General features: G+C 66.2%; 51 protein-coding genes, 1 tRNA gene and 1 other RNA gene (2 of these 53 only partly in view). 20 read left to right on the top strand and 33 right to left on the bottom strand.

Going from position 1 to position 56,690, the window contains the following annotated elements:
• The 7 genes from OCH239_RS23075 to OCH239_RS06090 form a co-directional block, all read right to left on the bottom strand.
• Nucleotides 1–1,449, bottom strand: the 5' portion of a protein-coding gene (locus OCH239_RS23075; RefSeq protein ID WP_084782218.1) for a DUF3772 domain-containing protein. It extends 960 nt beyond the left edge of the window; only the first 1,449 of its 2,409 coding nucleotides appear in the window; its start codon is at nt 1,447–1,449; its stop codon lies off the left edge, out of view.
• An 8-nt stretch (nt 1,450–1,457) separates the two neighbouring features.
• Nucleotides 1,458–2,486, bottom strand: coding sequence for a cysteine synthase A (locus OCH239_RS06115; protein WP_037259940.1), 1,029 nt, complete (start codon nt 2,484–2,486; stop codon nt 1,458–1,460).
• A gap of 55 nt (nt 2,487–2,541) precedes the next feature.
• Nucleotides 2,542–3,660 carry an NUDIX domain-containing protein gene (locus tag OCH239_RS06110; RefSeq protein ID WP_037259938.1) on the bottom strand — a complete coding sequence of 373 codons (1,119 nt, stop codon included), beginning with the start codon at nt 3,658–3,660 and terminating at the stop codon, nt 2,542–2,544.
• A 6-nt stretch (nt 3,661–3,666) separates the two neighbouring features.
• Nucleotides 3,667–4,107, bottom strand: a complete 441-nt coding sequence (locus OCH239_RS06105) for a TrgA family protein (protein ID WP_037259936.1) — start codon at nt 4,105–4,107, stop codon at nt 3,667–3,669.
• 7 nt (nt 4,108–4,114) lie between these two features.
• Nucleotides 4,115–5,323, bottom strand: coding sequence for an SAM-dependent methyltransferase (locus tag OCH239_RS06100; RefSeq protein ID WP_037259934.1), 1,209 nt, complete (start codon nt 5,321–5,323; stop codon nt 4,115–4,117).
• Nucleotides 5,324–5,473: 150 nt separating this feature from the next.
• Nucleotides 5,474–6,892 (bottom strand): cryptochrome/photolyase family protein, encoded by a 1,419-nt coding sequence (locus OCH239_RS06095; RefSeq protein WP_037259932.1) that lies wholly within the window; start codon nt 6,890–6,892, stop codon nt 5,474–5,476.
• A 181-nt stretch (nt 6,893–7,073) separates the two neighbouring features.
• Nucleotides 7,074–7,508, bottom strand: coding sequence for a GAF domain-containing protein (locus OCH239_RS06090; protein WP_037259930.1), 435 nt, complete (start codon nt 7,506–7,508; stop codon nt 7,074–7,076).
• A 281-nt stretch (nt 7,509–7,789) separates the two neighbouring features.
• Here OCH239_RS06090 and OCH239_RS06085 point away from each other — a divergent pair, with 281 nt between their 5' ends.
• Nucleotides 7,790–9,229 carry an alpha/beta fold hydrolase gene (locus tag OCH239_RS06085; protein ID WP_037259928.1) on the top strand — a complete coding sequence of 480 codons (1,440 nt, stop codon included), beginning with the start codon at nt 7,790–7,792 and terminating at the stop codon, nt 9,227–9,229.
• A 72-nt stretch (nt 9,230–9,301) separates the two neighbouring features.
• On the opposite strand, the gene OCH239_RS06080 is transcribed toward OCH239_RS06085, so the two are convergent.
• Nucleotides 9,302–10,951 (bottom strand): BCCT family transporter, encoded by a 1,650-nt coding sequence (locus OCH239_RS06080; RefSeq protein ID WP_051489327.1) that lies wholly within the window; start codon nt 10,949–10,951, stop codon nt 9,302–9,304.
• A 224-nt stretch (nt 10,952–11,175) separates the two neighbouring features.
• Entirely contained in the window at nt 11,176–12,165 is a 990-nt protein-coding gene (locus OCH239_RS06075; protein ID WP_037259926.1) for an oxidoreductase, read from the bottom strand.
• Between the two features lie 192 nt (nt 12,166–12,357).
• On the opposite strand from OCH239_RS06075, the gene OCH239_RS06070 reads away from it, so the two are divergent.
• The 7 genes from OCH239_RS06070 (at nt 12,358) to OCH239_RS06045 (ending at nt 16,949) form a co-directional block, all read left to right on the top strand.
• Complete coding sequence (locus OCH239_RS06070; protein WP_037259924.1) at nt 12,358–12,717, top strand: DUF4345 family protein; 360 nt, start codon at nt 12,358–12,360, stop codon at nt 12,715–12,717.
• Nucleotides 12,718–12,741: 24 nt separating this feature from the next.
• Nucleotides 12,742–13,091: a transfer-messenger RNA gene (gene ssrA, locus OCH239_RS22030) on the top strand.
• Nucleotides 13,092–13,169: 78 nt separating this feature from the next.
• Nucleotides 13,170–14,414, top strand: a complete 1,245-nt coding sequence (gene chrA, locus OCH239_RS06065) for a chromate efflux transporter (RefSeq protein ID WP_037259922.1) — start codon at nt 13,170–13,172, stop codon at nt 14,412–14,414.
• An 84-nt stretch (nt 14,415–14,498) separates the two neighbouring features.
• Nucleotides 14,499–14,963: an SspB family protein gene (locus tag OCH239_RS06060; RefSeq protein WP_037259920.1), complete on the top strand. Its 465-nt coding sequence runs from the start codon at nt 14,499–14,501 to the stop codon at nt 14,961–14,963.
• Nucleotides 14,964–15,047: 84 nt separating this feature from the next.
• Nucleotides 15,048–16,442, top strand: a complete 1,395-nt coding sequence (fumC, locus tag OCH239_RS06055; RefSeq protein WP_037259918.1) for a class II fumarate hydratase — start codon at nt 15,048–15,050, stop codon at nt 16,440–16,442.
• Nucleotides 16,443–16,530: 88 nt separating this feature from the next.
• Nucleotides 16,531–16,707 carry a DUF4169 family protein gene (locus OCH239_RS06050; protein ID WP_037259916.1) on the top strand — a complete coding sequence of 59 codons (177 nt, stop codon included), beginning with the start codon at nt 16,531–16,533 and terminating at the stop codon, nt 16,705–16,707.
• Nucleotides 16,704–16,949, top strand: a complete 246-nt coding sequence (locus tag OCH239_RS06045; RefSeq protein WP_037259914.1) for a ribbon-helix-helix domain-containing protein — start codon at nt 16,704–16,706, stop codon at nt 16,947–16,949. The genes OCH239_RS06050 and OCH239_RS06045 overlap by 4 nt, the downstream gene beginning before the upstream one ends.
• Here the strand turns inward: OCH239_RS06045 and OCH239_RS06040 are convergent.
• Nucleotides 16,931–17,617, bottom strand: coding sequence for an SIMPL domain-containing protein (locus tag OCH239_RS06040; protein WP_037259912.1), 687 nt, complete (start codon nt 17,615–17,617; stop codon nt 16,931–16,933). The two genes, OCH239_RS06045 and OCH239_RS06040, sit on opposite strands and share 19 nt — an antisense overlap.
• Nucleotides 17,618–17,772: 155 nt before the next feature.
• Here OCH239_RS06040 and OCH239_RS06035 point away from each other — a divergent pair, with 155 nt between their 5' ends.
• Nucleotides 17,773–19,998: a hypothetical protein gene (locus tag OCH239_RS06035; RefSeq protein WP_037259910.1), complete on the top strand. Its 2,226-nt coding sequence runs from the start codon at nt 17,773–17,775 to the stop codon at nt 19,996–19,998.
• A 55-nt stretch (nt 19,999–20,053) separates the two neighbouring features.
• Here the strand turns inward: OCH239_RS06035 and hppD are convergent, their stop codons facing one another.
• Nucleotides 20,054–21,175 carry a 4-hydroxyphenylpyruvate dioxygenase gene (hppD, locus tag OCH239_RS06030; RefSeq protein WP_037259908.1) on the bottom strand — a complete coding sequence of 374 codons (1,122 nt, stop codon included), beginning with the start codon at nt 21,173–21,175 and terminating at the stop codon, nt 20,054–20,056.
• A gap of 109 nt (nt 21,176–21,284) precedes the next feature.
• Here hppD and OCH239_RS06025 point away from each other — a divergent pair, with 109 nt between their 5' ends.
• Nucleotides 21,285–21,770 carry an Lrp/AsnC family transcriptional regulator gene (locus tag OCH239_RS06025; RefSeq protein ID WP_244430311.1) on the top strand — a complete coding sequence of 162 codons (486 nt, stop codon included), beginning with the start codon at nt 21,285–21,287 and terminating at the stop codon, nt 21,768–21,770.
• Nucleotides 21,771–21,879: 109 nt separating this feature from the next.
• Nucleotides 21,880–23,748 carry a monovalent cation:proton antiporter-2 (CPA2) family protein gene (locus OCH239_RS06020; RefSeq protein ID WP_037259906.1) on the top strand — a complete coding sequence of 623 codons (1,869 nt, stop codon included), beginning with the start codon at nt 21,880–21,882 and terminating at the stop codon, nt 23,746–23,748.
• A 67-nt stretch (nt 23,749–23,815) separates the two neighbouring features.
• Here the strand turns inward: OCH239_RS06020 and OCH239_RS06015 are convergent, their stop codons facing one another.
• The 5 genes from OCH239_RS06015 to OCH239_RS05995 all read right to left on the bottom strand — a co-directional run bounded on the left by OCH239_RS06015 (nt 23,816) and on the right by OCH239_RS05995 (nt 29,025).
• The gene (locus OCH239_RS06015) at nt 23,816–24,325 is read right to left on the bottom strand and encodes a CarD family transcriptional regulator (protein WP_037259904.1); all 510 of its coding nucleotides are present in this window, start codon (nt 24,323–24,325) and stop codon (nt 23,816–23,818) included.
• Nucleotides 24,326–24,606: 281 nt separating this feature from the next.
• Nucleotides 24,607–24,945, bottom strand: a complete 339-nt coding sequence (gene fdxA, locus OCH239_RS06010; protein ID WP_037259903.1) for a ferredoxin FdxA — start codon at nt 24,943–24,945, stop codon at nt 24,607–24,609.
• Nucleotides 24,946–24,995: 50 nt separating this feature from the next.
• A complete protein-coding gene (locus tag OCH239_RS06005; protein WP_037259978.1) occupies nt 24,996–25,388 on the bottom strand; it encodes an RNA-binding S4 domain-containing protein in 393 nt (130 codons plus the stop codon).
• Between the two features lie 12 nt (nt 25,389–25,400).
• Entirely contained in the window at nt 25,401–28,421 is a 3,021-nt protein-coding gene (locus tag OCH239_RS06000) for a helicase-related protein (protein WP_037259901.1), read from the bottom strand.
• A 34-nt stretch (nt 28,422–28,455) separates the two neighbouring features.
• Nucleotides 28,456–29,025: a tetratricopeptide repeat protein gene (locus OCH239_RS05995; protein WP_244430309.1), complete on the bottom strand. Its 570-nt coding sequence runs from the start codon at nt 29,023–29,025 to the stop codon at nt 28,456–28,458.
• A 76-nt stretch (nt 29,026–29,101) separates the two neighbouring features.
• On the opposite strand from OCH239_RS05995, the gene OCH239_RS05990 reads away from it, so the two are divergent.
• The 5 genes from OCH239_RS05990 to OCH239_RS05970 all read left to right on the top strand — a co-directional run bounded on the left by OCH239_RS05990 (nt 29,102) and on the right by OCH239_RS05970 (nt 34,959).
• Nucleotides 29,102–29,389: an SCP2 sterol-binding domain-containing protein gene (locus OCH239_RS05990; protein WP_037259900.1), complete on the top strand. Its 288-nt coding sequence runs from the start codon at nt 29,102–29,104 to the stop codon at nt 29,387–29,389.
• Complete coding sequence (locus OCH239_RS05985; RefSeq protein WP_037259898.1) at nt 29,389–30,357, top strand: alpha/beta fold hydrolase; 969 nt, start codon at nt 29,389–29,391, stop codon at nt 30,355–30,357. The genes OCH239_RS05990 and OCH239_RS05985 overlap by 1 nt, the downstream gene beginning before the upstream one ends.
• 43 nt (nt 30,358–30,400) lie before the next feature.
• Nucleotides 30,401–31,417: a ligase-associated DNA damage response exonuclease gene (locus OCH239_RS05980; protein WP_037259896.1), complete on the top strand. Its 1,017-nt coding sequence runs from the start codon at nt 30,401–30,403 to the stop codon at nt 31,415–31,417.
• On the top strand, nt 31,414–33,012 hold the full coding sequence (locus OCH239_RS05975; RefSeq protein ID WP_037259894.1) for an ATP-dependent DNA ligase: 1,599 nt from the start codon (nt 31,414–31,416) through the stop codon (nt 33,010–33,012). Before OCH239_RS05980 ends, OCH239_RS05975 begins: the two co-directional genes overlap by 4 nt.
• A gap of 120 nt (nt 33,013–33,132) precedes the next feature.
• Entirely contained in the window at nt 33,133–34,959 is a 1,827-nt protein-coding gene (locus tag OCH239_RS05970) for a M3 family oligoendopeptidase (protein ID WP_037259891.1), read from the top strand.
• Between the two features lie 59 nt (nt 34,960–35,018).
• Here the strand turns inward: OCH239_RS05970 and OCH239_RS05965 are convergent, their stop codons facing one another.
• Entirely contained in the window at nt 35,019–35,288 is a 270-nt protein-coding gene (locus tag OCH239_RS05965; RefSeq protein ID WP_037259889.1) for a DksA/TraR family C4-type zinc finger protein, read from the bottom strand.
• Between the two features lie 118 nt (nt 35,289–35,406).
• Between OCH239_RS05965 and OCH239_RS05960 the strand changes: the two genes are divergently transcribed.
• Nucleotides 35,407–35,940, top strand: a complete 534-nt coding sequence (locus tag OCH239_RS05960) for a glutathione peroxidase (protein WP_037259887.1) — start codon at nt 35,407–35,409, stop codon at nt 35,938–35,940.
• On the opposite strand, the gene OCH239_RS05955 is transcribed toward OCH239_RS05960, so the two are convergent.
• From OCH239_RS05955 to OCH239_RS05925, 7 genes are all read right to left on the bottom strand, one after another.
• On the bottom strand, nt 35,921–36,166 hold the full coding sequence (locus OCH239_RS05955; RefSeq protein ID WP_037259885.1) for an HP1242/YdcH family protein: 246 nt from the start codon (nt 36,164–36,166) through the stop codon (nt 35,921–35,923). The two genes, OCH239_RS05960 and OCH239_RS05955, sit on opposite strands and share 20 nt — an antisense overlap.
• A 75-nt stretch (nt 36,167–36,241) precedes the next feature.
• Nucleotides 36,242–37,882 carry a choline dehydrogenase gene (betA, locus tag OCH239_RS05950; protein ID WP_037259883.1) on the bottom strand — a complete coding sequence of 547 codons (1,641 nt, stop codon included), beginning with the start codon at nt 37,880–37,882 and terminating at the stop codon, nt 36,242–36,244.
• Between the two features lie 211 nt (nt 37,883–38,093).
• A complete protein-coding gene (betB, locus tag OCH239_RS05945; RefSeq protein ID WP_037259881.1) occupies nt 38,094–39,545 on the bottom strand; it encodes a betaine-aldehyde dehydrogenase in 1,452 nt (483 codons plus the stop codon).
• A 53-nt stretch (nt 39,546–39,598) separates the two neighbouring features.
• Nucleotides 39,599–40,786, bottom strand: a complete 1,188-nt coding sequence (locus OCH239_RS05940; RefSeq protein ID WP_037259879.1) for a BCCT family transporter — start codon at nt 40,784–40,786, stop codon at nt 39,599–39,601.
• 134 nt (nt 40,787–40,920) lie between these two features.
• Nucleotides 40,921–42,429: a choline-sulfatase gene (gene betC / locus OCH239_RS05935; protein ID WP_037259877.1), complete on the bottom strand. Its 1,509-nt coding sequence runs from the start codon at nt 42,427–42,429 to the stop codon at nt 40,921–40,923.
• A gap of 217 nt (nt 42,430–42,646) precedes the next feature.
• Complete coding sequence (locus OCH239_RS05930) at nt 42,647–43,549, bottom strand: DMT family transporter (RefSeq protein ID WP_244430308.1); 903 nt, start codon at nt 43,547–43,549, stop codon at nt 42,647–42,649.
• A 78-nt stretch (nt 43,550–43,627) separates the two neighbouring features.
• Nucleotides 43,628–44,221 (bottom strand): LysE/ArgO family amino acid transporter, encoded by a 594-nt coding sequence (locus tag OCH239_RS05925; RefSeq protein WP_037259875.1) that lies wholly within the window; start codon nt 44,219–44,221, stop codon nt 43,628–43,630.
• Between the two features lie 142 nt (nt 44,222–44,363).
• On the opposite strand from OCH239_RS05925, the gene OCH239_RS05920 reads away from it, so the two are divergent.
• A complete protein-coding gene (locus tag OCH239_RS05920) occupies nt 44,364–45,104 on the top strand; it encodes a YebC/PmpR family DNA-binding transcriptional regulator (protein WP_037259873.1) in 741 nt (246 codons plus the stop codon).
• A gap of 63 nt (nt 45,105–45,167) precedes the next feature.
• Here the strand turns inward: OCH239_RS05920 and OCH239_RS05915 are convergent, their stop codons facing one another.
• The 8 genes from OCH239_RS05915 to OCH239_RS05885 form a co-directional block, all read right to left on the bottom strand.
• Nucleotides 45,168–48,257 carry an efflux RND transporter permease subunit gene (locus OCH239_RS05915; protein WP_037259871.1) on the bottom strand — a complete coding sequence of 1,030 codons (3,090 nt, stop codon included), beginning with the start codon at nt 48,255–48,257 and terminating at the stop codon, nt 45,168–45,170.
• Nucleotides 48,254–49,372, bottom strand: a complete 1,119-nt coding sequence (locus OCH239_RS05910) for an efflux RND transporter periplasmic adaptor subunit (protein ID WP_084782203.1) — start codon at nt 49,370–49,372, stop codon at nt 48,254–48,256. The genes OCH239_RS05915 and OCH239_RS05910 overlap by 4 nt, the downstream gene beginning before the upstream one ends.
• Before the next feature lie 340 nt (nt 49,373–49,712).
• Nucleotides 49,713–49,976, bottom strand: a complete 264-nt coding sequence (locus OCH239_RS22560; RefSeq protein WP_157577812.1) for a hypothetical protein — start codon at nt 49,974–49,976, stop codon at nt 49,713–49,715.
• A gap of 125 nt (nt 49,977–50,101) precedes the next feature.
• Entirely contained in the window at nt 50,102–50,281 is a 180-nt protein-coding gene (locus OCH239_RS05905; protein WP_037259869.1) for a hypothetical protein, read from the bottom strand.
• A gap of 173 nt (nt 50,282–50,454) precedes the next feature.
• Nucleotides 50,455–51,585: a PAS domain-containing protein gene (locus OCH239_RS05900; protein ID WP_037259863.1), complete on the bottom strand. Its 1,131-nt coding sequence runs from the start codon at nt 51,583–51,585 to the stop codon at nt 50,455–50,457.
• A 159-nt stretch (nt 51,586–51,744) separates the two neighbouring features.
• Nucleotides 51,745–52,899, bottom strand: coding sequence for an endolytic transglycosylase MltG (gene mltG, locus OCH239_RS05895; protein ID WP_037259861.1), 1,155 nt, complete (start codon nt 52,897–52,899; stop codon nt 51,745–51,747).
• A gap of 4 nt (nt 52,900–52,903) precedes the next feature.
• Nucleotides 52,904–54,163: a beta-ketoacyl-ACP synthase II gene (fabF, locus tag OCH239_RS05890; protein ID WP_037259859.1), complete on the bottom strand. Its 1,260-nt coding sequence runs from the start codon at nt 54,161–54,163 to the stop codon at nt 52,904–52,906.
• Between the two features lie 118 nt (nt 54,164–54,281).
• Nucleotides 54,282–55,079 (bottom strand): hypothetical protein, encoded by a 798-nt coding sequence (locus OCH239_RS05885; protein ID WP_037259857.1) that lies wholly within the window; start codon nt 55,077–55,079, stop codon nt 54,282–54,284.
• 149 nt (nt 55,080–55,228) lie between these two features.
• On the opposite strand from OCH239_RS05885, the gene OCH239_RS05880 reads away from it, so the two are divergent.
• Both OCH239_RS05880 and OCH239_RS05875 read left to right on the top strand, forming a co-directional pair.
• Nucleotides 55,229–55,305, top strand: a tRNA-Arg gene (locus tag OCH239_RS05880).
• A gap of 291 nt (nt 55,306–55,596) precedes the next feature.
• Nucleotides 55,597–56,220, top strand: coding sequence for a YcbK family protein (locus OCH239_RS05875; protein ID WP_037259855.1), 624 nt, complete (start codon nt 55,597–55,599; stop codon nt 56,218–56,220).
• A gap of 135 nt (nt 56,221–56,355) precedes the next feature.
• Here OCH239_RS05875 and OCH239_RS05870 read toward each other — a convergent pair whose 3' ends face one another.
• On the bottom strand, nt 56,356–56,690 hold the 3' end of the coding sequence (locus OCH239_RS05870) for a M20 aminoacylase family protein (protein ID WP_037259853.1). It continues 829 nt past the right edge of the window; only the last 335 of its 1,164 coding nucleotides appear in the window; the start codon falls outside the window, past its right edge; the stop codon is at nt 56,356–56,358.

Below are 56,690 nucleotides of genomic sequence, written 5' to 3'. Positions count from 1 at the left end.
CGTGCGCGCGCCCCAGATGAGCGCCAGCGCCGGAAGCGCGACGAGACTGAGGAGGAAGCCGGCAACGACGGGAATGAGCGTGTTGGTCTCGGTGACCGAGCGCCCCGTGAGAAGTGCGTAGAGATCGCCGATGAAGCGCTGCACGACGAGGATCGTGCCGAAGAGCATCAGCGTCCTTATCGCGGGATAAAGCAGCGCCTCGGAGAGGTTGGAGAAGCCCGCAGCCGCGAAGATCGGCGCTACCGCCCCGACCACGAGCATCGCGCGTCCGAGGACACGGGCCACGCGGATGCGGAAGAGGATCCCGTCGGGCTGCGGGCCGGTCTCGTCGCTGTCCACGGCTTCGGCGTTCATGAAGATCTGGCCGAGGCGGAAGAGCAGGATCCCCGAAATGACGACGATGGGGAAATCGATCACGTTGGCCGCGGCCATCGAGTAATCGTCGAGTTCGGCCAGGGCCAGGTGCAGCCGCCGCAGGACCAGAAGGACGGCGAGACCGAGGAAGAAATAGCGCGCCTCGCGCCGGCGCGGGCGGCCGATGGGAAGCGTCGCCACGTCATCGTCGGGCGAGAAGGTCTGCATCGCCAGCCAGCGGACGTAGAAGAAGATGCCGAGCCAGATCGGAACGCCGTAGAGAAGCTGCAGCGACCGTTCGGACAGGATGCCGGAGGCCTCCGCAGCGGCGACGATGGCGAGGATGCCGCCGATGGGCAGGAAGATCTCGCCGAGCGACAGCACGAACCTCCAGACGCCCGAGCCCGGACGCGTCTGCCGCCGCAGCCAGGAGACACCGATCTCGGCCCAGCGTCCGCCGCGCAGCAGGAGCAAGATGCCGAGGGCCAGAAGCGAAAGGATGGCGGGGAGTTGCTCGATCAGGGCCTGCCGATCCTCCTCGCTGATCCACGCCTCATCCGGGGGCGTGAGCGTCCTCGACACCGACTCGAGCAGCGCCTCCACGCCCACGGGCCAATGCACCGGGTTCACCGGCGGCGGGCCGCGCGACAGCATGCGTTCGGCCTGACGCTCGCGCAGCCGGCGGTCGATCTCGCCGATCAGGCCGTCGGCACGGGTGAAGGCCTCTTCCGCGGCGACGCCCGGCGCGCGCGCCTGGGCGAGCTGCTCCTGGAGTTCGGCACGGCGGTTCGAGATTTCCTCTTCCTCGGTTCCATTCTCGGGCGGCTCGCCGAGCGCGGCGAGCTGCGAGCGGAGGGTCTGCGTGCGCGCGGCCTCGGCGTCGCGGAGGGCGCCAAACTGGGAGCGGAACTCGGCAATCCGGCCGCGCAGGAGATCGAGGGTCTGGTCGGTGACGTCCTCCTGCTCGAGCGCGCTCTCGGCGCGCTGAGCGGTTTCCTCCCACGGGCCGTAATCGTAGTTCTGCTGCTGCGCGGCCGCGGAGGCAGCGGCGCAGACCAGGGTCAGGGAAAGGAGGAGCCGGCGGAAAAACGCCACCGTCGCCCTCACACGTCCTCGAAGACGCCGGGGATCGAGGCGGGCGCGGAGGCGAGCCACGGGGGCACCGGCAGGCCCTTGCCCTTCAGGAATTCGGGATTGAAGAGCTTGGACTGGTAGCGGTTGCCGAAGTCGCAGAGCACGGTGACGATGGTGTGACCCGGCCCCATCTCCTTGGCCATGCGGATGGCGCCCCCCACATTCACTCCGGTCGAGCCGCCCATGACGAGCCCCTCTTTCTGGAGGAGGTCGTAGACGATGGGCAGCGCCTCCTTGTCGTCGACGCGGCAGACGAAGTCGGGCTTGAAGCCTTCGAGATTGGCGGTGATGCGCCCCTGCCCGATGCCTTCGGTGATCGAGTCCCCGGGGTTCTCCTCGCCCGTATAGAGCTTGTAGAGACCCGCGCCTTCGGGGTCGGCAAGGCCCACCTTCACGCCCTTCGGCTGCAGCGCCTCGGCGACGCCCGCGATGGTGCCGCCCGATCCCGCCGCGCAGATGAAGCCATCGACCTTGCCGCCGGTCTGCTCCCAGATCTCGGGGCCGGTCGTTTCCACATGCGCCTGACGGTTCGCCACGTTGTCGAACTGGTTGGCCCAGATCGCGCCGTGCTTCTCGGTCTTGGCCAGCTCCTCGGCGAGCCGGCCCGAATAGCGTACGTAATTGTTGGGATTCTTGTAGGGCGCGGCCGGAACCTGTACGAGCTCGGCGCCGGCGAGCCGGATCATGTCCTTCTTTTCCTGGCTCTGCGTCTCGGGGATCACGATCACGGTGCGGAATCCCATGGACGTGCCGACCAGCGCGAGGCCGATGCCGGTATTGCCCGCGGTGCCCTCGACGATCGTGCCGCCGGGCTCGAGCAGGCCCTTCTCGACCGCATCGCGAATGATGTAGAGCGCCGCGCGGTCCTTGACCGACTGGCCGGGGTTCATGAACTCGGCCTTGCCGTAGATGTCGCAACCGGTGAGCTCGGAGGCCTTGCGCAGCCGGATCAGTGGCGTTTGGCCGACCGAGTCGGCGAGGTCTGTCGCGATGCGCATGAGCGCCCTCCTGAACGTCTTTGTCCGAAGGGTGTAGGTCGGTGGTCCGGATTCCTCAAGACAAGGCGCGCAGGCGGTCCCGGTTCATGCCCAGCCAGTAGATCATCATCGCGAGAGGTCCGGCATTTATCTCGCCCGTGGCGATCAGTTCCATGGCCCGGTCGAAGGTGATGACATGGCTGCGGATGTCCTCGTTCTCCTCCTCGGCGCCACCGAGCGTGCCGTCCTGCCCCGAAAGATCCGCAATGCCGAGGAAGCAGTGGAAGAACTCGCTGCTGTATCCCGGAGAGGCATAGACGCCGAGCATCTTCTCGAGGCGCCCGAGATGCAGATGCGCCTCCTCCACCGCCTCGCGGCGAGCAGTATCGACCGGATCCTCACCGGGATCGACAAGCCCCGCCACCGGCTCGAGCACCCAAGGGAAGGGATCGCCGCGCAGGATCGGACCGTAGCGCAGCTGTTCGATGACGAGCAGGGAGTCGCGCTCCGGATCGTAGGGCAGGACGAGGGCCGCATCGAAGGCGGCGAAGCCTTCGCGTTCGACGCGCGGGCTTTCGCCACCCGAGAAGGTACGATGCGACAGCGCGAAGCGGCGCAGACGGAAGAAGCCCTCGAAACCTGGCATCCAGCGCGGGCCGTCGACAGCCTCCATCCCGAGCCTGGCACGCAGATCGCGCGGCGCGCCTTGCCGCGCCAGAAGCTGCGACCACGCCCGCGCCATGCGGGCGAAGCGCGGAGCGCCCGGCTGATCGGTGCGGAAGCTCGCCATCGCCTCGTCTGCGGCAAGGGTCGTGATCTCGCCCCACCGCGCTCTCCACGTCTCGAAGTCCCACGGATCCCCCGGCTGCCAAAGACTATCCGTGGGCCGGTAAACTTGCGCATCGGCCGGGCCGGCTTCGGTCCCCACCCTCACCGGCTCGAGCGCGTATCCGTAAACGCCCTCGTAGTGATCTATCCGGGCGACATCGTTTTCCGAGAGGTTCGGCAGAAGAAGGCCGGGCGCCACCTCGCCGGCCGCGGGGAGGAGGATCGGAAACTCCTCTCCCTCGGCGGTCATGGCGCGGTGATCCGCGCAGGTCGCGGGAACGGCGTCGATCCCGTCCTCGGGTCGGCCCAGCACGCGGGCCAGCAGCGGGACGTGGCGGAGCGTCCCGAAAACGAACAGCGAAGTCACGAAGGGTCATCTCCAGCGTCGGGCAGTGGCCTCGGACAGGTAACCCACGAGAACGGCACCGACCAGCAGGGTCGCGACGATCTGTCCGTCCACCAGGACCCGTGCGTATTCGGCAATCAGCTCGAAGCCGTTGGCGATGGCCTCGAGTATCGAATCGTAGCGCCGGTCGAAGGCGCGCACGACCATCCGGTTGCCCGCCTGCAGCGCGAGACACCAGACGACCGCCGCCGCAACTCCGGTGATCCCGTTCGAGATCGCGGCGCCGAGCCCGCGGCCGGCGCGGGGTCCGACGACGATCCAGCCACAGAGAAACCCTATCCCCGCATGCCAGAGCGAGAAATGCCCGAACTGCGTGCGGTCCGGCACGAGCGGCTTGACCATCTCCGAGACGATGAAGGCCAGGACCGCCAGACCGAGACCCGAGAACAGTTTGGCGGCGGTGGGCATGGTGGCGCTAGCTCGGTCGTGTCACTGTGATCTGGGTGACGTCGCAATTGCCGCTCGAGAAGGTCGCGGCGCAGGAGGTCAGGTAGAAGTTCCACATCCTGCGGAAGCGGTCGTCAAAGCCCAGTTGAGACACATTCTCCCATTTTTCGTTGAACGTGTCGTGCCAGCGACGCAGCGTCTGGCTGTAGGACTGACCGAATTCCATCGACCCCGTGACGTCGAGCCCGGCCCGGCGCACCTCGTCGCGCAGCACCACCGGCGATGGCAGCATGCCGCCCGGAAAGATGTATTTCTGGATGAAGTCGACGCTCCGGCGGTACATCTCCCAGCGGGAATGCTTCACCGTGATGATCTGGAGCGTCGCGTTCGCGCCGGGTTTCAGCCGGTCGCGCAGCGTGTCAAAGAAGACCGGCCAGTAGCGCTCCCCGACCGCCTCGAACATCTCGATGGAGGCGATGCCGTCATAGGCGCCCCGCTCGTCGCGGTAATCCTGCAGCTTGACCTCGACGCGGTCCGATAGCCCTGCCCGCGCGATCCGCTCGCGCGTGTAGTGGTATTGCTCGCGGCTGATCGTGAGGCCGGTGACCCTGAGCCCGCGTTCCTTTGCGGCGTATTCGGCAAAGCCACCCCAGCCGCAGCCGATCTCGAGCACGTGATCGCCGGCGGAGGCCCCCATCTGGTCGACCATGCTGGCGTATTTTGCAGTCTGGGCCTTCTCGAGGCTCTCCTGCCCGGTCTCGAACAGAGCCGAGGAATAGGTCATCGTGTCGTCGAGCCAGAGCTTGTAGAAATCGTTCCCGAGGTCGTAATGATGCGCGATGTTGCGTCTGGCCTGACGCTTGGAATTGGCCTGCAGCCAGAAGCGCAGACGCTCGAAGGCCCGCACGAGACCCATGCCTGCGAACCCGTCATAGAGCTCGTCGTTGTCGGCATGCATGAGATCCATGAACGCCATCAGATCCGGCGTCGACCACCATCCCTCGAGATAGGCCTCCGAGAAGCCGAGATACCCTTCGCGGATGAGCCGGCCGAAAAGGTCGGGATTGTGGATGTGCAGCTCGGCGACCGGTCCCGGTGCGCGACCTTCCGCCCGGAAGACCCGGCCGTCCTCGAGCACGAAGTCCGCGCGGCCCCTGTTCATGGTCTTCGCTGCGGCGAAGACCTGCGGGAAGTATCGTGGCAGGCCTGCCTCGCCGGCGGTGTCTGTCCGGATCATCTGGTCTTGCTTTCCCTGTTCTGTCCGGCATCAGCCACGGTGGAATGACCCCGCCGGTTTCTGCTCTTGTCTTAGAGGAGTTGCGTTTCTCGGCAAGCTGCATCGCGGGACCCTCTCGCGGCCTGTGCCATCAGGTCACGCCCGCACGCCTCAGAAGTCGCGGTTCTCGTAGGCCTCGAGCGCGCGCTTGCGTCCCTCGGAGGCCTCGACGATCGGGTCCGGATAGGCGTCGTCCGGGGACATCACCCAGCTGCGCGGGATGGCGTCGAAATAGCTCAGCGCCTCCCTCGGCGGGTTGTCCTGACCTTCCGCGATCCAGCGCCTGACGTAGTCGCGCGACTTGTCGAACCGGTCGAGCTGGGTCTCGGGGTTGAAGACGCGGAAATAGGGCGTCGCATCGGGGCCCGATCCCGCCGACCATTGCCAGCCCATGGAATTCGACGCGGGATCCCAGTCGATGAGGCAGTCCTCGAACCATTCCATGCCGATCTTCCAGTGGCACATCAAATGCTTGCAGAGATACGAGGCGACGATCATCCGGCCGCGGTTGTGCATCCGCCCCGTGACATACATCTCGCGCAGCGCCGCATCGACGAAGGGAATGCCGGTCCGCGCCCGCTTCCAGGCGATCACCTCCTTGAGGCGCTCGTCCTCGTTCCAGGGAAACGCGTCCCATTCCTCGCGCCAATTGTCGTAGAGCAGGCGCGGCGTGTGCCACATCAGGTGATAGGCGAACTCGCGCCAGACGAGCTCCTGCAGGAAGGTCTGCGCCCCCGCCTTGCCGTCCTCGAGCGCGCGCAGCCCGGCATGCCAGCATTGTCGCGGCGTGATCTCACCGACGCTGAGATTCTCCGAAAGGTTCGAGGTTCCGTCGGTGGCGGGAATGTCCCGCGCGCCGTCATATCGCTCGACCTTCGAGCTCATGAAGGCCCCGAGCCGCGCCTGTGCCGCACTCTCGCCAAGCTGGACGTAGGGGCGCACCACCTCTGCGCCGCGATCCATGTCGGCGCCGAGGTGCCAGTCCTCGAGCGCATCGCTCTCGGGCCATCTGTCCGGCGCGGGAAGCGAGGACGGCGTGCCGAGCGGTTCCGCCACCTCGCGGTCCTTCACGGCGCGCCAGAAGGGCGTGTAGACCTTGTAGAAGCCGCCGGTCTTGGTCTCGACCGTCCAGGGCTCGAACATCAGGTGACCGGGAAAGCTCTCGGCCTCGATCCCCGCTTCCTTCAGCGCCGCCTTCACGTCCCGGTCGCGGTCGACGCTCACCGGATCGTAGGCGCGCATCCAGTAGACCGCACCCGCTCCAGTCTCCTCTACGAGCTTCGGGATGAGATCGACGCCGCGTCCGCGCCGCAGGATCAGCCGGCTGCCCTTGTCCTCGAGCGATCTTGCGAGATGGCCGACCCCGAGCCCGAGCCGCCAGGCGGGCGCGGTGCGCAGCATCTTCACGCCCTCGTCGTGCAGGAAGACCGGGATGACCGGGCCGCCGCGCTTGACCGCGGCGTCGAGCGCCGGGTGATCCGAGAGGCGCAGGTCGCGGCGGAACCAGATCAGCGTGGACGTGGCGGTCATGCGTGTCACTTTCGGTCGGTGTCGCGGGTCCCGGGCAACCTAGCGCAGCCCGCGATCCGGCAAGCGCGCCGTCATGCCGCGCCCCGCGCGGCGAGCAGACCGAGCAGATCCGAGATCGCGCGGCATCGCTGTCCTAGGTTCGGCCGGCTCGCGCGGGTGGTCAGACGGCACTCGTGGGGCCTCAAAACGGCATCGATGCGCTGTGAGCACCCGCATCGACCATCATCCGGATCTCCTCGTCGAGCCATCGTCGTGGCCGTACATGCAGCGCACAGAGCGTCCTCGGCAGCTGCTGTCCGCCCGAGAAGACCGGCACGCCGAGATAGGCCGCGACGCCGAGCGCATCGAGCGCGTGGCTCCCCTTGACCAGCGGATGGGCATGGGTGTCGTCGATGACGAGCGGGCGCGCAAGCGCGAGGGTGTGACGGCAGATCGTCAGCTCAAGCGGGACGGCGCGGTCCTTGATCCCCGTCCGGTCTTCGATCGCGCAGTCTTTTGACCGCACATAAAGCCTGTCCCCGACGATCTCGGTCGAGAACACGAAAAAGACGTCAAGCATGCTGCGCAGATACGCGACGATCTCGCGGTGCGAGGTCGTGGACCCGAGGTCACGCACGGCCAGCCCCGCGCCGATCGGCAGGACAAATTTCGCGGCGCGCGCGGGGACGCAGTACGTTCAGGGTCGGAAGCTGTCTCATCTCTGTGCAAGACTCTTATACGGCAAAATGTTTCGTCTCAAAAATGTGTAAATCAATGCAAAATTTTCGGAATTTCCCTCGCGAGGGTTCCGGTGCGCAGGGTGCTTGGGAGGCCGGGACTGTCAATATGCTGAAACGGGTCAGTTATGCCTGCGGCCAATTCACTCGACATGCGCGGATGTCCTCCCATAGTCGGCACATGGCCCGTACGCTCCGCGACATCGCCCTCCTCGTCCTCTCGCTCGTCGTGATCGCGGCAGGTGCGGCGCAGCTCGAGCGGATGCGGAGCTTTGCCGAGCCGAGAGCGCTCACGCTCGGCGGTGCGCCGGCCACGTTCTACGAGGGCGGAGATGCCGGTCTGGTGATCGTGTCCCATGGCTTTGCGGGATCGCGGCAGATGATGGAGGCCATTGCCCTGACCCTCGCCCGGGCCGGCCACGACGTCGTCGCTTTCGACTATCCCGGCCACGGCCGGCACGGCGCGCTTCTGTCCCGCGATGTCGAGCGGATCACCGGGACGACCGAGGATCTCGTCGAGCAGACAATCGCCGTGGCCGAGGACGCAGTCAGGCTCACCGGGGCGGAGGAGATCTCGCTCGTCGGACATTCCATGGCAACGGACGTGATCGTGCGGGCGGCGGACCGGCTTGAAGGCGTGCGTGCCGTTGCAGCGATATCGATGTATTCCGACGCGGTGACGGCCACCCATCCCGCCCGGCTCCTGATCGTGTCGGGTGAACGGGAGGGGCGGCTGAGGGACGTGGCGCTCGATGCGGTCCGCGGAGTGGGTGAAGGGGCAGAAGGCGAGACGGTCGGCGAGGACGGCATCCTACGCCGGGCTGTCGTTGCGCCCCGGGTGGGGCATGTCGGCGTCCTCTGGTCGGGAACGACGGCGCGCGAGGTGGCGGCGTGGCTCGGGCCGGAGACGCAAGCCGTCTCCATCGGTCCCTGGATCGCGGCCTTGCTCCTCGCCATCGTGATCGCGGCCTATCCCCTGAGCACTCTTCTCCTGCCGAGGATCGAGACCGGCGCGGCCGGACCGGCGCGGCGCGCCATGCTTGCTGCGCTTGTCGGCAGCATCGCCGCGGTGATCGCCGGGGCGACCGCCTTGCCGGCGCTTGGGACGGCGGCCTTCGGCGCGCTGGCTCTGTCGCTCGGGGCATGGGGCGTCGTCACCCTGGGCCTTTTGCGCCCGCGCCTGTCGTGGTCCCGGGGCGATGCTGGCGCCGCGGCGCTGATGCTCGCTTGGGGGCTCGGTGTCTTTGCGCTTGCGCTCGACCGCTACGGGGCGGCTTTCGTTCCGACCGGCCCGCGGCTCGGACTGATGGTGCTGCTCATTCCCGCAACCCTCGTCTTCGGGGTGGCCGATCGCGCGCTTGTTCACGGCCGTGGTCTCGGCATGCGCCTCCTGCTGCGCCTGCCGGTTCTCTGCGCCCTCTCCGCGGTGATCGCGCTGCGCTCAGATCCGATGGGGCTCGTCTTCACGGTGATCCCGGTGCTGGTGCTCTATTGGCTGGTCTACGGAACGATGGCGGGCTGGATGGCACGCCGCGCTGGCCCTGCCGGGGTGGGCCTCGCCTCCGGCGTCATACTCGCCTGGTCACTGGCCGCCTCGACGCCGCTCTTTGCCGCGGGATGAACCGCCTTAGCACGGTAAAATGAAAGGGGCGCCCGAATTGGACGCCCCTTCCGAACTTCATGATCTCACCTGTCAGCGCGGCTCGCTGCGCAGGCCCTGCAAGATGGCCCAGCAGAGGAACAGCAGAACCACCGTGAAGATGATGCCGGTCGCGTTCACCATCGCCTGCAATGCCGTGAGACCGCCGCCGATCAGCAGCACGATCGCCACGATGCCCTCGGTCGTTGCCCAGAACACCCGCTGAGCGGTGGGGGCCTCGGTCTTGCCGCCGGCGGTGATCGTGTCGATCACGAGGCTGCCCGAATCCGACGAGGTGATGAAGAACACCAGCACGAGAACGATGCCGAGCGTGGAGGTGATCATCGACAATGGCAGGTCCTGGAACATCGCGAACATGGCGAGCGAGTCGTTGTAGTTCGCGATCACGTTCTGGTAGGCGCCGCTATCGGTTCCCATCTCGAGGACGTGGTTGATCGCGGTGCCGCCGAAGGTTGCCATCCAGAAGATGGACACGGCTGTCGGGATCAGGATCACGCAGGTGATGAACTCACGCACAGTCCGGCCGCGGCTGACGCGGGCGATGAACATGCCGACGAAGGGCGACCAGGAGATCCACCACGCCCAGTAGAACGAGGTCCAGCTCTCGCGGTAGCTGTCGTCCTGCCGCCCGATCGGGTTCGAGAGCGGAACGATGTCCCCCACATACGTGATGAAGCCGGTCCAGGTGTCCTGCAGGATCTGCATCGTCGGTCCGACGAGGAAGACGAACATCAGCAGGATGAAGGCGAAGGCCATGTTGATGTTCGACAGAAGCTTCACGCCGCCGTCGATGCCGCGGATGACCGAGACGAGAGCGATCGCCGTCACGCACATGATCACGATGATCTGCGTGTTGAGACCCTCCGAGATGCCGAACACGAAGTGCAGACCGGATGAGGCCTGCTGCGCACCGAGCCCGAGCGACGTGGTCAGACCGAAGAGCGTCGCGAACACCGCGATGATGTCGATGACGTGGCCCGGCCAGCCCCAGACGCGATCCCCCATCAGCGGGTAGAACGCCGACCGGATCGAGAGCGGAAGCTGCTTGTTGTAGGTGAAGAGCGCGAGGCTCAGCGCCACGACGGCATAGATCGACCAGGGGTGCAGACCCCAGTGGAAGATCGTCGCGGCAAGACCATGGGCCCGCGCCTCGTCGACCAGATCCTGGTTGATCTCGCCGGTCGCGGTGTCGGTGATCGGCCCTTCGAGGCCGAGCGGTCCCGAGACCTGCATGTGGTAGACGGGCTCGAGCACGCCGAAGAACATGAGGCCGATGCCCATGCCGGCGGCAAACAGCATCGCGAACCAGGACAGGTAGCCGAAATCCGGCTTCGCGTCCGTGCCGCCCAGCCGGACCTTGCCCCAGGGGCTGACGATCAGGAACAGGCAGAAGATGACGAAGATGTTTGCGGCCGACAGGAAGAACCAGTCGAACGTGGTCGTCACGAAGGTGAACAGCCAGTTGAAGACCGCCGAAGACTGATCCTGGAAGATCAGCGTGACGAGAACGAAGGCGACCACGGTCAGCGACGAGATCAGGAAGACCGGGTTGTGGATGTCGAACGACAGGGGGCCGATCGATCTCTGGATATTGTCCTGACCGACCTCGTAGGTGGTGTCGATCGTGTTGACCTCACCGTCCGGCGACGGAATATCCAGCCCTTCGGATGACGTGTCGGACATGCGGCACTTTCTCCTCTGGTGGTTTGGTTTTCAGTATTCACGCAGTATGCGCACACCTGCATTCGAAGTAGCGCGCCCGTGATCGTTACCAGCGCGAATGTCGTGCCGCGATGCGGAATGGCACCCGACGGCGACGAACCTCCTGAAGATCCATTACAAAAATTTCAAGTGCGGCAGCCGATTTCGGCCCGGAACACGGCCATCGCACAACTCTTGGGCGACCCTCAGGCCCGGATGTCGACGAGAACGCGTCCCTTTACTCTGCCTTCGAGGATGGCCGCTCCGAGATCCGGAAGCGCATCGAGCGTCGCGGTCTCGATCATGTCCTCGAGATTCTCCATCGGCAGGTCGCGGGCAACGCGCCTCCAGGCTTCGAGGCGGGTATCGTAGGGCTTCATCACGCTGTCGATGCCGAGAAGGTTCACGCCCCTGAGGAGAAAGGGGATGACCTTCGCGGGCAGATCCGCGCCCCCTGCAAGGCCCACCGACGCGACGGAGCATCCGTATTTCATCTGGCCGAGAACCCGCGCGAGCATGGCGCCCCCGACTGCGTCGATGCACCCGGCCCATGTCTCTGCCTCGAGCGGGCGCTTGACGGTGTCCGCGATCTCGGCGCGCGGAACGATCGTCGAGGCGCCCAATTCTCTGAGATAGCTTTCGTTGTCCGGACGCCCGGTCACCGCGGCGACCTCGTAGCCGAGATTGGCGAGGATCGCGATCGCGACCGAGCCGACCCCGCCCGAAGCCCCGGTGACGAGGACCGGCCCATGCTCCGGTTCGAGACCGTGGTCCTCGAGCGCCATCACCCCGAGCATCGCGGTGAAGCCCGCCGTTCCCACCGCCATCGCCATCCGGGTGTCGAGACCCTCGGGCAGCGGCACGAGCCAGTCCGCCTTCACGCGCGCCTTCTCGGCATAGCCGCCCCAATGCGCCTCGCCGACCCGCCAGCCGGTCAGGACCACCTTGTCGCCGGGCGCGTAACGCGGGTCGTCGGAGCTTTCGACCGTGCCGGAAAAGTCGATGCCCGGAACGTGCGGATAGGACCGGACGAGTCCGCCCCCCTGCCCGATGCAGAGCCCGTCCTTGTAGTTCAGGGTGGAATACTCGACCGCGACCGTGACGTCGCCCGCAGGCAGGTCGTCTTCGGCGATGTCCTTGACCGCGGCGCGGGTCTTGCCGCTGTCCTCGTCCTTCTCGACCACCAGCGCGCGCATCTCGTCTCTCCCTTTCGCTCCCACCTGTCCAAGACCTACCGCGACACGGGTCCGGGGCAAGTCTGGAATGCGATCCGCCTCGCGCCGAACGGCGACATCACATGGGTGCCGGGGGACCGATACCCTCCCCCCTCGCCGGGCCCTCCGGGCGGTCTAGTTCCGTCTCGAACACGCAAACGGATCGGGTGACTTATGATCGACATCCTCAACATCGCGGTGGCGCTCCTCACCATCGCCTTCGGGCTCTTTGGTCTGATCGCGCCGCGCTACACGGCGGGCGTGCTCGACCTCGAGGTGGGCGCGACGACGATGGGATTGTCGGAGCTCCGCGCCTCCGCCGGCGGGCTCTTCGTCGCGCTCGGGGGGATTGCGCTGATTACGGGGTCGGCGGCGGTCTATGCCGGGCTCGGGATCGCCTATGCCGGGGCCTGCATCGGGCGCCTGGTCTCGATGGTCGCGGACAAACCGCCGCAGCCGAAAGCCGCGTTGTACTTCGCCTTCGAGGCCGTCGGGGCGGCCTGGCTGTTGGCAATACACGGCAGCGCGATCTGACCATCCCAAATTTCGCGGCCGACCCCTCTTTTCTCCGGAGGGCGCAGCGACTATGTTTTGCCTGTCTCGCAAGAGACTATGGACATAAACGCGCTCGTAATAAGCGGCTCGGACCCGGGGGCGGTACCCGGCGGCTCCACCAATCATCCGCTCGTTGGGGGATCTTGGGGCCGAAATAGGATCGACGAACGTCTAAAGGGGTGGCTTTGTCCCGGTGAGGTACCACCGTTATCGGTCCGTAAAGCATAGTTGCCAACGACAATCATGCTCCGGTTGCAGTTGCCGCGTAAGCGGTAACGAGACCGAAATCTAAGTCCACTCCCCTAGCAGGGTTTGGCGGGGTTCGCAGGCACCTGGCAACAGAAGCCTGCACTCTCCTGCCATTGCCGTAGTCTGCGACCTCCGCCACAAGCGTCACGATCCCGTCGCACCCGGCAGGCAAGGTCCGCTCAATGGCAAATCCGACATTTCCCGAACTTGCGCGCGTCTTCCACCGCATCGGCTGGCTGTCCTTCGGCGGTCCCGCAGCGCAAATCGCGCTCATGCACCGCGAATGCGTGGAAGAGCATCCCTGGCTGACCGAGCGGCAGTTTCTCAACGCGCTCTCCTTCTGCATGCTCCTGCCAGGCCCCGAAGCGATGCAACTCGCCACCTATACGGGCTGGCGGCTCAAGGGCATTCCCGGCGGCCTGATCGCCGGAGGGCTCTTCGTGCTGCCCGGCGCCTTTGTCATCGCGGCCCTTGCCATGGCCTACGTCACCGTCGGTGCGACGCCCGGAGTCGATGCCGTGCTGCTCGGCGTGAAGGCAACGGTCATCGTGATTGTCGTGCAGGCGCTCGTGCGGCTGACCCGCAAGGGCCTGACCGGTGGCGCCATGGTCGCGCTGGCGGGGCTGGCCTTCGTCGGTATCTATGTCTTTTCGATTCCTTTCCCGGTGATCGTCGCCGCCGCCGCTCTCTTCGGCTATCTCACGCGCCGGGGCGAGACGGAGCTTCCGCGCGAAGAGGCCGCCTCCGCCCTGCCCTGGCACACCATCGCGCTCTGGACGACGCTCTGGCTCCTGCCGCTGCCGCTGCTCTGGCTGTCCGGTGCAACGCTCTTCCTCGATCTCGCGGCCTTCTTTGCGAAGCTTGCAATCGTCACGTTCGGCGGCGCCTACGCCGTTCTCGCCTACATGTCGGACGTGGTGGTCGAGACCAATGGGTGGCTCACCGCAGGTCAGATGATCGATGCCCTCGGGCTTGCGGAAACGACCCCCGGGCCCCTGATCCTCGTCACCCAGTTCGTCGGGATGCTCACCGGCTATGCCGCCCACGGGCCCGTCGCCGCCATCGCCGCGGGGGTGCTGACGCTCTGGATGACTTTCGTTCCGTGCTTTCTGTGGATCTTCGCCTTCGCGGGCCATGTCGAATCGCTTCTCGCGCGTTCGCGGCTTCAGGGCGCGCTCTCGGCGGTCACCGCGGCGGTCGTGGGCGTGATCCTGAACCTCTCGATCTGGTTCGCGATCCATGTCCTCTTCACGGAGGTCCGCGAGGCCGGTGCCTTGTCGGTTTCCGTGCCGGTCCCTGCGACGCTCGATCCCCACGCGCTGCTGCTCGTCGCGCTCGCGGCCGTTCTCATGCTGGTCCTGAAGCGCGGGCCCGTCGTCACGCTGGCGGCCACGGGCCTTGCGGGGGGGATCCTCGGCGCGATGTGAGGCGCCGAGAAAGCGCGGCACTCGGCCCCTTTCATCTGCCGACAGATGCAATATGCTGGAGAAAAGGCAGATGAAGGACGGGCCATGTCCGACGGGATCGACTACGGCAATCTAATGCACCGCGCGATGCGGGGGCTTATTCAGGAGGTTCTGAGCGATATCGCCCAGACCGGACTGCCGGGCGAGCACCATTTCTTCATCACCTTCGATACCGCTCACCCGGATGTCGAGATCGCCGATTGGCTGTCGGACCGCTATCCGGGCGAGATGACCGTCGTGATGCAGCACTGGTTCGACAATCTCGACGTCACGAACGAGGGCTTTGCCGTGACGCTCAACTTCGGCGACGCGCCCGAACGGCTCTACATCCCCTACGACGCGATCAAGACCTTCGTGGACCCTTCCGTCGAGTTCGGCCTGCGGTTCGAATCCCAGGACGACGAGGACGAGGTCGAGGCGCCGCACATCGTCGCCGAGCCCGAGGACGACGAGCCCGAAGGCGCCCGGAAGGACGCCGACATCGTCTCGCTCGACAGCTTCCGCAAGTAAGCCGCGTCCTTCGCCGTTGCCCGTGCGCGGGCGTCACGCTATCCCCGCCCGCGACGGATAACTCCCGAGGACGAGGACAGACGCATGACCGACACCCGCACCGAGACCGACAGCTTCGGCCCGCTCGAGGTTCCCGCCGACAAGTACTGGGGCGCCCAGACCCAGCGGTCGATCATGAACTTTCCCATCGGCTGGGAGAAGCAGCCCGCGCCCATCGTCCGCGCGCTCGGCGCGATCAAGAAGGCCTGCGCCCAGCAGAACGTCGAGCAGGGCAGCATGGAGCCCGAGATCGGCGAGGCCATCGGTCAAGCCGCGCAGGAGGTGATCGACGGCAAGTTCGACGACAATTTCCCGCTCGTGGTCTGGCAGACCGGCTCGGGCACGCAGTCGAACATGAACGCGAACGAGGTGATTTCGAACCGCGCGATCGAGATCCTCGGCGGCGAGAAGGGCTCGAAGAGCCCTGTCCACCCCAACGATCACTGCAACATGGGGCAATCCTCGAACGACACCTTCCCGACGGCGATGCATGTGGGCATCGCGCTTCAGGCGCGCAACGTGCTGCTCCCGGGGCTGCGCAAACTGCACGCGGCGCTCGAGGCGAAGTCGGGAGAGTTCGAGGGCATCATCAAGATCGGCCGCACCCATACGCAGGACGCAACACCCCTGACGCTGGGCCAGGAATTCTCGGGCTACGCCCACCAGGTCGCCAAGGGCATCGAGCGCATCGAGGCTTGCCTTCCGGACATCTACGAACTGGCGCAGGGCGGCACCGCCGTCGGCACCGGCCTCAACACCCGCGAAGGCTGGGCCGAGGGCGTTGCTGCCAAGATCGCCGAGATCACCGGCCTGCCCTTCGTCACCGCACCGAACAAGTTCGAGGCACTTGCGGCGCATGACGCCATGGTCATGTTTTCGGGCGCGCTCAAGACGGTCGCGGCCTCGCTCTTCAAGATCGCGAATGACATCCGCTTCCTCGGCTCGGGGCCACGCTCCGGCCTCGGCGAGCTGATCCTGCCCGAAAACGAGCCGGGCTCGTCGATCATGCCGGGCAAGGTGAACCCGACGCAAGCCGAGGCGCTGACCATGGTCTGCGCGCATGTGATGGGCAACGACGCGGCCATCGGCTTTGCCGGCAGCCAGGGGCATTTCGAGCTCAACGTCTACAACCCGATGATGAGCTACAACGTACTGCAATCGATGCAGCTTCTCGGCGACAGCGCGTCGGCCTTCACCGACAACATGGTCTCGGGCATCCGCGCCAACGAGGAGCGGATCGGTGAGCTGATGCGCAACTCGCTGATGCTTGTGACGGCGCTCGCGCCAACCATCGGCTACGACAACGCCACCAAGGTGGCCAAGACCGCGCACAAGAACGGCACGACCCTTCGCGAGGAAGCGGTGAAGCTCGGTTTTGTCGACGAGGAGACCTTCGACCGCGTGGTGCGGCCCGAAGACATGATCGGCCCGAAAGCCTGAGGCGGAACGCAGCGGGAGCCGGCATCGCCTTTGCAGCTCCCGTTGCGTCACCTCTGGCGTGGATCCGGAAATAGTCTATATTTTGAATATGACTGACGTGGTGAATCTCAACCGTTTCCGGAAGCGCAAGGCCCGCGACGACAAGCGCGCCCAGGCGGACGAGAATTCCGTGCGCCATGGGCGGACGAAGGCGCAGAAGGATCGCGAGGCCGCCGAGGCGGAGCGCGTCCGCCGCGACCACGACGGACACGAGCGCGAAAAGTGAGCGGCCCACCCGTCAAGCGCTCGCTGACGCTGCGAGGGCACCGCACGAGCGTCTCGCTGGAAGAGCCCTTCTGGACCGCCTTCCGCGAGATCGCCGAACAGGACGGCAAGCCGCTCAATGCGCTGGCCGCCGAGATCGACGCGCAGCGCCCGCTCGACACCGGTCTCGCCTCGTCGATCCGGGTCTATATCCTGCGCCGCCTCAAGGAAGCGGCGCAGAAATCTCAGTCGACCAATTCGTAGACGATCGTGACCTCGGCGGTGTAGCCGGTCTCGCCGGCGGCGACGGGGACGTCCTTGACGGCGCGCATCTCTGCCATCGGCCGAGGGAAGCCTCCGCCGCTCCCGCCCTCGTCGATCCGGACGATGGGCCCGAGCGTCACGCCCGCGGCCTCGGCATAGAGCTCGGCCTTGGACCGCGCCTTGGCCACCGCGTCGCGGCGCGCCTCGTTCAGAAGCGGCTCGGGATCGCTGACGCTGAAGCTCAGCCCGCCGAGCGTGTTCGCGCCGTCCTCGAGCACCGCGGCCAGCACGTCGCTGAGGCTGCCGAGATCCCGCACGCGAAGATCGACGCGGTTGGAGGCCTCGTAGGCCACGATCTCGGGCTCCGCCTCCGAGCCGTCGCCGCGCCGCACGGGGTTCAGCGAGAGGTCGGATGTCTGGACGTCCCGGGCCTCGACACCGAGGGTTTCGAGCCGTTCGAGAATGCGCGCCGCCACACCGGACGCCGCGTCCATCGCGGCCGCGGCTTCGGAGGCGCGCTCGGTGACGCCAAGCGTGATCACTGCCATGTCGGGTGGGGCCGACGCCTCTCCCTCGCCCCGCACCGTCAGGCGCGGTCCCTCCTCTTGAGCGGCGGCACCACCGGCCAAGCCGAGCGCCAGGGCGAGAACGATCACGATCCGTTGCATGGGTTTCCTTTCCCTTCTTGCGAGGCGCAGAGTTTCGCGTGCGGATGCGGCAGTCGCAAGATGCCTCTCTTTCGCTGCGGGTCTCGCTGCTTTAAGAAGATCCGAAACGCGCTACGGACTCCAAAGACTCCGCCGGCAATGGTAAAGGTCTCCGTATGATACCAGAATTCGCGCTGAACCTTTCTGTCGAGGGCATCTCGCTGCTGCGCCGGGTCGAGGGCGGCTGGGCCGTTCTCGGCGAGGCCGCCCTCGACGGCGATCTCGAAGAGGAGATGCGCAAACTGCGCGACATCGCCGCGGCCGCGGCGCCCGACGGGACCTGCGTCAAGCTCGTCATACCCGAGGATCAGATCAAGTTCCTCGACATCCGCGATCCCGGCACCGACGCGGAGCGGGCGGCTGCTGCCCGCGCCGCGCTCGAAGGGGCGACGCCCTACGAGGTCGCGGACCTTCAACACGACTGGTCGGTCGCCAAGGGCCGCCTCTTCGTTGCGGCTCTGGCGCGCGAGACGCTGGACGAGGCGGAGCAATTTGCCCTGACGCATGGGTTCCGGCCCGTCTCGGCGGTGGCGATGCCGCACCCTTCGAAGTTCGATGGCGAGCCGTTTTTCGGACCGGTGCGATCGTGGGACGGCGCGGCTCCGGAGCGCGACCGGCCGATCCGCATGGTACGTGACAATACCGCGGCGCCTGCGGCCCCGGCCGGGCCACGGAAAGCTCCCCCGACGGGCAATGCGTCGCCGGAGCCCGCGGCGCCGGCTTTCAGCAGCGTCCGGGCGCGGCAGGGCAAGGACGCATCGCAATCTGCGAGCCCGCTCAACGACGGCGACCGACTGAGCCGCCCCGTGCCGCAAAGGCCGGATGCGGAGGAGGTTCGAAGCCGGTTGCGGTCGATCGCCGCGTCGGATCCTGCGCTGGACGACGCCGCTCCGGCCTCGCCCGAGATCCCAGAAACGTCGCCCCGCAAGCGGGGCCTCGGCGTCTTCCGCAAGAAATCCGCTGCGCGTGATGGCGAAGCGCCGGGCCCCTCCTCCGCCGCCCGGCCGGACCCGAAATCCGCACACGGTGCCCCGAGCGACGCGCAGACGCGCATCGCGGCATTGCGTCCCGGGCGCGAGCCCGGCGCGGCCGCCAAGGTCGACGAAGCACAGCGTATGACAATGTTCGGTGCGCGCACCGAGCCCGAGCCGAAGGTCGGCGGCAAGCCGCGCTTCCTCGGACTGACTTTGACCGCGGCGCTGCTCCTCTTCCTTGTGGCGGTGGCCGCCTGGGCCTCTTTCAGCATGGAGGACGGCCTCGCACGGATCCTCAGATCCGCTCCCGAGCCCGCGTCGCAGATCTCCTCGGCTTCAACTCAGAACGCGAGCGATGGCGTGGATCAGGCGGGCGCTACCCAAGCCTCGGCGGACCCTGCCGGATCCGATGCGGAGAGCGATGCGTCCGCACCCGCAACGCAGAGCCCGGAGACGGCGAGGACCGATTACGCCGCGACCGGCATCTGGCAGCGCTCCCCGACCGCGCCCGCCGAACCGTCGGCCGGCGCGCTCGATACTGACGATGTGTACCTTCTGTCGCTCGACGCCCCCGTCACCGAGCTCGACGCCGTGGCCCTGCCCGACACCGAAGGGGCGGCGAACGACGCACCCTACCCCGCACCGATGCCGCCTGCGCCCGCGGGGGTGGATTTCGATCTCGACGACCGCGGCCTCGTCCGGGCCACCGACGAGGGTGCAATCAATCCCGACCGAGTGCGTGTCTTCGCCGGGCTCCCGCCCGTCGTGCCGCCCACCCGGTCGAGCGTTCTGCCCGGCGGCGCCGAAGAGGTGCAAAGCGTCGAGGATGCCGAACGGCTCGACGCGCTCGGCGGTCTGCGTCCCGAAGGACGACCGGTTACCCTGATCGAGGACACCGAGCGCCTCACGTTCCGCGGAGCGACGATCGAGGAGCTGGCGTCGAGGAGGCCCGCGCTGCGCCCGGCTCCGGCAAAGGCAGAAGCCGAAGAGGATACCACCGCGACGGAACGGGCGGTGGTGGCGTCGCTCGTCCCGTCGCAGCGGCCGGGCGATTTCGAAACCGTCGTCGAAGAGACCCGGCGCCTTGCCGCGCAGGTGGCGCCGCGCACCGTCGCGCCGTCGGCCCCGTCTGGATCGACCGTGGCGGAGAGGGCAACCGTTCGGGACGCCGTCGATCTGCGGCAGATGAACCTGATCGGCGTCTACGGAGAGCCCTCGAGCCGCCGCGCGCTCGTCCGTCTTCCGAACGGCCGCTACGAGAAGGTAAAGGTCGGGGACAGCGTGAACGGGGGCCGCATCGCGGCCATCGGCGAGGACCAGATCCGCTACGTCAAAGGCGGGCAGAACATGACCCTGCGCATGCCCTGACACGAAAAAGGCGGCCCCGCGGGGCCGCCAGTCGTTTCCGTGAGCGAAAGTCGGGTCACTCTGCGGCGACCTCGTCCTTTTGTGGGGCGTCGTCGTATTCGCCCGAGGCCATCTCCTCGGCCTCGATCGATTCGAAGAGCGCCTTGAAGTTGCCCTCGCCGAAGCCGTCATCCCCCTTGCGCTCTATGAACTCGAAGAAGATCGGGCCTATGACGGTCTTCGAGAAGATCTGCAGCAGGATCTTCGTCTCGCCGCCGTCGACGACCCCCTCGCCGTCGATCAGGATGCCGTGCTTCTTCATGCGCTCGATCGGCTCCTCGTGACCCTGCACGCGGTCGCGGCTCAGCTCGTAATAGGTGTCGGGCGGTCCCGGCATGAACTTCAGGCCCTTCTCGGCGATCGCGTCGGTGGCGTCGTAGATGTCCTTCGCTCCGACCGCGATGTGCTGGATGCCTTCGCCGTTGTACTTCCTGAGGTAGTTGACGATCTGCCCGGTTTCGCCGCGATCCTCGTTGATCGGGATGCGGATCTTGCCGCAGGGCGACGTCAGCGCACGGCTGAAAAGCCCGGTGAACTTGCCCTCGATGTCGAAGAACCGGATTTCCTTGAAATTGAACATGTCGCCGTAAAAGCGGAACCACGTGTCCATGTTGCCCTGGAACACGTTGTGCGTGAGGTGATCGAGGTACCAGAAACCGACGCCTTCGGGCTTCGAGGTGGCGATCCAGTCGAATTCCCAATTGTAGGGCGAGGTGTCGTAATACTCCTCGATGAAGTAGATCAGCGAGCCACCGATGCCCTTGATCGCGGGCACGTCCATGGTTTTGTCGTCGCCGGTATATTCCTCGGCACCCTTCGCGACGGCGTGGTCCAGAGCATGTTGTGCATCGACGACCCGCCAGGCCATCGCAGGCGCGCAGGGGCCGTGCTCTTCGACGAACTTCGCGGCGAAGCTGCCGGGCTCGGCGTTCAGGACGTAGGTGATGTCGCCCTGCTGCCAGAGTTCGATCGCCTTCGTCTTGTGGGTCGCGACGTGGGAATAGCCCATCCTCGCGAAAAGATCGCGCAGCTCCTGTGGCTGGGGATGCGCAAACTCGACGAATTCGAACCCGTCGGTGCCGGCAGGATTCTCGTCGGTGATCCGCGCTTTCGGGGCGTCGTGGGGAAACGGTCCCATGTCTCTCTCCTCCTTGGGCTGCATCTCAACTAGACATAATAGCTTCGCGGTGCGCGATCTGCGCGTTCTGCTGCATGTTTTTCTGTGGAATCGCCAACATCCCGCGCGTATGCTGGATCTCATGCGGCAATCACGTACAGATCTCGACGAGACCGACCTCAGGCTGCTCGCCGAACTGCAGAAGGACGCGCATCTGACTGCGGAGGCTCTGGGGGCGAAACTGAATCTGTCGGCGAGCCAGGCGGGGCGACGCCGCCAGCGTCTCGAGGCGCAGGGATATATCCGCGGCTATATCGCAAGGCTCGATCCCGAGCTTCTCGGGCTCGACGTGCAGGCCTTCGTGCAGGTCTCGCTTGGAACGCACGGGCCGGAACAAGGCCGGAGCTTTTCGCGCCTCCTTTCCACCCGGGCCGAGATCATCTCGGCCTGGACGCTGACCGGCGAGGCGGATTACCTGCTTCGGGTCTTCTGCGAGGATCTTCCGGCTCTCAACCGGCTGATCCACGAGGTGCTTCTGGGACATCCGGCGGTGTCGCGGGTCCAGAGCCAGATCGTCATGGACCAGACCAAGCCCGACGCGCCCTTCCCGGTCTGACGCCCCGATAGGTACTCTGCCCGGTTCCGGTGCAGCCGTGATGCGGAGCGGTTGTCTTTCGCCGCCATCCCGCGCCATCATCGGGGCGCCCCTGACCCGCGAGCCCCGCATGGAATCCTTTCTCTACCAGGCCTCGATCTTTCTCGCCGCCGCTGTGATCGCGGTCCCGATCGCCGCACGGCTCGGCCTCGGCTCGGTGCTCGGCTACCTGCTCGCGGGCGTGATCATCGGGCCCGTGCTCGGCATCGTGACGCAGACCGACGACATCCAGCACTTCGCCGAATTCGGCGTCGTGATGATGCTGTTCCTGATCGGGCTCGAACTCGAGCCTCGCGCGCTCTGGAACATGCGGCAGAAGCTGATCGGCCTCGGCGGGCTGCAGATCGTGATCACCGGCGCGGCGGTAATGGCGGCCGCGATCGCCTTCGGGCAGAGCTGGGCTCCGGCGCTCGCCATCGGCATGACCTTTGCACTGTCCTCGACCGCCATCGTGCTGCAGACATTGTCCGAAAAAGGCCTGATCCAGACGGCCGGAGGGCGCTCGATCTTCTCGGTGCTCCTCACGCAGGACATCGCCGTGATTCCGATGCTGGTCGTGCTGCCGCTCCTCGCCGTCGGCAGTACGGTATCGGTCGGCGAAGACGGCGCCATCGTCCGGCATTCCGCCGAAGAAGCGCATCATTCCATGAGCCTTGTCGAAGGGTTGCCCGGCTGGGGCGTGGCGCTCGTCACCCTCGGCGCCATCGCGGCGATCATCCTCGCGGGCATCTTTCTCGTCGGGCCGCTCTTCCGGTTCATCCACACCGCGCGGCTGCGCGAGATGTACACTGCCTTCGCGCTGCTAATCGTACTCGGAATCGCCTTTCTGATGATCCTCGTTGGTCTCTCGCCGGCGCTCGGCACGTTCCTCGCCGGCGTCGTGCTGGCCAACAGCGAGTTCCGGCACGAGCTCGAATCCGACATCGAGCCGTTCAAGGGCCTGCTGCTCGGCCTCTTCTTCATCACGGTCGGAGCCGGCATCGATTTCGGGACCTTCTTCGCGGCACCGCTGGCGCTCCTCGGGATGGCGCTGGGTCTGATGGCGCTGAAGGGTCTCGTACTCTACGGGCTGGCCCTCGTCTTCAAGGTGCGGGGGCGGGACCGGTGGCTCTTCACGCTGGGCCTCGCGCAGGCCGGGGAGTTCGGTTTCGTGCTGATCTCCTTCGCGCTCCAGATCAGGGTCTTTCCGCCCGCGCTGGCGGAGCAGCTCCTGCTGGTAATCGCGCTGACGATGCTGCTGACCCCCCTCTTCTTCATCGCCTTCGAGGCGCTCTCGAAGCGGATGGGCGATGAGGCGACCACGCATGCCCCCGACGAGATCGACGAACACGCGCCGGTGATCATCGCCGGGATTGGGCGGTTCGGGCAGATCGTGAACCGGCTGGTGCAGAGCACGGGCTTCAAGACCGTGGTCATCGACCATGACATGGAGACGATCCAGGTGATGCGCCGGTTCGGGTTCAAGGGCTATTTCGGCGATCCGACCCGGCCCGAACTCCTGCACGCGGCCGGGATCGCCCATGCCAAGGTCCTGGTCGTCGCGCTCGACGACCCGAAGGCGACGAGCCGTCTTGTGGCCTATGCGCGCCGACTGCGCGGTGAGGACCTGCACATCGTCGCCCGGGCCCGGGACCGGACCCATGTCTACGAGCTCTACCAGGCGGGCGCCGACGATATCGTCCGCGAGATGTTCGACAGCTCCATCCGCGCGGGGCGGTACGTTCTCGAGAATATCGGCCTGACGGAATTCGAGGCGAACGAGGCGCAGAACACCTTCTATCACCACGACCGCAAAACGGTGCGCGAACTCGCGAAACACTGGAAGCCGAACGTGCCGGCCGCCGACAACCCCGAATATATCGCGCGGGCCAAGGAGCTCGAGAAAGAGCTCGAGACCGCCCTCTTCTCGGCGCTCGAACGCAAGGACGATGCCGCCTGACCCGGCATGAAAAAGCCCCCGTCAGCCTTGGCTGCGGGGGCTTCGAATTCTCAGGCGCGACGCGCCCTCAGGCGGCGCGCGACACCAGGACCTCGTCGACCTGCTTGGCGGCGGCGACCTCGTCACCGCCGGTCACGGCGGCGACTTCGCGGGTCAGACGCTCGAGCGCGGCCTCGTAGAGCTGACGCTCGGAGTAGCTCTGCTCGCGCTGATCGTCCGCACGGTGGAGGTCGCGCACGACCTCGGCGATGGCGATCAGATCGCCCGAGTTGATCTTCTGCTCGTATTCCTGAGCGCGGCGCGACCACATGGCCTTCTTGACCTTGGCCTTGCCCTTGAGGGTCTTCATCGCCTCGCTCACGACGTCGGGGGTCGACAGCGACCTCATTCCCACTTCCGAGGCCTTGTGCGTCGGCACGCGAAGGGTCATCTTGTCCTTCTCGAAGGAGATGACGAAGAGCTCGAGCGTGATGCCCGCCACTTCCTGCTCCTCGATCGACATGATCTGACCCACGCCATGCGCGGGATACACGACGTAGTCGTTGGGATGAAACTCGGACTTCTTGGCTTTGGTCATGCAGGCTTCCTCGACAGCTCGCGCGGCGGGTGCATCTGGCGACACGAAAGATGACCGGAAACCTCGATTTCCGCTCATCTCAACTTGTCCGTCAGGAATAGACTGTCCGGGTCGGCTCGGCCCGGAGCTGGTATGCACGCGACGTATTCATTTGTAACGGAAACATAGCACTTTTAGGGCGGGATTTCCAGATCCCACCCAACTACTTCGTATTCCCGTTTCAAATCAGAGCCTTGGGGGCTCAATCCAATGCAGCGGGATGACAAACTGCGCGAATCGCGTCAGCCGCCCTCCCCGGCCTCTTCCGAGAAGTACTTCTCCAGTTTGCCGGTTTCACCGTCCTTTGCTTCCGCTTCGGGCAAAGGATCCTTCTTGGTGACGATGACGGGCCACTTTTCGGAATACTTCCGGTTGAATTCGACCCATTGCTCGGCATCCGGTTCCGTGTCGGGACGGATTGCATCCGCGGGGCATTCCGGCTCGCAGACACCGCAATCGATGCATTCGTCGGGATGGATCACCAGCATGTTCTCGCCCTCGTAGAAGCAATCCACCGGACAGACCTCGACGCAGTCGGTGTATTTGCAGGCGATGCAGTTATCGGTGACGACGTAGGTCATTGTCAGTTCATCCTGTCCGTGTTGGGCGACAGCTAGACCAAGCGTGGGGCTCAATCAAGCGTATCTCCCCGGCTCCGGTCGAGCGTCTTGTCGAGCTCGCGCCGCGCCTTTTTGGTGGGTCGCCCGCCGGCCTCGACTTTCGGTTTTCCGGGCTCCGGAGCGCGGGCCTGCGGTGGCGCGAGATCGTCGTAGAGCGCCCGTGCCTCGGGGGCCGGACCGCGCCGTTCGCCGAGCGCGACGATCCTGACGACCCTTACGTCGTGCGCCTGGGGAAAGGTGAGCACGTCACCCTCCCCCACCGCAACCGACGGCTTCGCGATGCGGGTTCCGTTCAAGCGAACCGCACCACCTGTCACGACTTTTGCGGCAAGGCTCCGGGTCTTGAAGAACCGCGCCTGCCACAGCCACTTGTCGACCCGCAGCTTCGCGGGAGCGCCTTGCAGGACGTCCGCCACCTACGACTTGTCCTTGAACCCCATCAGCGCCGCGGCGAAGGGATTGTCCGGGTCGATGCGGTCTTTCTTCTGCGGCCTGGCCTCGTGGCTCTTGGGACCGTCCTTGGCATGCTGCGGCTTGCCGCCGCCCTTCGGACCGCCTTTGCCACGACCCTTGGGGCCGCCCTTGCCGCGCGCGTCCTGGCGTCCGCCCCGCGGCTGACCCTGACCCTGCCGACCACGGTTGCCCCCGCGGTTTCCGGCCCAGGTGAAGACGTAGTAGCTTTCCGTCTCCGGCCCGGCGAGATCGGCGTCGGGAGGCGTGCCGATCGGCGTGTCCTCTTCGGAGACTTCGGCAATCGGATCCTCGGGAGGCTGGTCGCTCGGTTCCTCGGCGACGGGGGCGAGACCGCCATCGGGCATCTCGGTCGCTTCGGCAACCGACGGGGCCTCGGGCTCCTCGGTCGGCTCGATTTCGGGTTGCGACGTGATCGCTCCGGCTTCGACGTCCTGCGCGGCGTCAAAGACGGGCCCGTCGGGCGCGTCGGGGCTCTCGTCGCCGGGCTGCGGCTCCGCCGCCTCTTCCTCGACCTCGGAGGCGACCGAGGGCACGTCCGCCTCGTGCGCCGCGCCTTCGTCGGTCGGCACGGTCTGATCGACGGCCTTGACCTTCTCGCGCTCGCCCTTCTCAGCCCGGTAGCCGAGACCCTGCATCAGGTCGGCGAACTGCTCGAGCGTGAGGCCGGTGATCGACAACATGTCCGCCTTGGCCTCGAAGCCGCCGCGCGTGTCCTCCGCCCGGATCATGTCGGCAAGCCGTTCGAGCATGTCGATGCGGATCGCCCGCGCACCGGCCTTGCGGTAGCCCATGATCGCATATTGATCGTTCGGCATGCCCGAGCTCTCGGGGACCGTCACGAGCCCCGGCGGCGGCGCCTCGGGAAAGGTGTCAAGCCCGTTCGCCAGCGACCAGAGCACCAGGCGCAGGCGCGTCGGCGCCGGCTTCAGGAGAAGCGGCATGAAGATCGTGAACTGGCCGAAGCGGATACCGTGCTTGCGCAGGGCGCCGCGCGAGTCCTGATCGAGCGCCTTCACCTCGTCGGCCACCTGGCCGCGCGGGATCACGCCCATCGCCTCGACCATGCGGAAGCCGAAGCCTTTCGCGAGGCCGGTCAGCGTCTCGTCCTTCTGGATGTTCACCAGAGGCTCGAAGAGCGCGGCGATCTTCCGGTCGATGAAATGCTGGAGGCGCCGTTCGACCTTCTGCTGGACGTCGGGACCCGCCTCTTCGTCGACGAAGGAGGTGATCCGCGGTTTAAGGGGATCGTCGCCGGCGGTCAGCTTGCCCACCGCCTGGTCGCCCCACATGAGGCCACCCTGCTCGGTGAAATCGATCTCGGTATCGGGTGCGTTGTAGAACCGGTCCGCCCGCAGATGGAACTGCGGCGCCAGCGCCTGCAGTGATGCAGAGCGGAGGGTTTTGGCCTCCTGTCCCTGCGCATCCTTGTCCTGGCGGAACCGGAAACCTTCGAGCCGGCCGACGAATTCGCCCTCGACCGTAACCTCGCCCTTGTCGTTCACTTCGGCCAAAAGGGCCTCCTTTTGCTTCAACCGGCGAAGGAGCACGCTCGTCCGCCGATCAACGAATCTTTGCGTCAGCCGCTCGTGGAGCGCGTCCGACAGCCTGTCTTCTACCGCGCGGGTCTGATCCCGCCAATCCGTTTCGTCCCGGACCCAGCCCTTGCGCTGAGCCACGTAGGTCCATGTGCGGATAAACGCCAACCGTTTTGACAGCGTGTCGATGTCGCCGTCGGTCCGGTCGATCCGCTTCACCTGCCGGGCGAGGAAATCGTCGGGGATCACCCCGCTCTGGTGCAGGTATCCGTAGATAACTTGCAGCAGCCCCGCGTGTTCCGCGCGACTGATGCCGCGGAAATCGGGAATGCGGCACACGTCCCACAACAGCCGCACCGACGCGACGTCCGAGGCACGCGCCGTGACCTCGGCATCCCGCGAGAGCATCTTCAGCGCGCCGAGATCGTCCGCCTCGCGGGCCTTTGTGAGCCGCTCGTCGTTCGGCGGCCGTTCCAGGGAGGAGATCAGCCGCTCGACGCTGCCGAAATTGAGATCGGGATTGCGCCAGTTGAGCTTTCTCAGCGGCGTGAAACGGTGATCGACGATTGCCTGCGCCACGTCCTCGTCGAGCTCGGGCGCCTCGCCCGTCACGCCGAACGTGCCGTCCGACATGCCCCGTCCCGCGCGCCCGGCAATCTGCGCCAGCTCGTTGGGCATCAGCGGACGCATCCGACGCCCGTCGAATTTCGACAGCGACGAGAACGCCACATGATCGATGTCGAGGTTCAGACCCATGCCGATCGCGTCGGTGGCGACGAGGTAGTCGACCTCGCCGTTCTGGTAGAGCTCGACCTGTGCGTTCCGCGTCCGCGGGCTGAGCGCGCCCATCACCACCGCCGCGCCGCCCTTCTGCCGCCGCAGCAGTTCCGCCGTGGCGTAGACGTTCTCGATCGAAAAACCGACGATGGCGGTGCGCGCGCGTAGCTTGTTGATCTTGCGGCTGCCCATGTAGGAGAGCTGACTCATCCGATCGCGCCGCACGAATTCCACGCCGGGCACAAGCGCGCCGATCGGGCCCCGCATCGTGTCGGCACCCATGAAGAGCGTCTCCCTGAGGCCCCGCATCCGCAGGAGCCGGTCGGTGAAGACGTGGCCCCGCTCTGGGTCGGCGCAGAGCTGGATCTCGTCGATGGCGACGAAATCGCAGCCCATCCCCTCGGGCATCGCCTCGACGGTGCAGACCCAGTAGGCCGCGCGCGGCGGAACGATCCGTTCCTCGCCGGTGATGAGCGCGACGACCGAGGGTCCGCGTGCCCGCACGATCTTGTCGTAGACCTCGCGGGCGAGCAGCCGCAACGGCAGCCCGATCATGCCGGTGCGATAGCCCAGCATGCGGTCGATGGCGTAATGGGTCTTGCCCGTATTGGTCGGGCCGAGAACGGCCGCCACCCGCGCACGGTCTGACATGGAGTGCCTTCTTAAGTGCCGATCCGCCCGGGCTTCAGAGGTCGAAGCCGGTGGCCTCGCGATCGAGCCTTTCGATCGCGGCGGTCAGATCTTCGTCATGCGGCCGGATCTCGGCCGCGCGCGCATAGGCCTCGTGGGCCTTCTTCGGCATCTCGAGATGATCGTAGATCGCCCCCAATCCCTGTAGCGCCCCGAAATGGTCGGGGTTGAGCGCCAGCACGTGTTCGAGAGCATAGGCCGCGGGGCCGTACATCTCTTCGACATAATACGCGGTGGCGAGCGAGAACCACCCTTCGGCAAAGCCCGGCGCATGGTCGGTCAACGCGGTCAGGTGCTCGATCGCCTTCTCGGGCTGGTTCACCTCCAGCGCATCGCGGCCGCGCTTGAGCAGCAGGTCCATCGCCGCCGATCCGGATCTCGACCATTCGAGACGCAATTCCCGCTCGGCCTTGTCCGCCGCGACATGATCCTCGGCGCCGGCGAGACGCTTCAGCAACTCGTCCGATCTCTCCGTTCCGGGCTGCGCCGGAGAGGCGCCAGGTATGGAAAACCCGACCGTCAGCGACAGTGCCGTCACGATAGATTTGAAAGTGAGAGATGTCATGCTCATTGTGCCGGTGAGTTTAGCGTGCGTGTCGGGGAATGCTACCCGTCGCGCGATTAATCGGAGGAAAACGAGCATGAGCGAAGTTGTGAGCCAGGCCGTGAAGGCCATGAACGAAAAGGACACGTCGAGCTTCGACGGCACCGCCAAGTTCGACATCGAGGGCGAAGGCGCGTTCGTGGTCGACAGCGAGGGCGCGCGCGAGGGCGACGGCGAGGCGGATGTGACGCTGAAGGCGGACGCCGATACGTTCAAGCAGATCCTCGACGGCGACCTTGATCCCACGTCGGCCTTCATGTCGGGCAAGCTCGCCATCGACGGCGACATGGGCAAGGCGATGCAACTCGCGCAGGTCCTCAACTGATGATCGAGCCGGCCCCCTTCCTCGACGAACTGGCAGAAGGCCCGGGCGGCACGAATGCCGTCTGGACCCGAACCCGGGACGGGGTCCGGCTCCGCCTTGCGCACTTTCCCGGACCGGAGGAGGCGAAAGGCACCATCCTGCTCTTCCCGGGCCGCACGGAATATGTCGAGAAATACGGCCGGACGGCTGCCGATTTTGCAGCGCACGGGTTCCACACCCTTGCCATCGACTGGCGCGGCCAGGGCCTGTCCGACCGCTTCCTGACCGACCTTCGGACGGGCCACGTGAACGCCTTTCTGGATTACCAGAAGGACGTTGCGGCGATGGTCGAGGCCGCGCGCGAGATGAAGCTTCCCGAGCCGTTCTTTCTCATCGCCCACTCCATGGGTGGCGCGATCGGGCTGCGCGCTCTCATGCAGGGCCTTCCGGTGCGCGCCGCCGCATTCACCGGGCCGATGTGGGGCATCCGCATCGCGCCGCAGCTGCGCCCCTTCGCCTGGGCGCTCGGATGGTCCGGCTCGCGCATCGGCTTCGGCCATCTCTATGCGCCCGGAACGCGGCCCGACCCTTACGTGGTGGAAGCGGCCTTCGAGGACAATCTCCTCACCACCGACACCGACATGTACGACTACATGCGCCGGCACATCGAGGCCGAACCCAAGCTGCAGCTCGGCGGACCCTCGTTGCGCTGGCTCCACGAGGCCCTGGCGGAATGCTGGATGCTCTCCCGCCGCCCCTCGCCCGACGTGCCTTGCGTGACCTTCGTCGGCTCGAACGAGCGGATCGTCGACGTGCCGCGGATCCGTGCGCGCATGGCGCAGTGGCCGGGCGGCCGGCTCGAGGTGATCGAGGGCGGAGAGCACGAGGTGCTCATGGACCGTCCGGCGGTGCGCGCGCAGATCACCTCGGCAATCGCGGCGCATTTCACCCGCAGCGCCGAGGAGCGGTCCCGCGCCGAAAGCGCCTGACGCCGATCTGGCGCGGACCCGCGCCCGCGCTATCCTGCGGATCATGTCCGATCCCGTCCTCACCTTCACCGATCGCGGTATCTATTGCCCGGCAGGCGATTTCTTCGTCGATCCCTGGCGTCCGGTGGATCGCGCGCTGATCACCCACGGCCATGCCGACCACGCCCGCGCGGGCCATTCCCGCTATCTCGCGACGGAGGCTGCGGGCCCGGTGATGCGCTACCGTCTGGGCGAGATCGACCTCGACACGATCCGCTACGGGGAGCGGCGCAGGATCGGCGGCGCGAACGTGTCCTTCCATCCCGCGGGCCACATCCCGGGCTCTGCGCAGATCCGTATCGAGGTCGGCGGCGAGGTCTGGGTCGTCTCCGGCGATTACAAGACCGAAGCGGACGGGTTCTGCGAGGATTTCGAGCCGGTTATGTGCCATTCCTTCATCAGCGAATGCACCTTCGGCCTGCCCGTCTTCACCTGGGAAAGCCAGGCGAGTGTCGCGGCCGAGATCAACGACTGGTGGGCTCGGAACGCTGCAGAGGGCCGCGCCTCGATCCTCGGAGCCTACTCGCTCGGCAAGGCGCAGCGGCTGCTCGCGCTCGTCGACGAGGGCATCGGCCCGATCCTCACCCATGGCGCGGTCGAGGGCACGAACGGGATCCTGCGTGCGCAGGGCTACCGGCTTCCGGAGACACGGCAGGTCCTGCCCGACACCGACGCCAAGTCGTTCGCCGGTCCGCTCGTCCTGGCGCCGCCATCGGCTCTCGGAACGCCCTGGGCGCGGCGGTTCGGTGCGTCCTCCTCGGCCTTCGCGAGCGGGTGGATGCGGCTCCGCGGAGTGCGGCGGCGGCGCTCCGGCGACCGCGGATTCGTCATGTCGGACCACGCGGACTGGAACGGGCTGATCGGTGCGATCCGCGAGACGGGCGCAGAAAACATATACGTCACGCATGGTTACACCGACATCTTCGCGAAGTGGCTGAATTCCGAGGGTTGGAACGCGCAGGTCGTTCCGACGGAGTTCGGGACCGACGAGGATGACGATGTGGTGACGGACGCCGCATGAAAGATTTTGCCGCTCTCTTCACCGCCGTCGACCAGACGACGAAGACCACTGTCAAGACAAAAGCGCTCGCGCAGTTCTTCGAGACCGCTTCGGACAAGGACAAGCTCTGGACCATCGCGCTCTTCTCGGGGCGCCGCCCGAAGCGGGCCGTCACGACGACGCAGCTGCGCGAATGGGCGGCCGAGCGCGCCGGCATCCCGCTCTGGCTGCTCGAGGAAAGCTATCCCATCGTCGGCGACCTTGCCGAGACCATCGCGCTCGTCCTGCCGCCCGCCGAGGCGGAGACCGACAAGCCGCTCGCCCACTGGATCGAGCATCTGCGCGCCCTCGCGCCGCTGGAGATCGAGGAGCGCCGCACCCGCATCGTCGCGGCCTGGGACCAGCTCGATGCGACCGAGCGGTTCCTTTTTAACAAGCTGCTGACCGGCGGCTGGCGCATCGGCGTCTCGCGCAAGCTGATGACGCGGGCGCTGGCTCAGGCGACGGGACAGGACGAAGCCGCGCTGGCGCTGAAACTGATGGGCGGATGGACGCCGGACGGCGTGACCTACCGCTCGCTGATAGAGGAACACGACCCGCAGGCGGACCTCTCGCGCCCCTACCCGTTTTACCTCGCCCACCAGCTCGATGACCCGCCGGAAAGTTTAGGGACTTCAAAGGATTGGAACGCAGAGTGGAAGTGGGACGGCATCCGCGGCCAGCTCGTGGTGCGAGGCGGGGACCACCATGTCTGGTCCCGTGGCGAAGAGCTGATGACCGACCGCTTCCCCGAATTCGCCCGGACGCGGGATTTCCTTCCGGACGGCACCGTGATCGACGGCGAGATCGCCGCCTGGGACGCGGAGGCCGCCATGCCGATGCCGTTCGCCATGCTCCAGCAGCGGATCGGACGCAAGACCGTGCCGAAGAAGCTCCTCGCGGAGGCGCGGGTGCTGATGCTCGGCTACGACCTTCTCGAGCAGGGCGGCGAGGATCTGCGCCCTCTGCCATTCGCCGAACGGCGCGCACGGCTCGACACGCTGATCGGGACCCTGCCAGAGGATGCGCCACTGCGGCGCTCGCCGCTGATCGATTTCGCAGACTGGGACGTCCTCGCCCGCCAGCGCGCCACGGCGCGGGAGTTCCGGGCTGAGGGCGTCATGCTCAAGCGCAAGGACAGCCCCTACCTCTCTGGGCGTAAGAAGGGCGATTGGTGGAAGTGGAAGCTCGACCCGCTCGTCATCGATGCGGTGATGATCTACGCGCAGCAGGGCGCCGGCCGGCGGGCCAACCTCTTCACAGACTTCACCTTTGCGGTCTGGGACGGCGATGCGCTGGTGCCCTTTACCAAGGCCTATTCCGGCCTCACCGACGACGAGTTCCGCAAGATCACCGCCTGGGTGCGGAAGAACACCGTCGAGCGCTACGGCCCGGTGCGGCAGGTGAAGCCGACGCATGTCTTCGAGATCGCCTTCGAGGGGATCCAGGCCTCGCCGCGGCACAAGTCTGGCGTTGCGCTGCGCTTCCCGCGCATGAGCCGCTGGCGCCACGACAAGCCCAAGGAGGAGGCCAATACGCTTGCCGATCTCAAGGAGATGCTGGCCGCATACGGATGACCCGGCGGCGATGCCGCGCTTGGGTCACTGCGGGTCATCGCCGGGGTTCCGACGTGGCCCGAGGTTGCCAAACCGGGCATGCGCTCCCTATGTGACGGGAACAGAACAACGAGGATCCGCATGTCGCTTGCCCATACGCCCCGCCCGCTCTTCGACGTGAACGCGACCGAAGGCGGCCGCGATCTGGGTGACCTGCCCGAATGGGACCTGACCGATCTCTACGCCGCCCCCGACGCGCCCGAGCTGAAGCGTGATCTCGACTGGCTCGAGGATGCGTGCCAGAGGTTCGCCGCCGATTACGAGGGAAAGATTGCCGATCTCGACGCCGCAGGATTTCTCGAGATGGTGCAGCGGCACGAGAAGATCGAGAACATCGCCGGCCGGATCATGTCCTATGTCGGTCTGCGCTATTACCAGAACACGACCGATCCGGCGCGCACGAAGCTTCTCTCGGACATGCAGGAGAAGATTACGGTCTACACGACCCCGCTGGTCTTCTTCTCGCTCGAGCTGAACCGGATCGAGGACGATGCCTATGCCGCGCTTTTCGCCGAGAGCGACGAGCTGGCGCGCTACAAGCCCGCCTTCGACCGCGTCCGGGCGATGAAGCCCTACCAGCTGTCGGACGAGCTCGAGAAGTTCCTCCACGACATGGGCGTCGTGGGCGACGCCTGGGAGCGGCTCTTCGACGAGACGATCGCGGGCCTCGAATTCGAGGTCAACGGCGAGGTGCAGGGCATCGAGGCGACCCTGAACGGTCTGACGGAGCAGAACCGCGACACGCGCGAAGCGTCCGCCCGGGCGCTGGCGTCGGTCTTCACCAACAACATCCGCACCTTCTCGCGCGTGCACAACACCTCCGCGAAGGAGAAGGAGATCCTCGACCGCTGGCGCGGGATGCCGACGCCGCAGACCGGACGGCACCTCTCGAACGACGTCGAGCCCGAGGTGGTCGAGGCGCTGCGCAACGCGGTCGTTGACGCCTATCCCCGCCTCTCGCACCGCTATTACGAGCTGAAGCGCAAGTGGATGGGCCTCGACCGGATGCAGGTCTGGGACCGCAACGCGCCGCTGCCAATGTCCTCTGACCGCGTGGTCAACTGGACCGAGGCGCGCGAGACGGTGATGAACGCCTATTCCGAGTTCGACCCGCACATGGCCGAGATCGCGCAGCCGTTCTTCGACAAGGGTTGGATCGATGCCGCAGTCACCCCGGGCAAGGCGCCGGGGGCGTTCGCGCACCCGACGGTGACGGACGTGCATCCGTACGTGATGCTGAACTACCTCGGCAAACCGCGCGACGTGATGACGCTCGCGCACGAGCTCGGTCACGGCGTGCACCAGGTCCTCGCCGCGGGACAGGGCGAGATGCTGGCGAACACGCCGCTCACCCTGGCGGAGACGGCCTCCGTCTTCGGCGAGATGCTGACCTTCCAGCGCATGCTGGCCAATGCCACGGACCCGGCCGAGAGGAAGGTCCTCCTCGCCGGCAAGGTCGAGGACATGATCAATACCGTGGTGCGGCAGATCGCCTTCTACGACTTCGAGTGTAAGCTGCACGAGGCGCGCCGGGGCGGAGAGCTGACCCCCGACGACATCAATGCGCTCTGGATGAGCGTTCAGGGCGAAAGCCTCGGGCCCGCCTTCGACTTCATGGACGGCTACGAGACCTTCTGGGCCTACATCCCGCACTTCGTGCATACGCCGTTCTACGTCTATGCCTATGCCTTCGGTGACGGGCTCGTGAACGCGCTCTATGCGGAGTACCGCGAGCGGCCCGAGGGCTTTCAGGCGAAGTACTTCGACATGCTCAAGGCGGGCGGCTCGAAGCACCACAAGGATCTGCTGGCGCCGTTCGGTCTCGACGCGACCGATCCCGAGTTCTGGAACAAGGGACTATCGATGATCGAGGGCTTCATCGACGAGCTGGAAGCGATGGAAGACTGAAGACCGAGGCGCGCCTCGTTCGCCCCAGCGGGCGGTCGCATCCGCCCGCATGCGGCAGATCACTTCAGCTGGGAATCCTTCGAGCCGCGGCGGTTGATCCCGCCGCGTGCTGTCTTCCGGCCGTCCCGCTCCTGCTGGCAGTCGATGCAGAGCTTCACGCCCGGGATGGCGGCGCGGCGCTTCTCGGGGATCGGCTCCTCGCATTCCGCGCAATGGGTCAGGCTTTTGCCCACGGGCCGCTTCTGCGTGCGCATGCGCTCAAGCTCGTCGCTGATCGACGCCTCGATCTGTTCGTTCACCGCGCAGTCGCGGCTCCAGCCTCCGGCCATGATCTGTCTCCCGCACAGGATGAAACATTCTACCCTGCGACACCGTGTCTCGTGAAGAGGTGGACGGACGGCCCGCCCCCACGCCCTAATTCAGGGTGAACGACAGGAGACCGTACAGATGTTCCGCATTTTCGCAGCGCTCGCGATCGCGCTCGCCTCCACACTTCCGGCCGCGGCCCTGGAGCGGTTCACCTTCCCCTCGATCGACGGCGGCACGATAGACAGCGCCGAATGGGAGGGACGTCCGGTCCTTGTCGTGAACACCGCGAGCCGCTGCGCCTTCACCCCGCAATACGATGCGCTGCAGGCGCTCTACGACCGGTACCGCGACCGGGGGCTGATCGTCCTCGCCGTGCCGTCGAACGACTTCAGGCAGGAGCTGTCCAGCGACGAGGCGGTCAAGGATTACTGCGAGATGACCTTCGGGCTCGACCTACCGATGACGACGATCACGAGCGTCCGCGGAGAAGCGGCGCACCCGTTTTACCGCTGGCTGGCCGAAGCCGAGGGTGTGGAGCCCGGCTGGAACTTCCACAAAGTGCTGATCGGGCCCGACGGCGCTCTTGCGGGCAGCTGGGGCTCGGTGACCGAGCCGCTCTCCTCGGCCATCACCGGCCCGATCGAGGCGATGCTCAGGCCGGCGCGCGGCTGAGCATCGCGTAGATCGCATCCTTGAGCGCCCCCCGTTCCTTGCGTTTCAGGACCTCGGCAAGGTCCTCGAGCGGATGGACATTGATCTCGGAGAGATGGATCTCGTCGTTCACGGCCTCGTAATCCTCGGCGAGGCGCGCGAAATGACGGTCGCTCTCCCTCAGCTCGGCGATGCGGGCTCGGAATTCCGGGAAATCGTCGGCAAGGCGGTGCGGGGTGTGGGACATCGGGGCTCCTCCGGGAGTTGTGCGTGCCCCGACCCTGCCCACGGGCCGCCCCGCGCGCCTTGACGTCGATCAATCTCAGCGTTGTTTGCTCTCCCACTCCGGATGCACCCAAGGCTCCGAGTTCTCCGGGGGCAGGCTGCGTCCGAGGACGTGGTCGGCCATCTTTTCGCCCACGAGGATCGAGGGGCCGTTGAGATTGCCGTTGGTGATCCGCGGAAAGATCGAGCTGTCGGCCACGCGCAGCGCGTCGACGCCAATGACCCGGCCCTCTGGATCGACCACCGCGGTCGGATCGTCCCGCCGCCCCATCCGGGCCGTGCCACAGGGGTGGTAGGCGCTTTCGACATGCTCGCGGATGAAGTCGTCCAGAGCCTCGTCGGATTGCGCGTCCGAGCCGGGCTGGATCTCGTGGCCGGCGTAAGGCGCAAAGGCGGGCTGCTCGAAGATCTCGCGCGTGAGGCGGATGCAGGTGCGGAAATCCTCCCAATCCTTCGCGTCGCTCATGTAGTTGAAGAGGATCTTCGGGGAATCCTCGGCGCGCGCCGAGCGCAGCGTGACCGACCCGCGCGAGGCCGATCGCATCGGTCCCACATGGGCCTGGAAGCCGTGCCCCTCGGCCGCCGCCTGCCCGTCGTAGCGCACGGCCATCGGCAGGAAGTGGTACTGGATGTCCGGGTATTGCACGCCCGGGCGGGAGCGGATGAAGGCGGCGCTCTCGAACTGGTTCGACGCCCCCGGACCCGTCCGCGTCAGCAGCCAGCGCGCGCCCACATAGGCCTTGCCGAGCAGGTTCCAGTACTTGAAGAGGCTGACGGGCTGCGTCGCCGCCATCTGGATGTAGAGCTCGAGATGGTCCTGGAGGTTCGCGCCGACACCCGGCCGGTCCGCGACGACATCGATCCCGTGCTCGGCGAGATGGGCGGCCGGCCCGACGCCCGACAGCATCAGCAGCTTCGGCGTGTTGAAGGCCGAGGCCGAGAGGATGACCTCGGCGCGCGCGCGGATCGTCTCGCGACTGCCCCCGCGCTCGACCTCGACGCCGGTTGCGCGCCCCTCTTCGATCACCACCTTTGTGACCATGCCCTTATGAAGGACGGCGCCCTTCTTCTGCGCGGGGCGCAGATAGGCCTGCGCGGCGGACCAGCGCGCGCCGCGGTGGATGGTCGCTTCCATCGGTCCGAAGCCTTCCTGCTTCTCGCCGTTGTAATCCGCCGTGGTCTCGTATCCGGCCTCTCGGCCAGCCTCGACGAAGGCCTGGGTCAGCGGGTTGTCGCGCTTGCCGCGGCTGATGTGGAGCGGCCCGTCGGTGCCGCGCCATCCCTTCTGGCCGCCATGCGAGGTCTCCATCCGCTTGAAATACGGCAGAACGTCCGCGTAGCCCCAACCGTCGGCGCCCTGATCGCGCCAATGGTCGTAATCCATCGCATGGCCGCGGACATAGACCATGCCGTTGATCGACGACGAGCCGCCGATCACCTTGCCGCGCGGCGCCGCGAGCTGACGGCCTCCGAGATGCGGCTCGGGTTCGGACTGGTAGCCCCAGTCGTAGATCGACATGTTCATCGGGTAGCTCAGCGCCCCCGGCATGTTGATGAACGGGCCGCCGTCCCAGCCGCCGTACTCGATGACGATGACCGACTTCCCGGCCTCGACCAGACGATAGGCCATGGCGCATCCCGCGCTCCCGGCACCGACGATGACGTAATCCGCTTCCATGTCTCACATCTCCAACTCGCGGGGGACCCGCGGTGCTCGGGGAGGACCGCCGGGCCGCCCTGCGACGCCGCGCTCCTTCCCGAGGCTTGCGAACCCCGATCCAACACCTGACCTTGCGCCGCGCGGGGCCCCGGGGCTTGCGGCCCCTACGCCCGGCGGCCGGCCGCCCGGCGCGCACCGTTCCCGGGACGGGGCCGCGCGGCGAGGGACCTCAGAAGGGCGCTTCCATCCGGCCCATCCGCACGTAGACGGACTTCACCTGGCTGTAATGCTCGATCGCCGCCTTGGCGTTCTCGCGGCCGACCCCCGACATCTTCACGCCGCCAAACGGCATCTCGACCGGCGCGTCGTTGTAGGAGTTGATGAAGCACGTGCCTGCACGCAGCTGGCCGATCACCCGGTGCGCCCGCGAGATGTCTTTGGTGAAGACACCCGCCGCGAGGCCGAACTCCGTGGCGTTGGCGCGGGCAATGCCCTCTTCCTCGGTCTCGAACTCGAGCACCGACAGGACCGGCCCGAAGATCTCTTCGCGCGCCATGGTCATGTCGTCGGTCACGCCGTCGAAGAGCGCGGGCGTCAGCCAGTAGCCCGGCCGGTCGAGACGTTCGCCCCCTACGACGCGGCGCGCGCCTTCCTTCTCGGCGATCTCGAGGTAGCGCTCCACGATCCCGATCTGCGTCGCGGAGACCATCGGCCCGAAATTCGTGCCCTCGTCGAGCGGATCGCCGATCACCGCGTCCTTCATCCGCTCGGCCATGCGATCGACGAAGGCCTCGCGGAGCCCCTTCTGGACGAAGACCCGCGTGCCGTTGGTGCAGATCTGCCCCGAAGAGTAGAAGTTGCCCATGATCGCGCCGCCGACTGCGTCGTCGAGATCGGCGTCGTCGAAGACCAGCATCGGGGACTTGCCGCCAAGCTCCATGGTGACGTGCTTCATGTGCTCCGCCGCCGAGGAATAGACCTTGCGCCCGGTCGGCGCGGAGCCCGTCAGCGACACCTTCGCGACGCGCGGATCCGTCGTCAGCGCGGCGCCCACGGGCCCCATGCCCTGCACGACGTTGAAGAGCCCCGCCGGCAGGCCCGCCTCGACAAGGATCTCGGCCACCTTCAGCGTGCAGAGCGGAGTCGTCTCGGAGGGCTTGAAGACCATCGCGTTGCCGCAGGCGAGCGCCGGACCGGCCTTCCAGCAGGCGATCTGGGTCGGGTAGTTCCACGCCCCGATCCCCGCGCAGACGCCGAGAGGCTCGCGGATCGTGTAGGCCCAGTCCTCGCCGAGCGGGATGTGCTCTCCGGTGAGGCCCGCGGCGATGCCGCCGAAATACTCGAGCGCATCCGCGCCCGAGGTCGCATCGGCGACGAGCGTCTCCTGGAGCGGCTTGCCGGTATCCATGGTCTCGAGCTCGGAAAGCTCCCGGTTGCGCTCGCGCATGATCTGAGAGGCTCGCGTGAGGACCCGGCCGCGCTCGCGCGGGGATATCTTCGCCCATTCGGCCTGGGCCCTCACCGCGCTGTCGAGCGCGCGGTCGATCACGGCCTCGGTTGCCGCGTATACGGTCGCGATCACCTCGCCGGTGGCGGGATAGATCACCTCGATCTTCTCTCCGGCGGTGTCCTCGATGTATTCGCCATCGACGAAATGGCTGGCAGTCGGCTGTGTCTGCATGTCTCTCTCGTTTCAGGAAGTCCCGCCCCGGCCGGAACCGGGGCCGCTGGCGCTCAGAGGTCGAGCGCCGGTTTCTTGTAGGTGCCCTTGGGGTCCGACACGACGTGCTGCGCGCGCATGGCGATGTAGACCAGCACCGAGACGTAGAGGGCGATCACGATGCCGCCGATCCACTCGATCTGGAGCCACTGGCTCTTGAAGAGCAGCGTCAGCAGGAAGAGCACCGCGGTGTTGCCCGCCACGTATTTCCACTTGCCGAACCGCTCGGTCGTGAGGTCGAGATTGTCGGTGTAGAGCCGGATCAGCGAGTCGAGCGAGTTGATCACGAAGGTCGTGCCGACGATCACCATGGCGATGTTGACGAAGCCCTCGGTCGAGATGCCGGCCTCGTAATAGTAGAAAAGCACCGAGAACCAGATCGCGAGCGGGATCGAGGGGACGATCATCAGGGCCGCGAGCATGTGCTGGGTCTTCATGCCGCCCACGAAGCGCGAGGTGAACTGACCGATCATGATGGACCATGCGAACCACCAGAAGAGGTAGAACTCGTGGTACTCGGTCACCGGCAGAACGAAGCGGTGGAGATTGCCGAAGTAGCCGCCGATATGGGCGATCGACTCGCCGAATTCGCCGGGCGAGATGCCCGCGTAGATCCACAGGAAGGCGATCAGAGCCAGGAAGAGCGCGGAAGAGCCGACGGACAGGACCTTCACGTACTTGATGTCGGTCGAGCTGTAGGCGGCGGCGAGGATCACCGCGAAGACGATGACGTAGAAGGTTGCCACCACCGTCTCTCCGTCGCCGATCCCCGGCAGGTAAAAGGGCAGGTAGACGAGGAAGAGCGAGCCGGTGAAGGCGCAGGTGGTTACGATCACCACGTTGTTCACGAGCCGCACGAGCGGCTTCTTGAAGAACTCGACCCGTGGCTCGATGGCGCAGAAGTAAAAGGCCGTGAGAAAGTAGAAGGCCCAAATGAGGAAGCCCCAGAAGCCGAATTCGAGCGCCAGCGGATTGGTGAAGGAATAGGCCGGGTTCGCCTCGGTATCGGCATAGAGCGGGAAATCGAAGGCGAGCGGGAACATGATCAGCCCCACATCGAGTCCAGACGTGAAGAGGATCGCGATAAAGACGTAATGCGGCACGGGGGTTGGCCCGATCAGGCGCAGGTTCCACCACTTCACGGTGCATATGATGACCAACGTGAAGGCCATCAGGATGCCGACCGAAATCAGGTAGGTCATACGTCTTCCCTTGTTCTTGTTCGCGTTTCTGTCTTTCTCGCTATGTCGACCGCATCTGGCAGCGCGGCCTTTCGCACCCGCCTCTTTCTAGGTCGCTCATTCGACGTTTCGAATATTCTTTTGTGTCGCCGCCCTCACTCGCCGCGCGGGAAGCGCTGGCTTTCCTCGACGACGTTCAGATCCATGTGATTGCGCATATACCGCTCGGAGGCCTTCTGAAGCGGCTGGAAATCCCAGGGGTAATACCCGCCCTGCCGCAACGCATCGTAGACCACCCACCGCCGCGCCTGGCTCTGCCGGACCTCCGCATCGAAGCGTTCCAGATCCCAGCGCAAGGCCGCCATCTCGCGGAATCGCTCGAGGGTCTGGGCGTGCGCGTCGTCCTCGGCGAGGTTCGCCAATTCGTGCGGGTCGGCCTCGAGATCGAAGAGCTGCTCGGGATCGAGCGCGCAATTGGTGTATTTGAAGCGCCCCTCGCGCAATCCGATCAGCGGAGAATTGGAGGCCTCGGCCGCATACTCCATCGCCACCGGGGAACGGCGCGTCCCGCCCTGCCCCAGCTTCACGAGGCTCTCGCCCTCGGTCCAGGGCATCACCTCGGCCATGGACACGCCGGCGAGCTCGCAGAGCGTCGGACAGACATCGATGGTCGATACGGGCTCTTCGACGAGCCCCGGCTCCATGCCCGGCGCGGAGATCATCAGCGGCACTCGCGCGGAGCCGTCGTAGAAGGACATCTTGAACCAGAGCCCGCGCTCACCGAGCATGTCGCCGTGATCCGACACGAAGAGGATGATCGCCTCCTGCCGGGTGCGGTCGAGCACGTCGAGGATCTCGCCCACCTTCTCGTCGAGATAGGAGATGTTGGCGTAATAGGCGCGGCGGGACCGCGCGATGTCCTCATCGGTGATCTCGAAGTTCCGCCAGTCGTTGGCATCGAAGATGCGCTGCGAATGCGGGTCGTGGTTCTCGTAGCCGAGCGCGCCGACCTCCGGAGCGAGATGCTCGCACTCCTCGTAGAGATCCCAGAACTTGCGGCGCGCCACGTAAGGGTCGTGCGGGTGCGTGAAGCTGACGGTCAGCATCCACGGACGCGCATCGTGGCCGCGCGCCAGATCGTAAAGCTTCTGCTGCGCGAAATAGGCGACGTCGTCGTCGTACTCCATCTGGTTGGAGATCTCCGCGACACCCGCTCCCGTCACGCTACCGAGATTGTGGTACCACCAGTCGATCCGCTCGCCCGGTTTGCGATAGTCAGGCGTCCAGCCGAAATCGGCCGGGTAGATGTCGGTCGTCAGACGCTCCTCGAACCCGTGGAGCTGGTCGGGGCCAACGAAGTGCATCTTGCCCGAGAGGCAGGTCTGGTACCCCGCCCGCCGCAGGTGGTGCGCATAGGTGGGAATGTCCGAGGAGAATTCGGCGGCGTTGTCGTAGACGCGCGTGACCGAAGGCAATTGACCCGACATGAACGAGGCGCGGCCCGGCGCACAGAGAGGCGAGGCGGTGTAGGCATTCTTGAAGCGCGTCGAGCGCTCCGCCAACTTGCGCAGGTTCGGCATGTGCAGCCAGTCCGCCGGGCCGTCCGGGAAGAGCGTGCCGTTCAGCTGGTCCACCATCAGCACGAGGATGTTCGGGCTGCTCATGTCGCGCCTCCTGTCGCTGTCATTAGGGTTCCCCGGCGTGATAACGTGAACTGATTGACTCGTCAATCAACGCATGGAGCCATACCGATCCGAAACGGGACCGGTTGCTGTCACCCGCGCGGATCATCATTCGAGAGTGTCGCAAAAAAAGGCGGTCCCGCACGGGCTCCGGCCACAGGCAGAGCCCGTCAAGGCACCCGAGGTCCGGGCGGGGCTTTCAGGTCTTCGTCGCGTGGATCGGAGGCGTGATCGCGCGCTTCTTGGCCCTTGCCTCGCGCCAGGTGATGAAACTCACCGCGGCGACGATGATCCCGCCCCCGGCGATAACGTAGGGGTCGGGAGGCTCGGCGAAGAACGCGGCGCCGACGATCACCGACCAGACGAGCTGCAGGAAGGTGACGGGCTGCGTGACCGTCACCGGCGCCGCGGCGAAGGCGTTCGTCATGGCGAAATGCCCGGCGGTCGCGAAGCAGGCCACGAAAAAGAGGATCCCGAGCTCTCCCGGCGTCGGCGTCACCCAGTTCGCCGCTGCGAAGGGCGCAAGCCCAATCGTGACCGTGATCGACAGCATGGCCACCACGACAATTGCGCTGTGCTCACCGGACAGGATCTTGGCGGTCAGATACGACCCGGCGAAAAGGAGCGCCGTGAAGATCATCGCGATGTGCCCGGGGTCGAGCTCGCGGATGCCGGGCCGGAGGATCACGAGCGCACCGATCAAGGCGGCCACGATGGCGAGGATGCGTCGCGCAGCGATCTGCTCGCCGAGAAACAGCACCGCGAGGATCGAGACGTAGACCGGATTGAGGTAGTTCATCGCCGTGACCTCGGCGATCGGGATGCGGGTCATGGCATAGAACCAGCAGATCACCCCCAACGTGTGGAACGCGCCGCGGATCGAGAAGAGCGTCCAGCCGCGCGACCCGAGCTTCATCGCCGCAAGCTGCTTCCAAGCGGGAATGAGGAACACGAGCCCCAGGAGATACCGCAGGAACGCGCTCTCGGCCGCGGGAATGCGGCCGCCGAGCAGCTTCACCAGCGCCGTCACCATCACGAAGCAGAACCCCGTCGCGATCATCCAGAGAATGCCCGCAAGGGGCCGATACGCCGCGTCACTCATGGCGGGCATCAAGCGCGGGGTGCAGCTGAGTTGCAAGCCGATAGCCGGAAGGCGTGCTCCCGCTGTGGCCGGGCGGCGTTAGTGAAGAAGCAGCGAGACCGCGATCGCCCACATCGTGAGCCCGATGATGGCGTCGAGCGCCTGCCAGGACGCCGGACGCGCGAAGAGGGGCGCAAGGGCGCGTGCGCCGTATCCAAGGGCGAAGAAGAAGACGAAGGACGCGACGACCGCGCCGGCTCCGAAAGCCAGGCGGTTGCCGTAACCGGCCGCGACCGCGCCGATCAGCACCACAGTGTCGAGATAGACATGCGGGTTGAGCCAGGTGAGCGCGAGACAGGTCAGAAGCGCCGCGCGAAGCCCCTCCGCCGCACCGCTCGCGCCCATGGCCGCGCCGCCCCGCCACGCCGCGAGAAGGGCCCGCGCCCCGTACCAGATCAGGAAGGCCGCCCCGCCGAGGCGCATCGCCGGAGCGAACCACGGCAACGCCTGCCCGAGCGCGCCCATGCCTGCCACGCCGGCGGCGATCAATGCCGCGTCCGAGATCGCGCAGGTCAGCACCACGGCGAGCACGTGACGTTGCGCCAGCCCCTGCCGCAGCACGAAGGCATTCTGCGCGCCGATCGCGAGGATCAGCGACAATCCCAGCGTAAATCCGGCCAGCGCCGCCTGCATCCGTCACCCCTCCGCAAGTCGCCTCGAACCGGCACCTTGCATCGGGACAATCTGCGTTGCCAGCCCGAGGCTTGCCCCGGACCCTGCCCCTGCCCTATAGAGACGGTCGATTTCAGACATTCCCATCCGACGAGGCACGACCATGGCCGGCCATTCCAAATGGGCCAACATCCAGCATCGCAAGGGGCGGCAGGACGCGGCGCGCTCCAAACTCTTCTCCAAGCTGTCGAAGGAGATCACCGTCGCCGCCAAGATGGGTGACCCCGATCCCGACAAGAACCCGCGCCTGCGCATGGCTATCAAGGAAGCCAAGGGCCAGTCGATGCCCAAGGACAACATCGACCGCGCGATCAAGAAGGCGACCGGCGGCGAAGGCGAAGCCTACGAGGAGATCCGCTACGAGGGCTACGGCCCGAACGGCGTTGCGGTGATCGTCGAGGCGATGACAGACAACCGCAACCGGACGGCCTCGAACGTGCGCTCGACCTTCACCAAGAACGGCGGCAACATGGGCGAGACGGGCTCCGTCGGTTTCATGTTCGACCGCAAGGGCGAGATCATCTACCCGGCTGCGGTCGGCTCGTCCGAAGAGGTCCTCGAAGCGGCGATCGACGCAGGGGCCGAGGATGTCGAAAGCTCCGAGGACGGGCACGTCATCTGGTGCGAGGACACCGACCTCAACGACGTCTCGACCGCGCTCGAGGCGACGCTCGGCGAGAGCGAGAGCACCAAGCTCGTCTGGCGTCCGCAGAACACCACCGAGCTCGACCTCGACGGCATGCAGTCGCTGATGAAGCTGATCGACGCACTCGAGGACGACGACGACGTGCAGCGCGTCACGACGAACTTCGAAGCCTCCGACGACGTGATGGCGCAGCTCTGAGCTGCGCCCGTCGCGGGGCGCGTCCTGCGCCGACGACATCGCCCCGCGGTGCGACCACGCCACTCACGAAGCCGGCGCGCCGGCCCCGCTCGAGACCGGCTCGGAACCGGCACTGGCTTCGTCCTTCTCCCGATCCGATTGCAGCAGATCGTAGAGCACCGGCGTCAGGAACAGCGTCAGGATCGAGGCGACGAGAAAGCCGCCGATGATGACGATGCCGATGGAGAACCGGCTCTCGGCCCCCGCCCCGCTCGAGAAGACCAGCGGCACCGCGCCGAGGACCGTCGAGAGGACCGTCATCAGGATCGGGCGCAGACGCACTGCGGACGCTTCGATCACGGCGTCCCGGACCGAGCGGCCCTCCTCGCGCAGCTGGTTGGCGAATTCCACGATCAGGATGCCGTTCTTGGCCATGAGGCCGATCAGCATGACCATCCCCACCTGCGAATAGATGTTCACCGCTTCGCCGAGCGCGAAGAGCGTGATCAGCGCCCCGGCGACGGCGAGCGGCACCGACAGCAGGATGATCACCGGCTGCACGAAGCTCTCAAATTGCGCCGCGAGGACGAGAAAGACGACCAGCAGCGCCAGCGCGAAGGTGACGAGGATGCCCCCCGAGGTCTCCTGGAACTGCTCAGCCTGACCGGAGAAGGCGATCGACATCTGGGGGGGTAGCTCTCCGGCGAGGCGCTCGACCGTCGCGACGGCGGTGCCAAGATCCACACCCGATGCGGGCGAGCCGCTGATCTCGACCGCAGGTTGCCTGTTGAAGCGGCTATAGGCGGCAACCGACGCGCGGCGCTCGAGCTCCACCAGCCCGTCGAGCGGGACGAGGTCGCCTGCCGCGGTGCGGATGTTCAGCCCGCGCAAGTTGTCCGTCGTGGCGCGCAGATCCTCGGGCGCCTGCAGGATCACCGGATATTGCCGATCCTGCTGAATGAACTCGGTGACCTCGGCGGAGGCGAAGAAGGTCCGCACGCTGTCGGAGATCGCGCGCGCCTCGACGCCGATGGATCGCGCGAGTTCGCGGTTGACGCGGATATCGTAGCCCGGCGTGTTGACCTCGTAGGACCGCCGGACGCCGGTAATGTCGCTGCTGTCGCGCATTGCCTGCTCGAGCTGCGCGGAATAATCCGCCGCCTGCTCGAAGCTCGGGGCGGTCACGATCACCTCGAGCCCGGACCCGCCGCCCGCATTCAAGCCCGAGGGCGCAAACGTACGGATGGAGGCAAGCGTGATCTTTTCGAACTTCGGTCGCAATTCGGCAATCACGTCGCGCGGCCCCATCTCGCGCTCGCCCCAGGGAGACATCCCCGCCACCAGGAAGGCGCGGCCGGTCTCGCCGTATTGACCCACGATCGCGATGACGTCGTCGACGATCCCCTCCTCGCGATAGGGCTCGATCAGCGCCTCCACCTCGCTCACCGCAGCGTCGGTCAGGCCGAGCGCGGATCCGGCCGGCGCCGAGACGCTGACGAAGAAGACGCCGCGATCCTCTTCCGGCGTCAGCTGCGAGGGAAGCTGCTGATAAAGCGTCCAGGAAATACCGGTCATCAATGCCGCGATGCCGAGGATCACGACCGGCACACGGATCGCCCTCTCCAGCAGGCTGCGGTAGCCGTTCGAGAGCCGCGTCGTCGCGCTGTGAACGAAACGCGCGAAGCGCCCCTCGTTCATGCCGGGCTTCAGGAGGCGGGCCGCGATCACCGGGCAGAGCGACAACGCGACGAAGGACGACACCGCAACGGAGATGGCAAGAGTGATCCCGAACTCGGAGAAGAGCCGGCCGATCTCGCCCTGCAGGAAGGACAGCGGCACGAAGACCGCGATCAGGGTCGCGGAGGTCGAAACCACCGCAAAGAACACCTGATTGGCGCCCTGGCGGGCGGCCTCGCCCGGCGGATCGCCCTCTTCCACCCGGCGCTCGATGTTCTCGAGCACGACGATGGCGTCGTCGACCACGAGACCGATGGCGAGGATCAGCGCGAAGAGCGTGAGGATGTTGATCGAGAACCCGGCAAGCCCGATGCCGGCGCAGGCACTGAGCAGCGCAATGGGGATCGTCACCGCCGGCACGATCGTCGCCCGCACCGATGTGAGGAACAGGTAGATCACCGCGACCACCACCGCGACCGCGATGGCGAGCGTCGAGAGGACCTGACGGATCGAGTTGCGGATGAAGTCCGCATCGTCGCTCGAGACGTCCAGCGTCATGCCTTCCGGCAGGTCCTCCTGGATCGCTCCGACCTCCTCGTTCACTGCGGAGGAGATCGACAGGGTGTTCGCCGAGGATTGCCGCAGCACTCCGAGCCCAATGGCCGTCTCTCCATTCGAGCGGAAGTTGGAATCGTCGCTCTCGGTGCCGATCTCGACCCGTGCAACATCTCCGAGCCTGATCTGGAAGCCGTCCACCTCGCGTACGATCAGGTTTTCGAACTCGTCCACTTCGGTCAGGCGGGTCTGCGTCCGCAGCAGATAGGTGCGGTACGAGCTTTCGATCTGACCGGCCGGAAGCTCGAGGTTGTTGTTGCGCAGCGCCTCGCTGACCTCGTTCACGGTCACGTCACGCGCAGCCATCGCGTCGGCCTCGAGCCAGACGCGCAGCGCATAGGGCCGGTCGCCGTAGATGTTGACCGCGGCGACCCCCGACAGCGTCTCGAGCCGGTCCGTGACGAAGCGGTCGGCGTAATCGGTGAGCTCGGTCGCCGACATCCTGTCCGAAGTCATCGTCATCCAGATGATCGGATCGCCCTGGCTGTCGTTCTTCTCGACCTCGGGCTCCTCGGCCTCCTCGGGAAGATCGCCCGAGACCGCCTGCACCGCGGCGCGCACGTCCGAGGCCGCTTGGTCGATGTCGCGATCCTGACGGAACGTGATGACGGTACGCGAGCCGCCGAGCTCGGCCTCGGTCGAGATCCGATCAATCCCGGCAACCGTGGAGATCGCGCCTTCGATTACGGAGGTGATCTCGCTGTCGACGACCCCCGGCCCCGCGCCGACATATTGCACGCTCACGGTCACCTGCGCCGTGCTCGTGTCGGGCAATTCGCGGACTGGCATGCGGGTGAGGCTGGCGATGCCGAGGATGACGATCAGGATCGACATCACCGTGGCGAGCACCGGCCGGCGCAGGCAGAGGTCCGACAGCGTCATTCCAGGCCCTCGCGGGCCACATTCTCGGCAACCTCGACCGGAGCCCCGTCGCGCAGGTTGTCCCAGCCGGTGACCACGATCCGGTCGCCTTCCTCGATGCCTTCGGTCACCTCCGTCAAGGAGCCCGCAGAGCCGCCGAGCGACACCGTCTGCCGGGCCGCCTGCCCGTCCGACACGGTGTAGACGAAGGTTCGGGCACCCTCGCTGATGATCGCATCGTCCGGCACGGCGAGGCCGTCATAGGTTCCGAAGACGACCCGGGTCTGCGCGAACATTCCCCCGACGAGTCGCCGGTCCGCATTCGAGATCTCGGCGCGCACGTCAAAGCTGCGCGACCCCGCCGCCACCGCGCTGTCCCGGACGGTCACCGTGCCCGAGAAGCCGGCATCGGGATACGCCGGAACGGTCAGCTCGACCCTCTGGCCCGGCGATACCTGTTCGAAATACCGCTCCGGGAGGGACAGATCGACCTGTACAACCGAAAGATCGGAGAGCCGGGCGATGGTGGTCGACGGCGTCACATAGGCACCAGCGTCGAGATCCACGAAACCGAGCGTGCCGGCAAACGGCGCCGTCACCGTCCGGTCCTCCAGAGCGGCGCGCGCCGCCATCACGTCCCCCTCGGCCCGGGCGAAGGTCGCGCGGGCCTGCTCGAGCCGCTGCTCGGCCGCGGTGTTGGACTCGTTCAGGAGCTCGATCCGCGCCAAGTTCTGTTCGGCTTCCGAGAGCGTGGCCTCGGCACTGCGCAGCGCGGCGCGCTCGGCGCGGGCGTCGAGCTGCGCTAGAAGCTCGCCCTGCTCGACCTCGGCCCCGGAGGACACCGCAACCTCCGTGACGCGACCCTCGACCGACGATGCAATGTCGACCTGGCGCACGGGCATGATGGTTCCGACGGCCGACACCTCGGTCGCAAACTCGCGGCGTGTGGGTTCGCTTACTCCGACCCGCGTCGCTTGCTGCTGTCCGCCCTGCTGCGGCTGGTTCGCCGCGCTTTCCGACGACAGAAGATATTCGGTGCCGAAAAGTCCTGCCGCCGCAAAAGCCGCAACAAGGCAGGTGCCTCCCAGAATCCTAGCAAATTTACCCACGGCCCATGATCTCTTCGCGCCTGACATATTCAAAGGTTCAGGTGCCGAGGGTGTGGCCGACCGAGGCGAGATCAATGCGATGACGCTCAGATGGCGGAAATGTGAGGCTCCGCGCAGGAAGCTGCGGCGCCCGAATGGTTCTTTGCTGGTGCAGACAGACACGCATGAAGACGCGCCGCGGTCTTTATCTCTTGCGAGGCGCTGTCATTGAGGACGTTGGCAAATTCCGCTCCAGCGCAACTCCATGGGAGTGACCGAGACACCAACGCCGAGACATCTCACATTCCGCATCTCGCGCCGTCGTGCGATCTGCGCATCGGACATCTTCTCGGCCGGGGCGGCGGGCCGCACCCGGCCGGTTCGCGGGTTATGCCGGCTTCGTGTTCTTGCCGGTCATCGCCGTGACGGTCTTGCCCTTCAGGGAGTCGGCGGTAGCGAGCACCTTCTCCTTGATCTTCTTGGGTTTCTTTTCTTCACGGCCTCGCTTCGACTTTCCCTTCGCCATCTCGACCTCCCATGATGACGCTGCGTTGCAGATGGTGGAGCGGAGATCGTCACGGACCGACCTACACGAGGCGCGATGCAGCGATGAGGCTGCGCGAACGCTCAGAGCCTCATCGACCTCGGTCACGTGCCCGGCCTGTCGGTGGTCCATCTTGATCGGAATCTCCGGCCCAACTCGAAAGAAGTGGGGGAGGCCCGCCTCGCCTTCAATGGAGGTCCGAAAATATCGCCCCCCGAAGGGACGCCGTTCTGTCAGGCAGAGTTCAGAAGCCGGCTCAGTTGCTCGACATGTTCGGCCGACATCGCAGTGCCCGACTTGCCGTCGACGAAGTCCCGGGCACTCTGCAGGATGGCAGCCAACCTTTGGTTCTCGGCCTCGACCTCGTAGAGCTGCTCCCGGAAGTACTGCAAATCCTCGTCGCTCTCGCTCATCAAAGCCTCCTTGTGAGTCTTGCTTTCTTGGCGGGCTGCGAAACCTGACGCATCCGCAGCCCCGTCGCTCTCAGCCTTTGCCGGTCCACCCGCTGCCCGTCAGCCTCTGCCGGCATGAATTCGAAACAGGAGCCCAGGCAAACATATCCGAAAGCCTTTGACTGACAGCCGGTTCAGATCTCCTGGTCGAACTCGATGGTCACGCAGGTGCCTTTGCCGTCCCCCACGGGGGCGACGTCGATGTCGGCGTCGAGCGAGCTTGCCAGAGCCACGACGATACTTCCGCCGACGCCCGGGTCCGCATTGGAACCGGTCGTGTCGAGCCTGCCGTCCGCGCCCCCGGCGGCATCCTCCGCCCGATCACGCTGCTGCCGAAGGCTGTCTGCCCCGTATGGCCAGTTGCTTCCCTCGGGCAGTCCGATCCCGTCGTCCTTGACCCTAAGCTGCACCCGGCCCGCTTCGGTCAGCCCGAAGCCGACCGATATCTCGCCGTGGTCGCGTTCCTCGAAAGCGTGTTCGAGCGCGTTCGTCACGAGCTCGGAGAGAAGCAGCCCGCAGCGCGCGGCCTGATCGACCGAGAGGTCGACCGCATCGCAGTTGATCGTGATGCGCACCGCGTCCCGTCCCTCGATGCCGGAGAGAACGGACGCGATCCGAGAAAGATACGCGCCGGCGGCGATCGAGCGGTCCTCACCGCCATCGATATTGAGCTTGAAGAGCTCCTCGTAGAGCAGCGCCAGGGCCTCGATCCGCCGAGAGAGCGCTTTGAAGCTGTCGCGTGTCACGTCCCGGCGGGCCTGCATCCGGATCATCGAGACCACCATCGAGAGATGGTTCTTCACCCGGTGCTGCAACTCGCGCAGCATCTGGCTGGCGCCGTCCCGCGCGCGTTCGGTGTCTTCCCGGGCGCTCGAGGCCTGCCTGTCCGTGACCTCGCGCTGCAGTCCGAAGAACGCCACCACCTCGCCGTCGTCGTCGTGCACGGGCGAGATCAGCAGCTGGTTGGTGAACGGGGTCCCGTCGGCCTTGTGGTTCACGATCGTCAGCTCGAACTGCTCGCGCGCCGTCAGGCCGTCGCGCATACGCTGAACATCGCGGGGATCCGTCTCCTCGCCCTGAAGAAAACGGCAGTTCCTACCGAGGGCGAATTCGCGGCTGTAGAGCGTCGTCCGCTGGAAGCTGTCGTTGACATAGGTGATCGGGTTGTCGTCGAGCCGCGGATCCGTCAGCACGATGGACAAGGGGGAATGTCGCACGGCAGATCCGAGCAGCGCCTCTGCACCCTGTTCAGACATTCCCGTCATAGACGCCGTCCCTCGGTCCCTTTGCGCGATCTCGCATCACGCCGTGAAAGGGCATCCCGCACGAAAGATGCGCGGGATGCCATTGATCTCGGTCAGATATAGGTGATGCGTCTCGGGGGACAACCGTCACGAACGTTGCGGGAACACGCAGCGGCTGCGTCAGTTCCCCGTTCCGCGCTCGGACTCGATCTGGCGCCACCGGGCCACGTTGGAGTTGTGTTCGTCGAGCGTCTCCGCGAAGGCGTGACCGCCGGTGCCATCCGCCACGAAGAACACGTATTGCGTCTCGGCCGGGTTCAGCGTCGCCTCGATCGATGCGCGCCCCGGATTGGCGATCGGCGTCGGAGGCAGCCCCTCGATAACATAGGTGTTGTAGGGTGTCGCTTGGCGCAATTCGGACTGGCGGATGCCCCGGCCAAGTACGCCTTGCCCGTCGGTGATGCCGTAGATAACGGTCGGATCCGTCTGAAGCCGCATTCCGCGGCGCAGACGGTTGACGAAGACGCTGGCCACCTGCGGACGTTCCGACGCGAGCGCGGTTTCCTTCTCGACGATCGAGGCCAGCGTCAGCGCTTCCTCGGGGCTCTCGAGCGGCAATTCGTCGGCGCGGTTGGCCCACGCCTCGGCGAGGATCACCTCCTGCGCCTCCTGCATCCGGTCTATCAGGTCGGCACGGGTGTCGCCGGGCGCGACCTCGTAGCTGTTCGGCGCGAGAGATCCTTCCGCCGGGACCTCGACCTCGCCTTCGAGCAGATCAACCGACTTCAGCTCCTCGACCACCTGCCAGGAGGTCACGCCTTCGGCAAGCGCGATACGGTAGCGGGTGTCCTGCGCCTGACGGACCGCGGTATATTCCTCGGGGTCCTCCTCTGCGGCAGGATCGAACTTCACCACCTCGGCGAACCGGCCCGTCGCGGGGTCGAGTTCCCGCACCTCGACCTGCGCGGAATTCACGCCGATGCGATAGATCACCTCGGTTCCGCAGGTCGACGCGCCGCCCCGGGTCACGATGTCGACGATCTCGGCCATCGAGGAACGTTCGGGCACGAGGAAGGACCCCGCCTTGAGCTGGTCGGACTTGTCGGAATAATCCGCGCCGAGCCTCATCAGCATCGGCGAGGAGACGGCGCCCTGCTCCGCAAGATCCTCGGAGACGGTGGTGAAATTCGACCCGCGCGGGACGTCCACGCAGATCGCCTCGCTGAGCGGTCCGGCGCCGTCGTATTCCTGCTGTGCCCAGATCAGCACCCCGCCCGCGAGGAACACGAGGACGACGAGGAAGGTCAGCGCGTTGGACGCAATGTGCCGCCACATGGGGTCAGGCCACCTTTCCGAAGATCACGCTCGCATTGGTGCCGCCGAAGCCGAAGGAGTTGGAGAGCGCGTAGCGCACCTCGCGCTCGCGCTTGGCGTTCGGCGCGAGGTCGATCGAGGTTTCCACCGCCGGATCGTCGAGATTGATGGTCGGCGGCGCCACCTGGTCGCGGATCGCGAGGATCGAGAAGATCGCCTCGATCGCGCCCGCTGCCCCGAGAAGGTGCCCGGTCGCCGATTTCGTGGACGACATGGTGACCTTCGAGGCCGCGTCGCCGAGCATCCGCTCGACCGCGGCGAGCTCGATCACGTCCGCCATGGTCGAGGTGCCGTGGGCGTTGATGTAGTCGAGATCGCCCGGCTCGAGCCCTGCTCGCTTCAGCGCCGCGCGCATGGACCGCTCCGCCCCGTCGCCGTCCTCGGAGGGCGCGGTGATGTGGTAGGCGTCGCCCGACATGCCGTAGCCGCAGACTTCGGCGAGGATCGTTGCGCCGCGGGCCTTGGCGTGCTCGTATTCCTCGAGAACGACGATGCCCGCGCCCTCGCCCATGACAAAGCCGTCGCGGTCCTTGTCGTAGGGCCGGCTCGCCTTCTCGGGATCGTTGCCGCGTTTCGTCGAGAGCGCCTTGCACGCGTTGAAGCCGGCGATCCCGATCTCGGAGATCGCACCCTCGGCGCCGCCCGCGATCATCACGTCGGCGTCGTCGTCGCGGATCATCCGGGCGGCGTCGCCGATCGCATGCGCGCCGGTCGAACAGGCGGTCACGACCGAATGGTTCGGGCCCTTGTAACCGTAGCGGATCGACACCTGCCCCGAGATGAGGTTGATGAGCGCGCCCGGGATGAAAAACGGCGATACCCGCCGCGGCCCCTTGTCCCGGATCAGAAGCGCAGTGTCGGCGATCGAATTGAGCCCGCCGATGCCCGAGCCGATCATCACGCCGGTGCGCAGCTTCTCGTCCTCGGAGGCCTCGGCCCAACCCGCCTGGGCGACCGCCTGCTCCGCCGCGGCGATGCCGTAGAGGATGAAGTCGTCCACCTTCCGCCGCTCCTTGGGCGAGAGGTAGGTGTCCGGATCGAACGTGCCGTCGGAGCCGTCGCCGTAAGGCACTTCGCAGGCATAGGTGGTGGCAAGGTTCGAGGCGTCGAACTTCGTGATCGGGCCCGCGCCCGACTTGCCGGCGAGGATCCGGCTCCAGCTTTCCTCGACCCCGCTCGCAAGCGGAGTGACCAGGCCCATTCCGGTAACCACGACGCGACGCATCTGCTGCCCTTCCTCGATATCTTCGGCCTTCGGCCAATTTGGCAACGCTCTTAGCGCGCTGCGGGGGGCCTGAGCAAGAGCGCCCGCCCCCTCCCGTGCGGGGAAGTTCGCCGAGCCCTCAGGCCCAGTCGTGCCCGAGATCCGCGCGCGAGCGGTCGATCCAGTGCTCGCGCAGCCAGTCGCAGGGCGCCGAGCGCCGGATCAGCGAGCCGGAATATCCCTCGATCGCCTCGTGCATCTTCGGCCGGCCGTGAAAGCAGACGACGCGCGCATCGCCCGGCAATTGCGGCGGACGCACCCAGTTGCGCGGGAACGGGTTGCAATCGTACTTGAACGACACGACCCAGTTCTCGGGAATGTAGTCAAACGCGCCCCGGTCCATCGCCTTGTGACTGGTATAACGCTGCTCGGATCCGCGCGCCGCCTCGACCTCGGCATAGGGGTTCGCGGCGAGGTCCTCGTAGAGGAACCCATGTTCGGCGGGATCGTAGCGGAAGACGGAGCCGTGCCCTGTCGGCCGGCCCTTGCGCTTCTCGGTCCAGTCGTGCCGCATCGCGACCTTGCCCGGCGCGAGTTCCAGCATCCCGTCCAGCGCTCCGGTGATCACGACGTCGAGGTCGAAGCCGAGCACCGGCCCTTTCAGGTCGGGGATCACGCCCTGGCGGAAGAGCGATACCTTCCGCATCGCCCCCTGCCGGTTCGCCACCGCAAGCGCCCTGTCCATCTCGTCCCGAAACGGCTCGACCGGCAGGTCGATGACCTCGACATCCGGATGCAGACCGTCGGCATGCTCGGTCATGCAGCAAAAGCGCACGGGCAAGGAGAGGTGCCGCCGCACCCCCGAATAGAGCCGGTTGACATATTCGGGGCCGAAGGCGGTGCCCCATTTGATGCAGGCGATGGTCGCGTGATCCATGAAGGGCCGCTTACCCGCGCCGGGCCTGCCCCGCAAGTTCCACCGGAAGTCGGGGGCGAACGCCCCCGGATGATCTGCAACCGGAGCCTCGAGGTTCCGGGCCGATTTCGGCTTTCAACACCCGATTCATGGTAGTAGGGGAAAAGCGTGGCCCGGTAGCTCAGCTGGATAGAGCAGAAGCCTTCTAAGCTTTTGGTCGGGGGTTCGAGTCCTCCCCGGGTCGCCAGCATGTCATGCAATTTCTGCATTTTTGCTGAAGGCTTGCGAAACCTGGCGGGTCCGGGGAACGGGTCACTCACCGTTTGAGTGTGGCCCCGCCGTGCATGGCGCCGGTGCTTCCGCTTCGGACCGGAGGTCGCGTGCTCGATACGACACCGGCCCAGCGAAACATGTGCCGTCGGACCTCAATTTTCTTGCTCCAGAGGCTTTCCGTCCTCATGCTGGACCGCGGAGCGTACTGACATGCGCGCCGTCTTGAGACCCCGGTCAACGGGGCCGAGCAGATATGAGGCAGAGTATGAGCACACACCCCGTTTCCGCGGGCCGCATCGATCGGCGCCGTCTTCTTGCCACTCTCGGCGCAGGCCTGAGTGTTCCCCTGGTGGCCGGTTGCGGCATTCGCAGCCACGAGCCGCTGCCCGATCCCTCGAGGCCCGGAACCCGGCTCGACGCGATGGTCCGGGACGTCGACAGCCATCTCAACGTCGTGAACGCCCATACCGGCGAGCGCGTCGCGGTGCGCTTCATGTCCGGAGGCCGCGAAAGACGCGGGGCCCTGCGCAAGCTCGACTGGATCTTCCGGGACTGGCGCGACGAGGAGGCCCCGGATATCGACCGCCGCGTCTACTGGGCCCTCGCAGCGCTCTCGAATTCCGCGAAGCGCAACGGCCATTCCGGCGAGATCACGCTGCTGTCGGGCTACCGGACGGCTCACACGACGCAGTTGCTGCAGAGCCAAAGCGCGGGCGCATCCTCGACGAGCTACCACATGCGGCGCCGCGCGGCGGATATCCGGTTCGAGGGCATCCCCCCGCAAGAGGTCGCCCGGCTGGCAGAATGGTTCGAAGTCGGCGGTGTCGGACGCTACGGCTCGCGCTTCACACATATCGATTCCGGGCCGGTCCGCACCTGGGGGAGCTGACGGAACCCGCTGCCTGGCATGGCGGCACTGCCGCCACCCATCGCATTCCGGGAATACCGGTCGCCGCTTCCGTAGGGTCCGTATGCACGATCTTCGCCCGGGACGCGCCGCGGCTCCCGCCCCAGGCTCTTGCTGTCAGGCCGCCGGCAGGCGACGTTCAACGATCTCGGCCCACCAGGAGCAGCCGGCCGGGATTGCGGCGTCGTTGAAATCGTAATCCGGCGAGTGGACCGATGCAGTGTCGCCGTTGCCGACGAGGATGTAGGCGCCCGGACGCTCCTCGAGCATGAAGGCGAAATCCTCGCCGCCCATGACGAGATCGGCGGTCGCGCATTCCCCCGACACCGACCGGGCGACATCGGCCGCGAACGCGGTCTGCTCCTCGGAATTCACCATGACCGGGTAATTCCGCACGTAGTCGAGCCGCGCCGTCGCGCCGAAAGCCTCGGCGATCCCCTTGCAGATGCCCT

Origin of the sequence: Roseivivax halodurans JCM 10272, from assembly GCF_000521785.1 — a bacterium.
GTDB classification, from domain to species: domain Bacteria; phylum Pseudomonadota; class Alphaproteobacteria; order Rhodobacterales; family Rhodobacteraceae; genus Roseivivax; species Roseivivax halodurans.
This window is presented reverse-complemented; position numbering and strand designations above follow the sequence as displayed.

Excerpts from the sequence above, each read along its gene's own strand:
- OCH239_RS05875 (WP_037259855.1), top strand. The coding sequence starts at position 55,597 with ATGAGCACACACCCCGTTTCCGCGGGCCGCATCGATCGGCGCCGTCTT.
- OCH239_RS05940 (WP_037259879.1), bottom strand. The coding sequence starts at position 40,786 with ATGACCTACCTGATTTCGGTCGGCATCCTGATGGCCTTCACGTTGGTC.
- OCH239_RS05995 (WP_244430309.1), bottom strand. The coding sequence starts at position 29,025 with ATGACATCTCTCACTTTCAAATCTATCGTGACGGCACTGTCGCTGACG.
- OCH239_RS06015 (WP_037259904.1), bottom strand. The coding sequence starts at position 24,325 with ATGACCAAAGCCAAGAAGTCCGAGTTTCATCCCAACGACTACGTCGTG.
- OCH239_RS05980 (WP_037259896.1), top strand. The coding sequence starts at position 30,401 with ATGTCCGATCCCGTCCTCACCTTCACCGATCGCGGTATCTATTGCCCG.
- OCH239_RS06020 (WP_037259906.1), top strand. The coding sequence starts at position 21,880 with ATGGAATCCTTTCTCTACCAGGCCTCGATCTTTCTCGCCGCCGCTGTG.
- OCH239_RS05960 (WP_037259887.1), top strand. The coding sequence starts at position 35,407 with ATGTTCCGCATTTTCGCAGCGCTCGCGATCGCGCTCGCCTCCACACTT.
- OCH239_RS05985 (WP_037259898.1), top strand. The coding sequence starts at position 29,389 with ATGATCGAGCCGGCCCCCTTCCTCGACGAACTGGCAGAAGGCCCGGGC.
- OCH239_RS06040 (WP_037259912.1), bottom strand. The coding sequence starts at position 17,617 with ATGCAACGGATCGTGATCGTTCTCGCCCTGGCGCTCGGCTTGGCCGGT.
- fdxA (WP_037259903.1), bottom strand. The coding sequence starts at position 24,945 with ATGACCTACGTCGTCACCGATAACTGCATCGCCTGCAAATACACCGAC.
- OCH239_RS06080 (WP_051489327.1), bottom strand. The coding sequence starts at position 10,951 with ATGTCCGACACGTCATCCGAAGGGCTGGATATTCCGTCGCCGGACGGT.
- OCH239_RS06105 (WP_037259936.1), bottom strand. The coding sequence starts at position 4,107 with ATGCCCACCGCCGCCAAACTGTTCTCGGGTCTCGGTCTGGCGGTCCTG.
- OCH239_RS06095 (WP_037259932.1), bottom strand. The coding sequence starts at position 6,892 with ATGACCGCCACGTCCACGCTGATCTGGTTCCGCCGCGACCTGCGCCTC.
- OCH239_RS06035 (WP_037259910.1), top strand. The coding sequence starts at position 17,773 with ATGATACCAGAATTCGCGCTGAACCTTTCTGTCGAGGGCATCTCGCTG.
- fumC (WP_037259918.1), top strand. The coding sequence starts at position 15,048 with ATGACCGACACCCGCACCGAGACCGACAGCTTCGGCCCGCTCGAGGTT.
- OCH239_RS05925 (WP_037259875.1), bottom strand. The coding sequence starts at position 44,221 with ATGCAGGCGGCGCTGGCCGGATTTACGCTGGGATTGTCGCTGATCCTC.
- OCH239_RS06115 (WP_037259940.1), bottom strand. The coding sequence starts at position 2,486 with ATGCGCATCGCGACAGACCTCGCCGACTCGGTCGGCCAAACGCCACTG.
- chrA (WP_037259922.1), top strand. The coding sequence starts at position 13,170 with ATGGCAAATCCGACATTTCCCGAACTTGCGCGCGTCTTCCACCGCATC.
- OCH239_RS05990 (WP_037259900.1), top strand. The coding sequence starts at position 29,102 with ATGAGCGAAGTTGTGAGCCAGGCCGTGAAGGCCATGAACGAAAAGGAC.
- OCH239_RS05885 (WP_037259857.1), bottom strand. The coding sequence starts at position 55,079 with ATGGATCACGCGACCATCGCCTGCATCAAATGGGGCACCGCCTTCGGC.
- OCH239_RS06025 (WP_244430311.1), top strand. The coding sequence starts at position 21,285 with ATGCTGGATCTCATGCGGCAATCACGTACAGATCTCGACGAGACCGAC.
- fabF (WP_037259859.1), bottom strand. The coding sequence starts at position 54,163 with ATGCGTCGCGTCGTGGTTACCGGAATGGGCCTGGTCACTCCGCTTGCG.
- OCH239_RS05900 (WP_037259863.1), bottom strand. The coding sequence starts at position 51,585 with ATGACGGGAATGTCTGAACAGGGTGCAGAGGCGCTGCTCGGATCTGCC.
- mltG (WP_037259861.1), bottom strand. The coding sequence starts at position 52,899 with ATGTGGCGGCACATTGCGTCCAACGCGCTGACCTTCCTCGTCGTCCTC.
- OCH239_RS06070 (WP_037259924.1), top strand. The coding sequence starts at position 12,358 with ATGATCGACATCCTCAACATCGCGGTGGCGCTCCTCACCATCGCCTTC.
- OCH239_RS06000 (WP_037259901.1), bottom strand. The coding sequence starts at position 28,421 with ATGTCAGACCGTGCGCGGGTGGCGGCCGTTCTCGGCCCGACCAATACG.
- OCH239_RS06100 (WP_037259934.1), bottom strand. The coding sequence starts at position 5,323 with ATGATCCGGACAGACACCGCCGGCGAGGCAGGCCTGCCACGATACTTC.
- OCH239_RS05930 (WP_244430308.1), bottom strand. The coding sequence starts at position 43,549 with ATGAGTGACGCGGCGTATCGGCCCCTTGCGGGCATTCTCTGGATGATC.
- betC (WP_037259877.1), bottom strand. The coding sequence starts at position 42,429 with ATGAGCAGCCCGAACATCCTCGTGCTGATGGTGGACCAGCTGAACGGC.
- betB (WP_037259881.1), bottom strand. The coding sequence starts at position 39,545 with ATGCAGACACAGCCGACTGCCAGCCATTTCGTCGATGGCGAATACATC.
- OCH239_RS05965 (WP_037259889.1), bottom strand. The coding sequence starts at position 35,288 with ATGGCCGGAGGCTGGAGCCGCGACTGCGCGGTGAACGAACAGATCGAG.
- OCH239_RS05955 (WP_037259885.1), bottom strand. The coding sequence starts at position 36,166 with ATGTCCCACACCCCGCACCGCCTTGCCGACGATTTCCCGGAATTCCGA.
- OCH239_RS06075 (WP_037259926.1), bottom strand. The coding sequence starts at position 12,165 with ATGCGCGCGCTGGTGGTCGAGAAGGACGAGGACAGCGGCAAGACCCGC.
- OCH239_RS05975 (WP_037259894.1), top strand. The coding sequence starts at position 31,414 with ATGAAAGATTTTGCCGCTCTCTTCACCGCCGTCGACCAGACGACGAAG.
- OCH239_RS05905 (WP_037259869.1), bottom strand. The coding sequence starts at position 50,281 with ATGAGCGAGAGCGACGAGGATTTGCAGTACTTCCGGGAGCAGCTCTAC.
- OCH239_RS05915 (WP_037259871.1), bottom strand. The coding sequence starts at position 48,257 with ATGACGCTGTCGGACCTCTGCCTGCGCCGGCCGGTGCTCGCCACGGTG.
- OCH239_RS06050 (WP_037259916.1), top strand. The coding sequence starts at position 16,531 with ATGACTGACGTGGTGAATCTCAACCGTTTCCGGAAGCGCAAGGCCCGC.
- OCH239_RS05910 (WP_084782203.1), bottom strand. The coding sequence starts at position 49,372 with ATGTCAGGCGCGAAGAGATCATGGGCCGTGGGTAAATTTGCTAGGATT.
- OCH239_RS06085 (WP_037259928.1), top strand. The coding sequence starts at position 7,790 with ATGGCCCGTACGCTCCGCGACATCGCCCTCCTCGTCCTCTCGCTCGTC.
- betA (WP_037259883.1), bottom strand. The coding sequence starts at position 37,882 with ATGGAAGCGGATTACGTCATCGTCGGTGCCGGGAGCGCGGGATGCGCC.
- OCH239_RS05970 (WP_037259891.1), top strand. The coding sequence starts at position 33,133 with ATGTCGCTTGCCCATACGCCCCGCCCGCTCTTCGACGTGAACGCGACC.
- hppD (WP_037259908.1), bottom strand. The coding sequence starts at position 21,175 with ATGGGACCGTTTCCCCACGACGCCCCGAAAGCGCGGATCACCGACGAG.
- OCH239_RS05920 (WP_037259873.1), top strand. The coding sequence starts at position 44,364 with ATGGCCGGCCATTCCAAATGGGCCAACATCCAGCATCGCAAGGGGCGG.
- OCH239_RS06060 (WP_037259920.1), top strand. The coding sequence starts at position 14,499 with ATGTCCGACGGGATCGACTACGGCAATCTAATGCACCGCGCGATGCGG.